This window comes from Rhodovulum sp. PH10, from assembly GCF_000293785.1.
Lineage (GTDB): Bacteria > Pseudomonadota > Alphaproteobacteria > Rhizobiales > Xanthobacteraceae > Rhodoplanes.
In genome coordinates, this window is sequence record NZ_AKZI01000018.1 from 1 (window position 1) to 40377 (window position 40377).

At 70.8% G+C, this 40377-nt stretch carries 32 protein-coding genes and 1 tRNA gene; 14 read left to right on the forward strand and 19 right to left on the reverse strand.

All coding sequences use genetic code 11. The annotated features are described in order from the left end of the window. Both A33M_RS03550 and A33M_RS03555 read left to right on the forward strand, forming a co-directional pair. On the forward strand, positions 1-263 hold a 263-nt coding region (locus A33M_RS03550; RefSeq protein WP_040619154.1), incomplete at its 5' end, for a hypothetical protein. Between the two features lie 437 nt (positions 264-700). Then, positions 701-776 (forward strand) — tRNA-Glu (locus A33M_RS03555). A 352-nt stretch (positions 777-1128) separates the two neighbouring features. Here the strand turns inward: A33M_RS03555 and A33M_RS03560 are convergent. Then, on the reverse strand, positions 1129-1560 hold the full coding sequence (locus A33M_RS03560) for a helix-turn-helix domain-containing protein (RefSeq protein ID WP_008383581.1): 432 nt from the start codon (positions 1558-1560) through the stop codon (positions 1129-1131). Here A33M_RS03560 and A33M_RS03565 point away from each other — a divergent pair. Then, complete coding sequence (locus A33M_RS03565) at positions 1559-2155, forward strand: efflux RND transporter periplasmic adaptor subunit (RefSeq protein ID WP_202801781.1); 597 nt, start codon at positions 1559-1561, stop codon at positions 2153-2155. The two genes, A33M_RS03560 and A33M_RS03565, sit on opposite strands and share 2 nt — an antisense overlap. Positions 2156-2334: 179 nt before the next feature. Here A33M_RS03565 and A33M_RS03570 read toward each other — a convergent pair whose 3' ends face one another. The 6 genes from A33M_RS03570 to A33M_RS24790 all read right to left on the reverse strand — a co-directional run bounded on the left by A33M_RS03570 (position 2335) and on the right by A33M_RS24790 (position 12050). Beyond that, positions 2335-2988, reverse strand: a complete 654-nt coding sequence (locus A33M_RS03570; protein ID WP_008383585.1) for a 3-oxoacid CoA-transferase subunit B — start codon at positions 2986-2988, stop codon at positions 2335-2337. A gap of 1 nt (position 2989) precedes the next feature. Then, complete coding sequence (locus tag A33M_RS03575) at positions 2990-3727, reverse strand: CoA transferase subunit A (protein ID WP_008383587.1); 738 nt, start codon at positions 3725-3727, stop codon at positions 2990-2992. 199 nt (positions 3728-3926) lie between these two features. Continuing rightward, positions 3927-5591, reverse strand: a complete 1665-nt coding sequence (locus tag A33M_RS03580; protein WP_008383589.1) for an ABC transporter permease — start codon at positions 5589-5591, stop codon at positions 3927-3929. Positions 5592-5650: 59 nt separating this feature from the next. Continuing rightward, positions 5651-6736 (reverse strand): Fe(3+) ABC transporter substrate-binding protein, encoded by a 1086-nt coding sequence (locus A33M_RS03585; protein WP_008383591.1) that lies wholly within the window; start codon positions 6734-6736, stop codon positions 5651-5653. Between the two features lie 252 nt (positions 6737-6988). Further along, complete coding sequence (locus A33M_RS03590; RefSeq protein ID WP_202801782.1) at positions 6989-7813, reverse strand: DUF1194 domain-containing protein; 825 nt, start codon at positions 7811-7813, stop codon at positions 6989-6991. Between the two features lie 412 nt (positions 7814-8225). Beyond that, the gene (locus A33M_RS24790; protein WP_083850285.1) at positions 8226-12050 is read right to left on the reverse strand and encodes an Rne/Rng family ribonuclease; all 3825 of its coding nucleotides are present in this window, start codon (positions 12048-12050) and stop codon (positions 8226-8228) included. Positions 12051-12704: 654 nt separating this feature from the next. Here A33M_RS24790 and A33M_RS03600 point away from each other — a divergent pair. After that, positions 12705-13961 (forward strand): N-acetylmuramoyl-L-alanine amidase, encoded by a 1257-nt coding sequence (locus A33M_RS03600; protein WP_008383599.1) that lies wholly within the window; start codon positions 12705-12707, stop codon positions 13959-13961. Positions 13962-14032: 71 nt separating this feature from the next. On the opposite strand, the gene A33M_RS22105 is transcribed toward A33M_RS03600, so the two are convergent. Continuing rightward, positions 14033-14770 (reverse strand): DUF3800 domain-containing protein, encoded by a 738-nt coding sequence (locus tag A33M_RS22105; protein WP_008383601.1) that lies wholly within the window; start codon positions 14768-14770, stop codon positions 14033-14035. Positions 14771-15140: 370 nt separating this feature from the next. Here A33M_RS22105 and A33M_RS03610 point away from each other — a divergent pair, with 370 nt between their 5' ends. After that, positions 15141-17609, forward strand: coding sequence for a penicillin-binding protein 1A (locus tag A33M_RS03610; protein WP_008383606.1), 2469 nt, complete (start codon positions 15141-15143; stop codon positions 17607-17609). Between the two features lie 54 nt (positions 17610-17663). Here A33M_RS03610 and A33M_RS03615 read toward each other — a convergent pair whose 3' ends face one another. The 3 genes from A33M_RS03615 to A33M_RS03625 are packed head-to-tail and all read right to left on the reverse strand — an operon-like array spanning position 17664 to position 20552. Then, entirely contained in the window at positions 17664-18500 is an 837-nt protein-coding gene (locus A33M_RS03615) for an enoyl-CoA hydratase/isomerase family protein (protein ID WP_008383609.1), read from the reverse strand. Next, positions 18497-19672, reverse strand: a complete 1176-nt coding sequence (locus tag A33M_RS03620) for a glycosyltransferase (protein WP_008383611.1) — start codon at positions 19670-19672, stop codon at positions 18497-18499. Before A33M_RS03620 ends, A33M_RS03615 begins: the two co-directional genes overlap by 4 nt. 16 nt (positions 19673-19688) lie before the next feature. Further along, positions 19689-20552, reverse strand: a complete 864-nt coding sequence (locus tag A33M_RS03625) for a hypothetical protein (RefSeq protein WP_008383613.1) — start codon at positions 20550-20552, stop codon at positions 19689-19691. A gap of 195 nt (positions 20553-20747) precedes the next feature. On the opposite strand from A33M_RS03625, the gene A33M_RS03630 reads away from it, so the two are divergent. Next, on the forward strand, positions 20748-21821 hold the full coding sequence (locus tag A33M_RS03630; RefSeq protein ID WP_008383615.1) for a glycosyltransferase family 2 protein: 1074 nt from the start codon (positions 20748-20750) through the stop codon (positions 21819-21821). A gap of 98 nt (positions 21822-21919) precedes the next feature. Here A33M_RS03630 and A33M_RS03635 read toward each other — a convergent pair whose 3' ends face one another. The 3 genes from A33M_RS03635 to A33M_RS03645 all read right to left on the reverse strand — a co-directional run bounded on the left by A33M_RS03635 (position 21920) and on the right by A33M_RS03645 (position 25040). After that, positions 21920-23098, reverse strand: a complete 1179-nt coding sequence (locus A33M_RS03635; RefSeq protein ID WP_008383618.1) for a glycosyltransferase family 4 protein — start codon at positions 23096-23098, stop codon at positions 21920-21922. Between the two features lie 31 nt (positions 23099-23129). Then, the gene (gene lptF / locus A33M_RS03640; RefSeq protein WP_008383620.1) at positions 23130-24290 is read right to left on the reverse strand and encodes an LPS export ABC transporter permease LptF; all 1161 of its coding nucleotides are present in this window, start codon (positions 24288-24290) and stop codon (positions 23130-23132) included. Between the two features lie 120 nt (positions 24291-24410). Then, positions 24411-25040, reverse strand: a complete 630-nt coding sequence (locus A33M_RS03645; protein ID WP_008383622.1) for a UdgX family uracil-DNA binding protein — start codon at positions 25038-25040, stop codon at positions 24411-24413. Positions 25041-25165: 125 nt separating this feature from the next. On the opposite strand from A33M_RS03645, the gene A33M_RS03650 reads away from it, so the two are divergent. The 3 genes from A33M_RS03650 (at position 25166) to A33M_RS03660 (ending at position 27377) form a co-directional block, all read left to right on the forward strand. Further along, positions 25166-25861 carry a DNA-3-methyladenine glycosylase family protein gene (locus A33M_RS03650; RefSeq protein ID WP_008383624.1) on the forward strand — a complete coding sequence of 232 codons (696 nt, stop codon included), beginning with the start codon at positions 25166-25168 and terminating at the stop codon, positions 25859-25861. Positions 25862-25883: 22 nt separating this feature from the next. Next, positions 25884-26582 carry an alpha/beta hydrolase gene (locus A33M_RS03655; RefSeq protein WP_040619158.1) on the forward strand — a complete coding sequence of 233 codons (699 nt, stop codon included), beginning with the start codon at positions 25884-25886 and terminating at the stop codon, positions 26580-26582. A gap of 276 nt (positions 26583-26858) precedes the next feature. Then, on the forward strand, positions 26859-27377 hold the full coding sequence (locus A33M_RS03660) for an HNH endonuclease (RefSeq protein WP_008383628.1): 519 nt from the start codon (positions 26859-26861) through the stop codon (positions 27375-27377). 149 nt (positions 27378-27526) lie between these two features. Here A33M_RS03660 and A33M_RS03665 read toward each other — a convergent pair whose 3' ends face one another. The 3 genes from A33M_RS03665 to ypfJ all read right to left on the reverse strand — a co-directional run bounded on the left by A33M_RS03665 (position 27527) and on the right by ypfJ (position 30039). After that, on the reverse strand, positions 27527-28225 hold the full coding sequence (locus tag A33M_RS03665) for a phasin family protein (protein ID WP_008383630.1): 699 nt from the start codon (positions 28223-28225) through the stop codon (positions 27527-27529). 203 nt (positions 28226-28428) lie between these two features. Beyond that, positions 28429-28992: a molybdenum cofactor biosynthesis protein B gene (gene moaB / locus A33M_RS03670; protein ID WP_008383632.1), complete on the reverse strand. Its 564-nt coding sequence runs from the start codon at positions 28990-28992 to the stop codon at positions 28429-28431. Between the two features lie 132 nt (positions 28993-29124). Further along, positions 29125-30039, reverse strand: coding sequence for a KPN_02809 family neutral zinc metallopeptidase (gene ypfJ / locus A33M_RS03675; protein ID WP_008383634.1), 915 nt, complete (start codon positions 30037-30039; stop codon positions 29125-29127). Positions 30040-30407: 368 nt separating this feature from the next. Here ypfJ and A33M_RS03680 point away from each other — a divergent pair, with 368 nt between their 5' ends. Further along, positions 30408-31448 carry a site-specific DNA-methyltransferase gene (locus tag A33M_RS03680; RefSeq protein ID WP_040619160.1) on the forward strand — a complete coding sequence of 347 codons (1041 nt, stop codon included), beginning with the start codon at positions 30408-30410 and terminating at the stop codon, positions 31446-31448. 408 nt (positions 31449-31856) lie between these two features. Here the strand turns inward: A33M_RS03680 and mutY are convergent, their stop codons facing one another. Next, positions 31857-33005, reverse strand: a complete 1149-nt coding sequence (gene mutY / locus A33M_RS03685; protein WP_083850287.1) for an A/G-specific adenine glycosylase — start codon at positions 33003-33005, stop codon at positions 31857-31859. A 27-nt stretch (positions 33006-33032) separates the two neighbouring features. On the opposite strand from mutY, the gene A33M_RS03690 reads away from it, so the two are divergent. From A33M_RS03690 to A33M_RS03705, 4 genes are all read left to right on the forward strand, one after another. After that, positions 33033-33512 carry a DUF721 domain-containing protein gene (locus A33M_RS03690; RefSeq protein WP_008383641.1) on the forward strand — a complete coding sequence of 160 codons (480 nt, stop codon included), beginning with the start codon at positions 33033-33035 and terminating at the stop codon, positions 33510-33512. A gap of 154 nt (positions 33513-33666) precedes the next feature. After that, the gene (locus tag A33M_RS03695) at positions 33667-34311 is read left to right on the forward strand and encodes a DsbA family protein (RefSeq protein ID WP_008383643.1); all 645 of its coding nucleotides are present in this window, start codon (positions 33667-33669) and stop codon (positions 34309-34311) included. 286 nt (positions 34312-34597) lie between these two features. After that, positions 34598-38059 (forward strand): chromosome segregation protein SMC, encoded by a 3462-nt coding sequence (gene smc / locus A33M_RS03700; protein WP_008383647.1) that lies wholly within the window; start codon positions 34598-34600, stop codon positions 38057-38059. A 168-nt stretch (positions 38060-38227) separates the two neighbouring features. Further along, positions 38228-38890 carry a hypothetical protein gene (locus A33M_RS03705; protein ID WP_008383649.1) on the forward strand — a complete coding sequence of 221 codons (663 nt, stop codon included), beginning with the start codon at positions 38228-38230 and terminating at the stop codon, positions 38888-38890. Between the two features lie 63 nt (positions 38891-38953). On the opposite strand, the gene A33M_RS03710 is transcribed toward A33M_RS03705, so the two are convergent. Next, the gene (locus A33M_RS03710) at positions 38954-40270 is read right to left on the reverse strand and encodes a bifunctional folylpolyglutamate synthase/dihydrofolate synthase (protein WP_008383650.1); all 1317 of its coding nucleotides are present in this window, start codon (positions 40268-40270) and stop codon (positions 38954-38956) included. Between the last annotated feature and the right edge of the window lie 107 nt (positions 40271-40377).

Below are 40377 nucleotides of genomic sequence, written 5' to 3' on the forward strand. Positions count from 1 at the left end.
TCCCGACCAATGTGCGCTCCTCGGGCATCTCGCTCGGCTACAACGGCACCTCGCTGATCGCCGGCTTCCTGCCGTTCATCGCCACCGCGGTGTACGGCGCGGTCGGCTGGATCGGCCCGGCATTGATCTTCATGTCGCTCGGCGTCGTCTCGACGGTGTGCGGCCTGATGACGCGCGAGACCGCGCCCGCCCGGCTGCACCGGGCCGGCGAGGCGATGCGGACGAGCTACGCCGACGAGCCGGTGACCAGCCACGCGATCTGAGGCGACCGCTCGGGGCCGGCGCGGCACCGCCGGCCTCCTGCCGCGGACGGGCAAAACCCCGTCCGCCGGTGTCGACGCGAAACGGCCGCGGACGTGGTGGAACTCCGCCCCTGATTCGCGCGACGACGACGGAAGGCCGGGCCCGCCCCGGCCTTCCGCATTTTTCCGGCCACCGGGGGGAGGGCCGACCCGGCTCGGTCGGGAGGCCGCACATCCGCCCTCGCCGGACGGCCGGCGTCCTCGGCGGCGGCAATCGCGTCCCACGGCAGCCTTTCGCGGCCCGGGTGAGCCGGAGAAGACCGATCGGCGCCGCACCGCGAGCTCTGCGCCCGGCGCAGAAAACCTCGCCGGCCTGGGGACGGAATGCCGATCGGGGCGAATTCCGCACGAAGGGCGCTTGCAATCGAATCCGAACGACGCTAACAGTCTGGCCCTCCGCTCCCTTCGTCTAGCGGCCCAGGACGTCGCCCTCTCACGGCGAAAACAGGGGTTCGAGTCCCCTAGGGAGCGCCATCGGCCTTTTGGGCCTCGATCTTCCGACAAATTCCGATCCGTCGAGGGGCTCGTCCGCCCTGCGCACCATGGCTCGCATCGGCCGAGCCGGGCGATGGGCTCGTGACGGTCCTGATCCGCCGCGGATCGACGTGGCACTCCTGGTCTCCCCGACGACCTCCGCGGCTGCGAGGTGCCCAGCACTGGCCCAACACTGCCCCGGCACTTCGAGCCTGCTCGACCGGCTGGTCGACAGGACGAGAAAAATGGCCCCCGAGTCGACGACCTCTGCCACTTCGGGGTGAGGCCTGCACCGCAGCGACAGCCGCGCCGGCTTCGAGGATCGTCACGCTCGCGCTATTGCTTTTCGACCCTAGCGCGTGGGCGCATTGCGCCGCACGAAATACTGGGCGGGCGTGCTCCCCACCGCCTTCTTGAACATCGTGATGAACGCGTTGACCGAGTCGTATCCCAGTTCGGCCGCGACGTTCTGCACCGCCTCGCCGCTCGCCAAGTCCCGCAGGGCGACGACGAGGTGGAGTTGCTGCCGCCAGCGTCCGAACGTCAGCCCCGTCTCGCGGACCAGCAGCCGTGCCAGCGATCTGTCGCTCATCGCGACCCGCTTCGCCCAATCACTCAGGGTGCTGCGGTCGGAGGGTCTGGCCGCCAGGGCATCGGCGATCGCCCGGATCTTCGGATGATCGGAAATGGGTAGATTGAACCGCTCCCGCGGCATCTCGGCGAGCTCGTCCAGCAGCACGCGCGCAATCCGGGCGGCATGGCTGTCGGCACTGTAGCAGGACATGACCGTTCGCGAGGCGACGGCGCGGCGGCACAGACAGCTCGAGGGTGTCGTGTCACAGGAAGCCGCCCAGCAATCCAGCGGGGCGGCAGCGGTGGCCGGCGCGGCCTATCGGGCGGCCGTGGCGACGCTCGATCTGGCAAAACTCGACCTCGCTCGTTCCGTCGTTCGCTCCCCGGTCGACGGCTATGTCACCAATCTGAGACTTCGGCCCGGCGACTATGCGACGGTGGGCGTGACCAGGGTCGCCGTCCTCGATGCGTCCAGCTTCTGGATCACCGGCTACTTCGAGGAGACGAAGATCCAGAAGATCCATGTCGGAAGCCCGGCGCAGATCGAGTTGATGGGCTTCGACCGACCGGCATCCGGCCATGTCGAGAGCATCGGTCGCGGGATCGAGAACAGCAACGACGCGCCGGGACCTCTCGGCCTGCCCAATGTGGCGGCAACGTTTTCCTGGGTGCGTCTCGCCCAGCGCATCCCGGTCCGCATCCATATCGATCGTGTGCCTTCCGGCGTCGAGCTGGCGGCCGGGATGACGGCAACGGTCGAGATCGTCCCCGCCGATCCCGAAGCGATCACCGGGCGGCGGCCATGACGCGCGCTCCCTTCTCGTCAGCGCCTCTGCTCGACTGTCGCGCGGCGGCGCCGAACGGCACGCCCGGCCGTCGCGGCGTGCGCTCCGAGCGGTCGTGTCGCACACGAAAAACGCGGGCGGCCGGGGCCACCCGCGTCGGTGTCCAAACTCCGGATCCGCGGCTCTCGGGCGGCCGGTTCTCAGGCGGCCTGCGGCACCGCCACCGAAAAGCTCGCCTCGGTGTTCTTGGTCACGTCGTCGACCGTCACGCCGTCGGCGAGCTCGACCAGCCGCATGCCGCCGCTGCCGTGCTTGTCGATGGTGAACACGCCGAGATCGGTGATCACCATGTCGACCACATTGGCGCCGGTCAGCGGCAGGTTGCACTTTTTCAGGAGCTTCGGGCCGTCCTTGGCGACGTGCTCCATCACCACCACCACCTTCTTCACGCCGGCGACGAGGTCCATGGCGCCGCCCATGCCCTTCACCATCTTGCCGGGGATCATCCAGTTGGCGAGGTCGCCGTTCTCGGCCACCTGCATGGCGCCGAGGATCGACAGGTCGATATGGCCGCCGCGGATCATCGCGAAGGAGTCGGCCGAGGAGAAGTAGCTGGTGGTCGGCAGCTCGGTGATGGTCTGCTTGCCGGCATTGATGAGGTCGGCGTCCTCGTCGCCTTCGAGCGGGAACGGCCCCATGCCGAGCATGCCGTTCTCGCTCTGCAGGATCACCCTGACGCCCTCGGGGATGTAGTTCGACACCAGCGTCGGGATGCCGATGCCGAGATTGACGTAAAAACCGTCCCGAAGCTCCTTCGCGGCGCGCGCCGCCATCTGCTCGCGTGTCCAGGCCATGTCAGATCTCCTCCCCGGCGCCGGCCGGCACTTCCATCTCGTTGCGCTTCCTCGTGGTGCGTTGCTCGATGTGCTTCTTGGCGCCCGACACCTGGACGATCCGCTGCACGAAGATGCCGGGCGTGACGATGTGGTCGGGATCGATCATGCCGGGCTCGACCAGATGCTCCACCTCGGCCACCGTCACCTTGCCGGCGGTCGCCATCATCGGGTTGAAGTTGCGGGCGGTCTTCCGGTAGACGAGGTTGCCCTCGGCATCGCCCATCCAGGCATGGACGATCGAGACGTCGGCGGTGAGGCCGGTCTCCATCACGTAATGCTCGCCGTTGAACTCGCGCGTCTCCTTGCCCTCGGCGATCACCGTGCCGTAGCCGGTCTTGGTGAAGAAGGCCGGGATGCCGGCGCCGCCGGCGCGGATGCGCTCGGCGAGCGTTCCTTGCGGATTGAACTCGAGCTCGAGGTCGCCGGAGAGGAACTGCTGGGCGAACAGCTTGTTCTCGCCGACATAGGACGAGATCATCTTCCGGATCTGGCGGGTCTCCAGCAAAATTCCGAGGCCGATGCCGTCGACCCCGGCATTGTTGGAGATCACCGTGAGGTTTTTCGCGCCGGACGCCTTGATCGCCTCGATCAGGCTTTCCGGGATGCCGCACAGGCCGAAGCCGCCGGACATGATGGTCATGCCGTCCTTCAGCAGCCCCGCGAGCGCCGAGACGGGATCGTCGTAGACTTTCTTCATGGTCCCACCGTCGTTTCCTGAACCCTACGGATAAATACGTACAGTCACTCGGCGCCGGAGTCGAGCCTGCGGCGCGTCCCCGTGTCGCCCATGCGAAATGACGCTGTTCGTGGGCGGTGCCCGGCGTTCGTGGGCGGTGCCCGGCGAGCCGGGTTCCGCGCGAGACGCGGACCGGCCGGCCGCACCGCCGAACGGAATGCTACGCGAGCGGCCGGGCGCGGTCGAGATCGTCCGAAAGGCGCACCATGCGGGCGACCGGCAAAAGGCCGACGGCGACGATCAGCAGGGCGGCCAGCGCGCCCTCCTCGAACGAGCCGCGCGAAGCGAACTGGTAGAGGTGGGTCGAGAGCGTCTCGACGTTCAGCGGGCGCAAGAGCAGGGTCGCCGGCAGCTCCTTCAGGCAGTCGACGAAGACGAGCAGCGCGGCGCCGGCGAGCGCCGGCCGCAGCAGCGGCAAATGCACGGTGCCGATCACCGCCGGCGTCGCCGCGCCGAGCGAGCGGGCGGCGTCGTCGAGGTCGGTCGGGACGCGGGCGAGCCCGGCCTGGGAAAAACCGGTGGCGATCGCCATGAAGCGGACGGTGTAGGCGATCACCAGCGCGGCGCCGGAGCCGGCGAGCAACAGCCCGACGCCCGTTCCCCAGAGCGCGCGCGAGGCGGCGTCGAGAACGCCGTCGACGGCGATCAGCGGCGACAGCAGGCCGAGCGCGAGCACGGTGCCGGGCACCGCATAACCGAGGCCGGCGGCGGCGGTGAGCGGCGCGGTGCCGGGCCGGCGGATCAGCCGCGCCGCGATCACCGTGCCGAAGCCGAGCGCGAGCGTCGCCACCGTCGCGGCGGCGGCGAGCCCGACCGTGGTGGCGGCGGCGCGGACGAGCGCCGGATCGAGCCCGGCCAGCAGCCCCCGTGAAAGAACCTCGTGCAGGAGAAAGGCGAACGGCAGCACGAAGCCGAGCAGCACGGGGAGCGCGCACAGGAGCGCGGCGAGGAGGCCGCGCCACCCGTGAAGCCGGACGCGCGAGACGTGGCGCAGATCGTCGCCGCTGGAAAAGCTGCGGCCACGCCGCCCGGCCCGCTCGAGCGCGATCAGGCCGGCGACGACGATCAGCAGCACGCAGGCGATCTGGGCGGCGCCGGCGAGGCTGCCGCGGTTGAGCCAGGTGGTGAAGATCGACAGCGTCAGCGTGCGCACGCCGAGATACTCGGTGGCACCGATGTCGTTGAGCGATTCCATCAGCACCAGCGCGAGGCCGGCGGCGAGCGCGGGGCGCGCCAGCGGCAGCGTGACGTCGCAGGCGAGCCGCACCGAGCCGGCGCCGAGCAGGCGCGCCGCCTCCACCACCGCTGCGCTCTGGGTCTGCAGCATCGCCCGCACGGCGAGATAGACGTACGGGTAGAGCACGAGGCTCATCACCACGACGGCGCCGCCGAGCGAGCGCACCTCCGGAAACCAGTAGTCGGCCGGCGAGCGAAAACCGGTCAGCGCACGAAAGCCGGTCTGTACCGGCCCGAGGAAGTCGAGCGTGTCGGCATAGACATAGGCGACGATGTAGGTCGGGAAGGCGAGCGGCAGCGGCAGCAGCACCAGGAGCGTGTCACGGCCCGGAAAGTCGTGGCCGGTGACCAGCCACGCGGTGCCGACGCCGATCGTGCCGGTGAGGAGCGCGATGCCGGCGAGCAGGAGCGCGGTCTCGCGCACCGCGGTCGGCAGCACGTAAGCCGCGAGATGCGGCCACACCTCGGTGTCGCCGCCGAGCGCGATCGCGACGAGGCTCGCGACCGGCAGCGCCACCAGCCCGGCGACCGCGACCAGCACGCCCCAAGCGACCGGATTCTTCCGGCGCCGGGCGCGGGTATGGCCCACGGTACGGGTGTCGGCCGAAAGGGTCGGTACCCCCGCCCGGAGCGGAAGCGACGGCGTGGTCAATCGTCGAAGCCGACCTTGTCGACCAGCGTCGCCGCCGCCTTCTTGTGCTCGGCGATGGTGACGAGCGAAACCGTATCCGCCCGCAGTTCGCCATAGCTCGCGATCACCGGATTGATCGTCGTGCCGGTGCGGATCGGATACTCGTAATTGATGTCGGCATAGATGCGCTGGGCGGTGTCGCTCATCAGCCACTCGATCAGCCGCACGGCGTTCGCCTGGTTGGGGGCGTGCTTGGTGAGCACGACGCCGGAGACGTTCATGTGGGTGCCGCCGCCCTCGAAGGTCGGCAGGATCACCTCGGTGGCCTCGGCCCACGCCTTCTTGGCCGGGTCGCGCTCGTGCATCAGCGCCCAGTAATAGGTGTTGCCGAGGCCGATGTCGCACTTGCCGGCGGCGATGTCGCGCGCGACCTCACGGTCACCGCCCGACGGCTTTTGTGCGAGGTTGGCCTTCAGGCCCTTCAGCCATTCCTCCGTCTTCGCCTCGCCGTGATGGGCGATGAAGGCGGCGAACAGCGCGTTGTTGTAGATGTGCTGGCCGGAGCGGATGCAGATGCGGCCCTTCCATTTCGGGTCGGCCAGCCCCTCGTAGGTGATCTCGTCCTGCTCGACCCGCTCCTTCGAGGCGTAGACCACGCGGGCCCGCGCCGAGATCGCGTACCACAGGCCGTCCGGATCGCGGAACGCGGCGGGCACCACCTCGTCGAGCGTCTTCGAGCGGATCGGCTGCGCGATGCCGGCATCGATCGCGTCCTTCAGGCGGCCGATGTCCACCGTCAGCAGCACGTCGGCCGGGCTGCTCGCGCCCTCCGCGGCGATCCGCTGCTCGAGCCCGCGATTGGCCGACAGCGTGTTGACCTTTATCCCGGTCTCCGCGGTGAAGGCCGAGAACAGCGGCTCCACCAGCTTGGCCTCGCGATAGGTGTAGACATTGACCTCGCCCCTCGCCTGCGCGGCGGGCTCGCCCGCAGCGGGCTGGCCCGCGACCGGCGAGCCGGCGAGCGGCAGGCCGGCGGCGGCGAGAAGGGCGGCGAGCACGAGGCTCGGGCGGAGAAAGCGGCGCGCGGAAACGTGCGGGGACATGTGCGGCTCCTGGGTGTCTCGCGGGGGGCGCCCGTCGGCGGAGATTTCGGGCCGAAGAGCTAGCTGCGGGCCGCGGCCCGCGTCAACAAACGGTTTTGAATCAGTATCTTATAGAGTTTCCAGGGTTGGAGCGGTTCAAAGCACCGCACCCTCCGCAGCCGCTTGAGCGGGCACGCGAAACGACCGTCCGCGCGCGCCGCCGGCCATGCTCCGGCACCGCCTCGCCCCTCCGCCGCGGCCGGGCGCGGCGGATCAGCGCACGGCGAGCCGCCGCCCCGGCGGAGGGTTTTCGGGAGGGACCGGATCGCGCCCGGCGATCTCGGCGATCAGCTTCGCCACCAGCGCCTGACCGGACGATTCGAAATTCTCGGCCACCATCACGAAGGCGCCGGGCCCGCCGATCACGTTGGCGCGGTAATAGCCGTCGAGGCCGCCCGCCGGATTGGTGTGCTCGGCGTTCCACGACAGCGGTTTTTCGGTGAGGATGACGATGCCGTTGATGGCGGCGCCCTTGGCGACCGCCTCGTCGCGCGCCTGCGTCACCTCGCGGCCGGAATTGTTGGTGCCGTCGCCCGACACGTCGATGGTGTGCCGGCGTGCGGAAAACGGCGCCGCCGCGATCCGCGTCATGGCGAAATCGATGCCGCCGGCGATCGAGGTTCTGTCGGCAAAGGCGCGCGCGCTCTCGACCAGCTGGCCGGCGAACCGGCCGGCGCTGTCGCGGTCGCCGATCACCGTCCAGTCGATCACCGTCTTCTGGTTGCCGACGCCCGACCACTCGACATAGCAGATCGCGATTCTGCCGATCAGCCCGCTCTTGATCGCCGCCAGCACCCGCTCGTCCATGATGGCGGCGGCATAGCCGTCGCGCTGGAGCTGGAATTTTCGATCGTCGACGCTGCGCGACACGTCGGCCGCCAGCACCAGGAGGAGATCGACCTCCTCGGCCGCCGCCTTCGGCGCCGGCGTCTCGGCAGCCGGCTGGCCGGCGGCGGGGCCCGCGAGCGAGCCCACTGGCCCGGCGAGGCCGACGAGCATCAGCACCACGATCGTGACGCAGGACCGGACCGCTCGCATCGCGTCCCCCGCCCCCGGGCCTGCTGCGCAGCCGCGAGCCGCACGGACCGGCGGACGCCGCGCGAGCGACGCCCACCCGGCCGCGACCGTGGTCGATGCGGCACCCGGCAGCCGTCCCCGGGGGTGAGGTGCGGACGGCCCGCCGGCCGGCCTGCGGCCGGACGATGACGCTTGCCGGCCTGTGGCCGGGCGATGACGCTTACCGGCCTGCGGCCGGACGATGACGCTTACCGGCCTGCGGCCGTACGAGGACACAACGCAGGATCGTCGCGAACGGTTCTCGCGCCCCGCCGCCGGGCCCCACACGCGCAAAACCCGCGGCCATGCGACCACGGGGCGATGCGATTACGGGGAAAGGAGAGACTGCAGGGCGAAGGCGGGACGCCGGAATGCCGGCGCCCCGCCTGGTCGCCTAGCTCTTGTCGCCGAGCAGGCGGCGGGCCCACCACCCGGTGCGGCGCGGCCGCTCGCTCTCGCTGCCCTCGGTGGGCTCGGGCGCGGACGGCTCGGACCCGACCTCGGATTCGCCCGAGCCGTTCGTCGCGGACGCCGCCGGCGCCTCGGCGGCCGGCTCGCCGGTCCCGGGCTCGGAGGTGCCGGGCTCGGAGTTCCCGGGCTCGGAGGTCACCGAGGTGGTGACGCTGAAGCTGCGATGCTCGAGCACGAACGACACCGGCTCGCGCACCGTCGAGCGACGGCGCGGCGGCGGGGCGGGCTCGGGCGCAGGCTCGGGAGCCGGCTCGGGCGCGGGCGGAGCGCCCGGCTCGCCGCCGTGGCTCGCGTCGCTCCCATGGCTCGTATGGCTCGTCCCCTCGCCCGCGACAGCCTCCTCGCTCGTCTCGCTCGTCCCGGACCCCGCGTCGGCGGGCTCGGCCGACGCGTCGCTCGGCGACGGCACGGCTTCCGGAGCCCCCTCGTAGATCTGCAGGAGCTCGGGCGGCTCGATCGGGCCGCCGTCCGGCGGCGGCAGCACCTCGGAATCGCGCCGCCGGCCACGGCCGCGACGGCCCTCGGTGGGCGGCTCCGGCACGTCGTAGGCGACCGGGAAGCTCTTCGGCGCCAGCTCCTCCGGCACCACCGGATGGTGCAGCTGCGGCTCGGGCGAAAACCCTTCCGGCGCCATGCCCTCGGGCAGTGGTGCCGCCGGCACCTCGCCGTTCACCTCGCCCGACCACGGCGCCGCCTCGGCTCCCGCTCGGGCGCCCGCTTGCGCGCCCGCCTCGGCACCCCGATGGCCATGCTCGTGATCGTGCTCGTGCACGTGACCATGGCCGCCTTCGCCGGCCACCGTCGGGCCGCCGAAATCGCCGATCGCCTCGACGACCTCCGGCTCGAGATCGTAGCTGCCGTCGGGATTGCCGACCGACGACGGCCCGGCCTCGCCGCGGCGATTGCGGCGACCGCCCCGGCGACCGCGGCGGCGGCGACGACGGCCCTCGCCGTCCGCGCCTTCGCCCTGCCGGCCGTTGGCGCCAGCCTCGGCGGCCTGCTGCTCGTCCGAGCCCTCGTCACCGTCGCTCTCGGCGTCGCCGGCACCGTCCTCGTCGCGCTCCTCGCGCTCCTCGCGCGACGACGCGGTCCGGGCGCCTTCGGCGCGCTCCTCGCGGTCCTCGCCGCGCCGGCCCCGCCGCCGGCGGCGGCGGCGGCGGCGGCCGTCGGCCTCGCCTTCGCTGTCGGCCTCGGCGCGCTCGGTCTCCTCCTCCTCGTCGGCCTCGGCGATCTCGGCGATCTCGGCCTCGTCGTAGGCCTCGGCGTCGATCTCGTCCTCGGGCTCCGGCTCGGGTGCGCGGGCGGGCGACGGCACGGCCGCCTGCGCCAAGAGCGCGCGGGCCTGATCGAGGCTGTGCACCTGCTCGCCCTTGTCGATCACGAACGGGTGCTGCCCCATCACGTTGGGGTCGGCCTTGATGGTGATGGTGATGCGGAAGCGGTGCTCCAGCTCGGCGAGATGCGCGCGCTTGTGGTTGAGCATGTAGAGCGCGGTGTCGGTGCCGGTGCGGATCGTCAGATTGTGGGTCGCGCCGCGCATGAGGCCTTCCTCGAGCATGCGCAGGCACTGCAGCGCCACCGAGGAGACCGAGCGGACATGGCCCGAGCCGCCGCAGTGCGGGCACTTCTCGGTCGAGCTCTCGAACACGCTGGTGCGGATGCGCTGGCGCGACATCTCCATCAGGCCGAAATGCGAGATGCGGCCGACCTGGATGCGCGCGCGGTCGTTCTTCAGCGCCTCCTTGAGGCGCCGCTCGACCGCCCGGTTGTTGCGCTTCTCGTCCATGTCGATGAAGTCGATGACGATCAGCCCGGCGAGGTCGCGCAGCCGCAGCTGACGGGCGACCTCGTCGCACGCCTCGAGATTGGTCTTGAGCGCGGTGTCCTCGATGTGGTGCTCGCGGGTGGCGCGGCCGGAATTGACGTCGATCGCGACCAGGGCTTCGGTCTGGTTGATGACGATGTAGCCGCCGGAGCGCAGCTGCACGGTCGGCGAGAACATCGCGTCGAGCTGGGTCTCGACCCCGAAGCGGGTCAAGAGCGGCTGCGAGTCGGTGTAGGGCTTCACGTTCTTGGCATGGCTCGGCATGAGCATGCGCATGAAGTCCTTGGCCTCGCGATAGGCGTCGTCGCCGGCCACCAGAACCTCGTCGATCTCCTTGTTGTAGAGATCGCGGATCGCCCGCTTGACCACCGAGCCTTCCTCGTAGACCAGCGTCGGCGCCGAGGATTTCAGGGTCAGGTCGCGCACCTGCTCCCACACGCGGAGCAGATACTCGAAGTCGCGCTTCACCTCGGTCTTGGTGCGCGCCGCGCCGGCGGTGCGCAGGATCACGCCCATCCCCTCCGGAACCTCGAGCTCCTGGGCGATCTCCTTGAGGCGCTTGCGGTCCTGGGTGTTGGTGATTTTCCGGCTGATGCCGCCGCCGCGCGCGGTGTTCGGCATCAGGACGGAGTAGCGGCCGGCGAGCGAGAGATAGGTGGTCAGCGCCGCGCCCTTGGTGCCGCGCTCCTCCTTGACGACCTGCACCAGCATGACCTGCCGGCGCTTGATCACCTCTTGAATCTTGTAGGTGCGACGCACGCGGGGGGTGCGGTCGGGAAGCTCCTCGAGCGCGTCGGCACCGCCGACCGACTCGATGGTCTCCTCTTCCTCGTCGCCCTCCTCGTCGTCGTCCTCGTCGTCGTCGTCTTCCTCGTCGTCGTCGTCCTCGGGGGACTCGTCCCCGTGGGACTCGTCCTCGTGCGAGTCGTCGTCGTGGGACTCGTCGTCGTGGGACTCGTCACCGTGCGCGTCGTCCTCGTCCTCGTCGTCGCGGTCGGTGTCGTCGCCGTTCGCCTGGCGGGAGGTCTCGGCGCGCTCGGCGGCCGCCTCGGTCGCGCCCTCCGGGTGCGCGGGCGCATCGGCCTCGGCGCCGGTCTCCGCCGGGGCAGTCTCGACCGGGGCGGTCTCGGACACCGGAGCATCGGTCGCGGTCGCGACCGGCTCGGTCGCCGGCACCGGCACCGCCGGGTCGGCCGACGCCGCAGCGTCGGGCGCGGGCTCGGAGGCCGGAGCCTCGGCCGAGGCTTCGCCGACCGGCGCGCCGCCGGCCTGCTCGGTCTCGGACGACGCGGCGGCCGCCGCCGCGGCGGCCGGCTCGGCCGGAGATTCGGCGGCCGGCTCGGCGGATGCCGTCTCGACCGTTTCGGAGCCGGACGCGTCCGCCGCCGGAGCCGGCTCGACGTCGCTCTCGGAGCGAGCGAAGGCGATCTCGGTCGCCGCCTCGTCGGCCGCCGGCCGCTCGGCCGCGGCCTCGCCCGCCTCGCCCTCGTTCTCTCGCGCATCCTCCGCCCGGTGCGGCGGCTGGTCGACCGGCTCGCTGACGATGCGGTCGTCGCGATGGGGCGGCCGCTCGGCGGCGGCCTGACGCGAGCGCGACAGCGCGCGGCGATCGGCCTCGAGCTCGGCGGCGCGGTGGGCGCGCTCCTCCTCGTCGATCAGCACCTGCCGGTCGGCGACCGGAATTTGGTAGTAGTCGGGATGGATTTCGCTGAACGCCAGAAATCCGTGGCGGTTGCCGCCGTAATCGACGAATGCGGCCTGCAGCGACGGCTCGACCCGCGTCACCTTGGCCAGATAAATGTTGCCTCGCAGCTGTCGGCGGCTCGCCGACTCGAAATCGAACTCCTCTACGCGGTTCCCGCGAAGCACGACCACCCGAGTCTCTTCGGGATGGGTCGCGTCGATGAGCATCTTGTTCGCCATGTTTGTGTCTCTGTGCGGCGCAGTCGCCGTGCGTGGCCCGGGCTCCCGGCAGGGACGGGCGGAACGAACGGGCACTGCAGGCCGAAGGGGGGGTGGAACCAGGTCGATGGTCGAAGCGCGCGGAACGATCGGACGGACGGAGACGGCAGCGACGGCGCTCGATCACAGCGCCCGGCGGTCCTCTCCGTGCTCGTCGTTCCGGACATGGGCTCCGATCCTGGGGTTGGGGCGGCCGCTCAGCGGCCTCGAAGGACGATGCGGGAAAGAGATCTTTGCGTGAACGCCCAAGAGGATCGCAGACGCATCCAATCGTCCTTCGAAGGAGGAGACCGCTCGCTGCCGACGCCACCGCGATCCGCCTCTGGGGGCGTCGCCGGTGACGGAGGCCGGATCCTCGAGGTCTGTGGCCGCCGACGCAGGGCAGGACCAGCCTCTCGGAATCCACCAGCACCTCTTATTAAGGCGCGTCATGGGCCATTGGCAAGCCGCATGATATTCACGTCGCGGCGAGGCCGGACCGGGAAATCCCGTCCGGTCAGCCATTTATGCAGCGCATTCGGGGTCCTGCCGATTGCCGGCCCGGCGCCGCCGTGAGAAAGTCCACGTTAACCTTCAGAGTTCATTCACGAAGCCACGAGGGGAGGAGCGAACGACGTGGCGCGGGGGCTGGCCTTTGTCCTGATCGCGGCCGCCGTGCTCGGCCGGCTGCTGATGGCGGCCGTCGCGCCGGCGAGCGCCGAGACGCGTCCGCCCGCCACCGTTCCGTTTCCCGTCGCCACCGCCGCCCGCCTCGCCGGCGACCAGGGCCAGACCCGATTCGTGGTCGATCTCTCGCAGAAGGTCGAGATGCGGGCGTTCACCCTGCCCGACCCTTACCGGGTGATCGTCGACCTCCCCCAAGTCACCTTCGACCTGCCGGCCAAGAGCGGCGAGCGCGGCCGCGGGCTGATCAAGGCGTATCGCTACGGGCTGGTGATGCCGGGCGGCTCGCGCATCGTGATCGACACCACCGGCCCGGTGCGGGTGGAGCGCGCCTTCGTGCTCGATCCGGTCAACGGCCTGCCGGCCCGCCTCGTGCTCGACCTCGCCTCGGTCGACCGGGCGACCTTTCTGCGCGCCGCCGCGATCGACAACCGCCTGCCGCGCGATCCGCCCCCCGTCCAGGGCGACCACGACCCGGCCGCCGCCGGCGACCCGCGGCCGATCGTGGTGCTCGATCCCGGCCATGGCGGCATCGATTCGGGCACCGTCGCGCCGAGCGGCGAGGAGGAGAAGAATCTGGTGCTCGCCTTCGGGCTGGCGCTGCGCGACCGCCTCGAGCAGACCGGCCGCTATCGCGTGGTGATGACCCGCTCGGACGACCGCTTCATCCCGCTCAACGACCGGGTGCGCTTCGCTCGCGACCGCAATGCGCAATTGTTCATCTCGATCCATTGCGACGCGCTGCGGCGGCGCGACGGCGAGGCGGCGGGCGCCACCGTCTACACGCTGTCGGAGAAGGCGAGCGACACCGAGGCCGAGCGACTCGCCGACACCGAGAACAAGGCCGACGTGATCTCCGGCGTCGACCTCTCGGCCGAGCCCGACGAGATCGCCGGCATCCTGATCGATCTCGCCCAGCGCGAGACCAAGAACTACACGACCCGGTTCGCCCGCGGGCTGGTCGACGAGCTCGGCAAGGCCGCGCGGCTCCACAAGAAGCCGTTGAAGTCGGCCGGCTTCCGGGTGCTCACCGCGCCCGACGTGCCGTCCGTGCTGATCGAGCTCGGCTACGTGTCGAACAAGACCGACATGAAGATGCTGACCTCCGACGCCTGGCGCACCAAGGCGGCCGACTCGATCACCCAGGCGGTCGATGCGTTCTTCCACCCGACCGCCCCCGCCACCCGCGCCGCCGCCGAGGCGCATTGAGCGGAAGCGGGCCGGATCCGCCGGGCGAAGTGGCTTTCTCGATCATCCGATCGCCGGCTCCTCGGTCGTGGTCACGACCGCTTCTGACGGCAACAGACGCAATTGCAGGGCTCGGCCGCCGGCCTGAGATGGGTGAGGCCGTGCACGACGCCGCCCTCGGCGTCGAACCGATGCGACACGATGTCGAAATAGGTCGCGTCGCCTTTCTCGAAATAACGCCGAGTCGCGTATGCGACCATGTCGGCGTACTGCACCATCCGCGTCGCCCGAGAATTCACGAACAACGGCACGTCCGCCAGATTGTAGAGCTGGCCCCAGCGATGCCCGACCGTGCGAAAATCGCGAGCGAGTCCTTGCAGCGACGTCTCGTAGGTCGACTCGTCGGCGATGATTAGCCCGCGCTGTGTATTTCCGCGCCGATGCAGCCGGGCGAGAAACTTGTCGAAGCGATTGCAGATCTGCTCGAACGCCCGTTCCATCGGGTCGTCGGGCGACACCGCCGCACGATGCACCGCCGCCCCGAAGAGATGAACTTGGCCGGAGCCGGCGAGAATGCCGAGCGCCTCCGCGTAGGCGTCGTGCCTCACCTGTCTCGGGACCCCTCGCCAATGCTTTCGGCCGGAGAGGATGTCGCCGCCGCGAAACTCCAGGCCGGCCGGATTGTCCGGCCACACGCGCTGCGCCAGAGCGTCCAGACGCTCCGAAAACCAGTGCGGCTGCCGCTCGAACAGCGCCACGCCGGCGAGCACCACGTGGCGATCGGCAGGATTGTCGGCGGATCCCGAGTCGTCGAGATACAACAAGTACATGAAAATACATGGTCGCCAAAAAAAGGCGGCCGGGCGAGGTAACGACCCCGACGGTCCGCATCGGCGGACCTCCCAACCGCAGGCATCAGGATAGGTCGACCGCAACCGCTCCGCAAGTGGCCCGGACGCCTCAGTTCGACCATAAAACCGGGCGACTTAGCGGACCGATCAAACCGGCCCGCCGGCGCAGGGACGACCGCGCCGCGGCAGACGGCCGGACCACGGGGGATCGGGCCGGCCGGGCGACCGCGCGACGGGCGTTCGGACGATGGACGCCCGCAAACGGGCGACCGGACGGTGGACGGGGGAGCGCACGGCCCCCGCGGGTCCCGGGCCGCGACAGGCGGCACATTCGACGGGGAATGGGGCGATGAAGGTGTTCCTGCGGCTGTTCGGCTTCTTCTTCACGGTCGGGACGATCCTGTTCCTGGTCGGGATCGCCGCCGCCGCCGCGCTGATCTGGCACTTCTCCGAGGATTTGCCCGACTACACCCAGCTCCAGGAGTACGAGCCGCCGGTGATGACCCGCGTGCACGCGGTCGACGGCTCGCTGCTCGCCGAGTATGCCCGCGAGCGCCGGCTCTATCTGCCGATCCAGGCGATCCCCAAGCGGGTGATCAACGCCTTCGTCTCGGCCGAGGACAAGAATTTCTACGAGCACGGCGGGCTCGACTTCACCGGCATCGCCCGCGCGGGCCTGCTCTATCTCGAGAACATCGGCACCAACCGCCGGCCGCAGGGCGCCTCGACCATCACCCAGCAGGTGGCGAAGAACTTCCTGCTCACCAACGAGGTCTCGTTCGAGCGCAAGATCAAGGAGGCGCTGCTCGCCCTCAAGATCGAGCGGACCTACTCCAAGGACAAGATCCTCGAGCTCTATCTCAACGAGATCTATCTCGGCTTCTCCGCCTACGGCGTCGCGGCCGCCTCGCTGCTCTATTTCGACAAGTCGGTCAACGAGCTGACCATCGCCGAGGCGGCCTATCTCGGGGCCCTGCCGAAGGCGCCGAGCGACCTGCACCCGTTCCGCAACCGCGAGCGGGCGATCGAGCGGCGCAACTGGGTGATCGACCGCATGGTCGAGAACGGCTACGTCGCCGCCGCCGACGGCGAGGCCGCCAAGAAGGAGCCGCTCAACGTCACCCGCCGCCCGACCGGCGCGCACATCTTCGCCGGCGAGTACTTCGCCGAGGAGGTGCGCCGCGAGATCCTGGAAAAGTTCGGCGAGAAGCGGCTCTACGAGGGCGGCCTGTCGATCCGCACCACGCTCGACCCGAAGATCCAGGTGATGGCGCGCAAGGCCTTCACCGACGGCCTCGTCCAGTTCGACGAGAGCCGTGGCTGGCGCGGCCCGGTGTCCAAGATCGACGTCGCCGGCGACTGGGGCGTCAAGCTCGCCGACGTGCGCGCGCTCGACGACGTGGCGCCGTGGCGGCTCGCGGTGGTGCTCGAGACCAGCGACAAGTCGGCCCGCATCGGCTTCCAGCCGCCGCGCGAGCCGGGCGGCGCCATCACCCGCGAGCGCGAGATCGGCATCGTCCCGCTCGACGGCGTGAAATGGGCCAAGGCGACCAGCGGCAAGCAGCGCGGCAAGGCGGTCGGCAAGGTTTCGCAGGTGCTCGACCCCGGCGACGTCGTCTATGTCGAGCCGATCGCCGGCCAGGAGGGCCAGTACCGGCTGCGGCAGGTGCCGGAGATCTCCGGTGCGATGGTGGTGATGGACCCGGTCACGGGGCGCGTGCTCGCGCTGGTCGGCGGCTTCTCGTTCGACCAGAGCCAGTTCGACCGCGCCACCCAGGCGATGCGCCAGCCCGGCTCCTCGTTCAAGCCGATCGTCTATGCCGCCGCGCTCGACAACGGCTACACGCCGTCGACCATCGTGGTCGACGCCCCGATCGAGATCGACCAGGGTCCCGGCATCGGCATCTGGCGGCCGGAGAACTACTCGACCGGAAAATATTACGGCCCGCAGACGCTGCGCTTCGGCATCGAGAAGTCGCGCAACGTGATGACGGTGCGGCTCGCCCAGGACCTCGGCATGCCGCTGATCTCCGAATACGCCAAGCGGTTCGGCGTCTACGACAACCTGCCGCCCTATCTCTCCTACGCGCTCGGCGCCGGCGAGACGACGGTGATGCGGATGGTCACCGCCTATTCGATGATCGCCAACGGCGGCAAGCGCATCACCCCGACGCTGATCGACCGCATCCAGGACCGCTACGGCAAGACCGTCTACAAGCACGACACCCGCGAGTGCCGCGGCTGCGACGCCGACGCCTGGCACGACCAGCCGGAGCCCGGCCTGGTCGACCGCCGCGAGCAGGTGCTCGACCCGATGACCGCCTATCAGATCACCTCGATCATGGAGGGCGTCGTGCAGCGTGGCACCGGCAACGTGGTCGCCTCGATCGGCAAGCCGATCGCCGGCAAGACCGGCACCACCAACGACGAGAAGGACGCCTGGTTCATAGGCTTCACGCCGGAGATCGCGGTCGGCGTCTATTTCGGCTACGACAAGCCGCGCGCGATGGGTCGGAGCGCCAGCGGCGGCCATCTGGCCGCACCGGTCGTGCGCGATTTCCTCAAGGTGGCGCTCGCCGACAAGCCGGCCGTGCCGTTCCGCGTGCCGCCCGGCATCAAGCTGATCCGGATCGACGCCCAGACCGGCACTCGCGCCGGCCCCGGCACCCAGCGGGCGATCCTCGAGGCCTACAAGCCCGGCACCGCCCCGACCGACGCCGCCACCATGGTCGGCACGCTCGGCCCCGACGGCCAGCCGATCGGCGTGACGCCCGAGGTCGACCGCGCCGTGCGCACCGGCACCGGCGGGCTGTACTGAGAGCCCGCCCGGAGAACCGATCGGACGCGGAAGGAGATCGAAAGCGCGGGGTTTTCACCCGCGCTTTTTCGTATCCGGGTGCGTGTCGGGAGACTTTGCCGGCGCCCAGGCCGGCCGGCGCTTTTCCAAAAAGGCGGCGCGGCCCTCGCGCCCCTCCTCCGACCAGAAGCCGGCATGGAACGCCGGGTGCAGCGAGGCGAGCAGCTCGGCCGTCGCCGGCTCGCCGGACAGCGCGCGCAGGTCGCGCTTGGCCGCGGCGAGCGCGGCGGGCGCCGCCAGGAGCACGGCGTCGAGGGTTTTCTCGAGCGCCGCCTCGGCCTCGGCCTTTTCATGCACCGCGTGCGCGACGCCGAGCCGAAGCGCCTCGTCGGCAAGAATCCGCTCGCCGGTGATCAGCAGGCGGCGCAGCGCACGCGCCCCGAGCGCCCGCTCGAACAGCGGCACATAGGGCGCGACCGCAAAGCCGAGCCGCAGCTCCGGCACCGCGAAGAAGGCATCGTCCGCCGCCAACAGCACGTCGCAGCAGGCGGCGAGCGCGAAGCCGCCGCCGACACAAGCGCCGTGCACGAGAGCCACGGTCGGCTTCGGGCAGGCATCGAGCGCGAGGCAGAGGTCTGGCATCAGCGCGGGCACGCCCTCGCCGCCGGCATGGGCATCGGGATCGCCAAAAATGTCGCCGCCGACCGAGAAGTGCCTGCCCTGCCCCCGCAGCACCAGCGCGCGGGCGGACGGATCGGCGGAGACTTCTGCCACCGCCTCGGCCATGATCGCGACCATCCGGCGGTCGTAGGCGTTGCCCTTGTCGGGGCGGGCGAGCGTCAGCGTGACGACCCCTCGGGGGTCGCGCGTGCAAAGCACCGGTTCGGCGGGTGCCCCCTCCTCCGCCGTCATGACGGATCCGGCAGATTGCCGGCGAGCCGCAGCGTCGTCGCGACGACGTGGCGGGCGATCGCCGGCGGAGTGTGGTGGGCGAGCACGTGCGCCCGGCCAGCGGCGGCGATTCGCTCAAGCCGCGCGGGATCGGCGAGCGCGGCGCGCACCACCCGCGACAGCCCGCCCGGCTCGACGTCGTAATAGAGCGCGTGCTCGCCGTCGATCAGCGGCGCGTGGCGCTCGATCGTCTGGCGATCGGCCAGCACCACCGAGCCGCACAGCGCCGTCTCGTAGTGCCGGAAGCACTGCCAGCCATAGCCGGCCGGCGACCAGACGAGGCGGGCGCGCGCGAGGCGTTCGAGATAGGCGTCGAGCGGCAGCGCTTTTTCGGGAATGTCGACCACCACGCCCTCGGCGCGCAGCGCCAACAGCTCGTCGAGCCCCTGCTCGCGGACGGTGGAAGAGTCCTTCACCCGGCCGGCGAAGAAGACGTCGGCGGTTTTTTCCGAGAACGGCAGCGGAGCCGGCAGGGTTTTGCGAAACACCTCGAGCGGCACGCCGAGCGACAGCGGGCGCAGCTTCTCCATCCGCTGCCGATTGCGGGAAACGCGGCGGAAGCGGGCGGTCGGCACCCGCCAGTGCAGCGTGCCGGAAAAGGCCTGCCAGTGGTCGGGCGGCAGCTCGCGCTTGAAATAGGCGGTGGCGCGGTCGAGCAGGAAGCGGTTGGCGCGATCGACCACCGCCGGGTCGTCGAAATCGAGCACCGCGATCGGCGCAGCGACGCGCCCGCGCAAAAGCTGCGGCCCGAGCCCGCGCACCGCCGGGAACCGGCCCTCCAGCACGCTCCGCCGAAACAGCGTGCGCCCGAGCGCGCGAAGACTCCAGGGCGCCCAGGTGAGGGCATGGACGACGACGAGATCGACCGTCGGGTCGGCGAGCTGCGCGGCGAGCTCGCGCAAGGTGTCGAGCCGCACGATGTGGCGGCCGCTTTCTGGATCGGATCGCGTCTCGTCGTACCAGGTCGAGAAGAAGCTGGTGGTCGCGGGAAACACCGCGTGCATGAAGCCGGTGTTGCCGATTTCCACGATGCGCGGCGCGCGGGCTTCGGAGCCGACGCGCTCCGCGGCGACGCTCGCGGGCGTCTCCCCCGAAGGCCCGGCGGTGCCGGCGATGCTGTCCGGGCTGCGCATGGGGAAAAAACCGCTGTCAGCCGAGCGCCGCGTGCTCCGTCGCGACGTACGGGCGCAGCGCGGCGGCGAGATGGGGCGTGATGATCCGCTCGACGGTGGCGCGCTTCTCCTCGGCGAGCTCGGGCCGGCCCATCAGGCCGACCTCGTGCAGCCAGGAGCCGCACCACTGCAGCGGCCCGTCGGCAACCGGCAGGCCCTCCTTGAAGGGCACGAAGCTGGTCTCCGCCTCGCGCAGCGTCGCGATGTCGAGCCGGCTGTAGAGCGGATCCCAGTTGCCGCCGCCGGTGTCGAGCCCGATGAACCAGTCCTGGCCGAAATCGAGCGGCAGCTCCGCCACCCGGTCGAAGCGGTACATGCAGAAGCCGGCCCACAGGAACCAACGCTCGCCGATGCGGCGGACCTGGCCAAAAATGTCCTGGGCGGCGAGCGGGGCGAACGGGTCGTCGGGAGCGGTGGGGAAGAGGTCGTCGTCGATGAAGCCGAAGGCGTGCGGCGCGTGCGGGCGAATCAGATTGTGCCACACCCAGTTGAGCGCGATGCCGTGCGACCGGCTCGGCGCCTTGCCGGTCCACGGGTTCTTCGGCAGCCGGACATAGAGCGCGCGCTCCGCCTCGCAGACGTGGCGCAGGCGGGCGGCGGCCTCCTCGGTCGGCGAGTTGTCGGCGATCACGTGCACGGCGTTGGGCACGTAGTGGCGCACCAGCGCGATCTGCCAGCGCGCGGCATTGGCGTCGGCGAAGGCGATGGTGACGAGCGCGTTGTTCCCGGCGAGCCGCGCGCCGATGCTCGCGACGTCGCCCACCACGGCGGGACGGCGGCGATACGCGGCGTCGACCGCGCGATATCGCGACGTCTTGATGGCATGCATGAGCGGCCGCAACCGCGCCCACTCTCCAGCCGTATAGTCGGACCAAGCCCTCGGCATGATCCCCTCATACGGAATCGGCCTGCGTCGCGCCAGTCCGGTGGAGACCGATGCGACATCGACCGACGGTATCTTTGGACGGATCGTCGACGGCGATCGTCGCCCTGCCCCGAGACCGCCTATAATGCCGCCATGAGTCCGAAAGTGTCCGTGATCATGCCGGTCCGCAACGGCGAGCCCTGGCTCGCCGCGGCGGTCGAGAGCGTGCTCGCGCAAAGCTTCACCGACTTCGAGCTGCTGGCGATCGACGACGGCTCGACCGACCGGACCCCCGAGCTTCTCTCGGGTTTTTCCGCTCGCGATGCGCGCGTGCAGGTGCTGCAGCCACCGACGCCGGGGCTCGTCTCGGCGCTCAACGCGGCGATCGCGGTGGCGCGCGGCGACTATCTCGCCCGGCTCGACGCCGACGACCTGGCGCTGCCCGGCCGGCTCGCCCGGCAGGTCGCGGTGATGGAGCGCGAGCCCCGGCTCGGCCTGCTGGGCAGCCATGCGGAGATCGTCGACGAGGCCGACCGGCCGGTCGGCCGGCTCACCCCGGAGACCGATTCGGCGCGCCTGAAGATCCTGCTCGCCCGCACCAACCCGTTCGTGCATTCGTCGCTGATGCTGCGCACCGCGCTGGTCGACCGGCTGGGCGGCTACCGCGCGGCGTTCGAGGCGGCGGAGGACCACGACCTGTGGCTGCGCATCGCCGAGGTCGCCGAGGTCGCGAACCTGCCGGAGATCTTGATTCGCTACCGCCGCCATCCGGGCAACGTGACCACCCGCAAGGAGGTGCGGCAGTGTTTTTCGGTGCGGCTCGCCAGGCGGGCGGCGCACGCCCGGAGGGCCGGCGAGATCGACCCCGCCAACGGCCTTTCGGCGCCGCCCGACTGGAACGATCCGGCCTGCGAGAGGAGCTTCTTCGCCGAGGACGCCCGGCTCTACCGGCTGCTCGCGCTGGCCGATCCGGAGGCGGCCACGGCCGTGGCCGCCGCGCCGCGCGCCGGCTTCTTCTTCGATTCGCCGCCGATCGGGCTGGCGCCGCTCGAGGACCCGCCGACGCCGCTGAGCCACCGCGAGCGCCGACTCGCCCAGCGCGCGCTGTTCGCGCTGATGCGCAACCCGAAACTTCGCCGCCGCGTCACCGGCCGCCCCGGAAAGCTCCGGCTCCTGCGGCTCGCGGTCGCGCTCCATCCGGCCCGCGCGCTGGCGCTCGGGTGGGATGCGGTGCGGGGACGGTAAGGCGATCGGGCGGGCGATTCGTAGGGCGCAATAGCGCAGCGTATTGCGCCGCCGGCGCATCGCACCCACAACGGCGGATCACGCTTCGCTGATCCGCCCTACACCGATCCGCCCGACGCCGATCCGCCCGACGCGGAGGGTGCCGGAAGGCTCGGCACCGGGCCGAGCTTCAGTGCGGCGGCGGTGACGATCAGCTCCGCGGCACGATCGCGGCCGGCATAGAGATTCGGGTTCTCGCCATAGGCCGCGCCGTTGCGGGACCACGCCGAAAGGCGCGCGGCGTCGCTGGCGCGGGCGAGCGCCTCGGCGAATCGGACGGCCGAGAACGGCTCCTCCAACACCTCGCCGGCGTCGGCGGCAAAAACGTGCTCGGCATAGCCGCACAGGCTCGTCGTGATCACCGGCAGGCCGTTGACCACCGCTTCCAGGATCACCGTGCCGGTGACGTCGGCGCGGGCGGGATGCACCAGAAGGTCGGCGGCGGCCATCAGCTCCGGCACGTCCTCGCGGTGGCCGAGCCAAACGATCTGATCGGCGACCCCGCGTTTTGTCGCAAGCCGCACCGTATCGGCGGCGGCCTTGTCGGTCTCGGAAAGGCCGGCGACCAGCACGCAGGCGTCGGGCCGGGCCCGCAGCGCCTCGACGGTGCGGTCGAGCCCTTTTGTGTGCGGCTGCACGCACAGCGTGAGCCACGCCTGCGCACGGCCGAGGCCCAGCGCGCCACGCAGCCGCTCGCGGGTGCCGTCGCGACGCAGCTCCGGCCGGTGGCGCGCCTTTGCCACCGTCGGCGGCAGCACGGTGATGCGCTCGGGCTCGGTGTCCCACGCCTCGCGATAGGCATTGGCCTGGGGTGTGGCGAGCAGCAGGAGCCGGGTGTCGCGGCCGCGCTTGAACGACAAGCCTTCGAGCGTCCAATAGGTGCGATAGCGCGGCAACAGGCCGAGCCACGGCTGACGCGACAAGCGCTCGGCGATCGCCGGGTCGGCGCAATAAAGCACGTCGAGGCAGGACAGCTTGTTGAAGCCGACCAGAAGGTCGAACCGGCTCGCCTCGGCCGCCGCGGCATTGGCGAAGGCCGCCTGGCGGCCGTGATTGGTGCGGCCGGCGACCGGCAAAATCTCCACCGTCAGCCCGTCGGTGAGCGGCGACGGCGCATGCTCGGCGGTGAGAATGGTCACCTCCTGCCCGCGCGCGGCGACGAGCCGGGCGAGCGCCGCGCAATCGCGCTGCAGCCCCCCGCCGGAGAAGAGTTTCACGATCGCGAAGGCGATCCGCATGGTCGCGTCCGGGCCGGGGCGGAAACGCCGCTCACCGCAGCGCCGGCCGCGGCAGCAGCGCCCGCAGCCGGTTGCGGAAGGCGGAGAGATCGAGCCGCGGCTCGAAGTCGAGCGCGCGGCCGGTGAGGATCGCCCACAGGCCGAAGCCGATCGCCCCGAGCAGCAGCGGATAGAGCGCATAGACGGCGATCGGCGTGCTCTGGCCGACCGCCATGCAGGCAAAACCGGCGATCCGCACGCCGAAGGCGCCGGCGATCACCAAGGCGATCGAGGCGATGCTGTTCTGCCGGGTGGTGCGCGGCGTGCACATCAGCATGTAGGCGACGATCGTGAAGGCGAACGGGTAGAGCGGCGCCACCAGCCGGTCGTGCAACTCGACGCGGAACTGGTTCGGCGCCGATTTCAAGAGCTTGTCCTCGGGGTCGGGAAACATCAGCTCCCACAGATAGCGCTCGCGCAGGCCGTAGGAGACGCGCCCGCCGGTGGTGTAGGGCGACAGGTCGAAGGCATAGCGCTCGAACCGCACCATGGTGGGATCGTGGTCGGCGACCCGGCGGCGCTGCACCCAGCCATCGGTCATCACCAGATAGGTGCCGCGCTCGGTCTGCAGAATGTCGCCCTGCTCGGCGAGGATCGTCACGCGCTCGGCCGGGTTGCGGAAGTCGTCGATCAGGATGCCGGTGAACTGGTTGTCGCTCTTCTTCTCGCGGATGTGGAAGGTGAGCCCGGACTCGATCGAGGTGAAGGTGCCCGGCCGCACGATATTGGCGACCACGTCGGCCCGCACTTTTGCGAGCCGGTCGTTCATCTCGCGCTGGAGGAACGGCGACAGCCACACCGCGATCACCGCGACCATCACCGCGACGGTCGCCGCGAGCATCGCGAACGGGCGAAACAGCCGGCGCGGCGAGGCGCCGGCGGCGTTCATCACCACGAGCTCGGAATCGCCGTTCAGCCGGTTGAGGACGTGGACCACGGCGATCAGAAGCGCGATCGGCGCGAGGATCAGCATCAGGGTCGGGATCACCAGGCTGGTGATCGAGAGGAAGACCAGCACGGTCTGGCCCTGGCTGGTGATGAGGTCGATCTGGCGCAGGATCTGGGTCACCCAGATCACCGCGGTCAGGGAGACCAGGATCATCACGAAGGCGCTGAAGCCGGTCTTGTAGATGTAGCGGTCGAGCGAATCCATCGAGCCATCGGGTCGGGCCGGCCACGGGCGGCGGCCGGCGAGGGGTCGCGTCCTTTATAGGCGAACTCGAGGCGCTTGGCACCGGCGCAGCGCCCGTCCCCTGCCTCCGGCCCGACGAACTCAGGCCGCGCTGCGGAGCCGGCGGGCGGCGAGCGCGAGATCGGCGACGAAGGCGGCGTATTCGCGCGTCCGGTCGGCCTCGCCGCGCAGCCGCAGCAGGTAGGAGGGGTGGACGGTGACGAGGAGCGCCGTGCCGTCGCGCGCCGTCAACGCAGTACCGCGGGTGCGGGCGAGCGTGACGGTGCGGCCCAACAGGCTCGCCGCCGCGGTGGCGCCGAGCGCCACCACGAGGTCCGGCTTCACCAGCGCCCGCTCGAGGTCGTTCCACCAGCGGCAGCGCTCGATCTCGTGGGCGTTCGGCTTCTTGTGGAGCCGGCGCTTGCCGCGCGCCTCCCACTTGAAGTGCTTGACGGCATTGGTGACGAACACCTCGCGGCGGTCGATGCCGGCCTCGGCGATCGCCCGGTCGAGCAGCTTTCCGGCCGGTCCGACGAACGGCTTGCCGGAAAGGTCTTCCTGGTCGCCGGGCTGCTCGCCGACCAGCATCAGCCGGGCGGTGTCCGGCCCTTCGCCCGGCACCACCAGGGTCGCATTGCGGTGGAGCGGACAGCGGGTGCAGGCCGCCTCCGCCTCGCGCAGCGCGGCCAGCGTCTCCACCATCGGGGCATCGAGCGGCAGTTCGGTCGCCATGCCTTCTCGAACTGCGCCGAAGGGAGGCGGGTTCCGCCGCGAGCAGCCACGGGTTTCGCGAGCCGGGAGGGGCGCTTCCGGAAACCGGGTTTGAGCGTGGCCCGTCGGGCGCCTATGTCTCGGCCATGACCCACCGCCCGCCTCACCGCCCACCCCACCGCCTGGACACCGAGGCCGACATCGCCCGCGGCCTCGCAGGCCTCCTCGCCGCCGATCCGCGCCTCGCGCCCGTCGTGGCGGTGGCGGGCGAGCCGCCGCTGCGTCGCCGCCCGGCCGGCTTTGCCGGGCTCGTCGCCACCGTGCTCGGGCAGCAGCTCTCGATCGCCAGCGCTGCGGCGATCGGCGCCCGGCTGTTCGCCGCCTACGACCCGTTCGAGCCGGCCGTGGTGGCGCAGGCGGAGCCGGCGACGCTGGCGCGGATCGGCCTGTCGGCGGCCAAGATCAAATCCGTGAAGGCGATCGCCGCGGCGATCGCCGAGGGCGCGCTCGACCTCGACGGGCTCGCCGACCTCGCCGCCGACGAGGCCCACCAAAAGCTCGTCGCGGTGCACGGGATCGGCCCGTGGACCGCCGACAGCTATCTCCTCTTCTGCCTCGGCCATGCCGACGCGTGGCCGGCCGGCGACCTCGCATTGCAGGAGGCGGCGCGCCTCGCCTTCGGCCTCGACGCCCGCCCGACCGCCAAGGCGATGGCGGAGATGGCCGAGGCCTGGCGGCCGTGGCGCGGAGTGGCGGCGTTCCTGCTGTGGGGGTATTATCGCGTGGTGAAGCAGCGCGACCCGGTGCTGCCCGCGCCGGTGACGGCGGTGTCCCGAACATGAGGAGAATCCCGCCGTGACTCGGATGCTCGACGGTCCACGGCTGGCGCCGAAATCCGGCCGCCCGGCCCGCCGGCTGGTGGTGTTTCTCCACGGCTACGGCGCCGACGGCCACGACCTCATCGATATCGGCCGGATGTGGCAGGAGCAGATGCCCGACGCCGCGTTCGTCTCGCCGCACGCGCCGTTTCCGTGCGGGCAGGCACCGGTCGGCCGCGAGTGGTTTCCCCTCACCTTCCGCGAGCCCGGCGAGCGCTGGCGCGGGGTGAACGCCGCCGCCCCCGTCCTGAACGATTTCCTCGACCAGGAGCTCGCCCGCCACGGGCTGCCGGGCGAGGCGCTGGCGCTGGTCGGCTTCAGCCAGGGCACCATGATGGCGCTGCATGTCGGCCTGCGGCGAAACACGGCGCCGATGGCGATCGTCGGCTATTCGGGCATCTTCGTGCTGCCGAACGACGGCGGGCCGGAGGCCGCCGAAGCGGTCGAGCCGGAGATTTCCGCCCGCCCGCCGGTGCTGCTGCTGCACGGCGCCGACGACGACCTGATCCCGGTGCAGGCGTTGTTTCTCGCCGCCGACGCGCTGGCCGCGCTGTCGGTGCCGGTCGAGTGGCACCTCTCGCACGGGATCGGCCACGGCATCGACGAGGACGGCTTGCGGCACGGCGGCGCCTTCCTGGCCAAGGCGGCCGGCAGGAGCGCGGGCGCGCGATTCGGCCGCGGCTGACGCCGCCGCACCGCACCGCGTCCGGCCACACCCGGGAAGGCGGTACGACGGGAGGGCGGTGCCGGCCGCACGGCCTCCACGATGGGGCGAAAACGTCGCAGGCCGCACGCTCCACGGTCGGAACGCACGAAAAAAGCCGCAAAATCGGACTTGCTTCACGAGCCTGTCACGCGCCCTAATATGATGGCGGTGCTGGTGCTGCGGTGCAGTGGTCCGAAACGAGGTTGGAGGAGCGTATTGAACGCTCATACATCCCCGGGCGGATGGCCGGTTCTCGTGCTCAATGCCGACTTCCGCCCGCTGAGCTACTATCCCCTGTCACTGTGGTCGTGGCAGGATGCGATCAAGGCGGTCTTTCTCGATCGCGTGAACATCGTCGCGCACTACGACAAGGCGGTGCGCAGCCCGAGCCTGGAGATACAGCTTCCGAGCGTGGTCTCGCTGAAGACCTTCGTGAAGCCGTCGACCAGCCCCGCCTTCACGCGCTTCAACGTCTTCCTGCGCGACCGCTTCTCCTGCCAGTACTGCGGCAGCCACGACGACCTCACCTTCGACCACCTGATCCCGCGCTCGCTGGGCGGCCAGACCACCTGGGACAACGTCGTCACCGCCTGCTCGGCCTGCAACCTCAAGAAGGGCAACAAGACGCCGGCCGAGGCCACGATGTGGCCGAGCCAGACGCCCTTTCAGCCCAGCGTGATGCACCTGCACCGCAACGGCCGCCTCTTCCCGCCGAACTACCTGCACGACAGCTGGCTCGACTATCTCTATTGGGACACCGAGCTCGACCCGTGACGCCGGCCGGGCACGCCCGGCGGTCCCGCTCGACCCGAACGACCGAAACCCGGACGGGCGAAACCCGAAAGGGCGAAACGGGGACGGGCAAAACGCGGACGGCCGGATCGTGTCCGGCCGTCCATGAGCGTGCGTGAGGTGCCGGCCCGTCAGTGTGCCGCCTGCGGCTCGCGGGACGGCTCGGCCCCCGGCGCGGTCGGCGGCGACGCCTCGGTGCGCTCGGGACCGCCCATGCCCGGCTCCCGACCGTCCATGCCGCGCCCCGGGCGGTCGGTGCCGTCGCCGCCGCGGTCGATCCGCTCCTCGGCCCGCTGCATCGCCTGCTCGGCGGAATGCACCGACTTCTCGGCGATCCGCCGGGTGCAGTCGAGCCAGCTCTCGAGATTGGCGCGCATGATCTCGCTCTGGATCGAGATCATCTCCTGCGGCGTCCGGCACTGGAGCAGCCGGCCCGCCCGGTCGAAGTTCTGCTCGAGCCGCTCGCCGGTGAAGTCCATCCACGCCTTGGTGACCTGCTTGGTCATCTCGGTGAGAATGGAGCTCGACTCGACGATCGCGTCGACATTGGCCGTGGTCCGCTCGGCGGCCTGCTGGACGCCGTCGCCGGACAGCCCGAGCGCCTTCGAGAACTGATCGGCCGAGTGCCTGGCGATGTCCGAGGCGAGGCGCGAGCCGGACTGAATCGCGTCCTGCATCGCCTCCGCACCGTGCTTCAACATCTCCGCACTCGCCTTGGCGGCCCGCTCGTTCACCGCCGCCGACGCCTGCCCGATCCGCTCTGTCTGCTCCGAGACTTTGCGCGCGGTGTCCTCGGCGACGCGCCGCTGCTCGTCGACCTGCTGATCCATCGTTTCCTCCTGTGGTGGGGATGGCAGCCTGACAAGTCGGGTTGCGGTTGCCGGTTCCTCGATCATCACAAGTTGAAACGGAGTTTGGAAGGTCTCTCACGTGACGACGATCGTGCACGCCTGCTCGGTCGGGCATCGAACCGAAGCGGCGACGACGGCGTGACACGGTCGTGACAGGATCGCCAGTCGGCCGTGCGGCGGACTCAGCTGCTGGCGCCGCCGGCCTTGGGACGGCGCAGATGCTCCTCGAGCCGCGGCATGATCTCGACGAAGTTGCACGGCCGGTAGCGATAGTCGAGCTGATGCACGAGGATGCCGTCCCAGGCGTCACGACAGGCGCCGGGCGAGCCGGGCAGGCAGAAGACATAGGTGCCGCGCGCGACGCCGGCGGTCGCCCGCGTCTGGATCGCCGAGGTGCCGATCTGCTGATAGCTGACGAACAGGAACAGCGTGGAGAACCCCTCCATCCGCTTCTCGAACAGGGGCTCCACCGCCTCCGGTGTCACGTCGCGGCCGGTGAAGCCGGTGCCGCCGGTCGTGATCACGACGTCGATCTCCGGATCGGCGATGAAGGTCTCCACCCGCGTGCGGATCGCCGCCACGTCGTCCATCACGATCGCGCGGGCGGCCAGCGTGTGGCCCGCCGCGGTGAGGCGGTCGGCGAGCGTCGCGCCGGACTTGTCGTCGTCGAGCGAGCGCGTGTCGGAGACGGTGAGCACCGCGATCTTGAGCGGCTTGAACTCGCGGGACTCGTCGATACCCGGCATTTTCTCGTTCCTCTCGGGGCCGTTGCCGCACGATTCCGTGCCGTCTCACATCCGCGGCCGGGCGAAAGTGTTTCCCGGTCGTGCCGCGAATGCAAGGCCCGCGCTGGCGCGCCGGGCACTGATGAAAAAACCTCAGAGGCTGTCGGCCTTGAAGGTGTTGCAGGCGGAGATGGTGCCTTCCTTCAGGCCGGTCTCGAACCAGCGCTGGCGTTGGGCCGACGAGCCGTGCGTGAAGGAATCCGGCACCACGCGGCCGCGCGCCTGCATCTGCAGCTTGTCGTCGCCGATCGCCGATGCGGTGCGCATCGCCGCCTCGACGTCGCCCGGCTCGATCGCGCGATATTTGCGGTCGGCGTGATGCGCCCACACGCCGGCGAAGCAGTCGGCCTGCAGCTCGACGCGCACCTGCAGACGGTTGGCGTCGGTGCGCGACATGCCGCGCTGCATCTCGTTCACTTTTGGCAGGATGCCGAGCAGATTCTGGACGTGATGGCCGACCTCGTGGGCGATCACGTAGGCCTGGGCGAAGCGGCAGGAGTCGGAGCCCGCGTCGCAGCCGTGAAAGCGTCGCTCGATGTCCTTGAAGAAGGAGGTGTCGAGATAGACCTTTCGATCGGCCGGGCAATAGAACGGCCCCATCGCCGCCTGCGCGACACCGCCGCACGCCTGGTTGGTCACCTCGTTGTAGAGCACCAGCACCGGGCCACGATAGGTCGCGCCGTTCTTGGAGAAGATCTCCTTCCATTCGACGTCGGCGCTGCCGAGCACCGCCGAGACGAACTTGCCGGTCTGGTCGTCCGGCGTGCCGGTGCGGCCCGAGGACTGCTGCTGCACTTGGCGCTGGCCGCCGCCCTGCATCATCTCGGCGCCGCCGATCAGGAGGCGCGGATCGATGCCGAGCGCCCAGCCGACCAGGCCCAGCACCACGATGGTGCCGATGCCGAGTCCACCGCCGCCCACCGGCAGCCCGAACCCGCCGCGCGAATATCCGCTCTCGCCGCGCCGATCCTCGACGTTGTCGCTTTCCGGCAGATTGTCCCAGCGCATCGACCCGCTCCGTGAACCGAATTCCGAACCCGCTTCGCCGCCCTCGCCGCACTGCGCTCCGACGGCACGAGAAAAAACCCGTGATCCATGAAGACGCGACGGGCCACTCACGTTCCCGTGCGTCGGCCGCGAATATGGCTTCGCGCCGCGGGGCGCACCAGAGATGCGCAGGAATTAAGTCGATTTTTACCTAAGCCGGCGATGATCCGTTCGTCGGCCGAAGGTCTCGCGTCGCCGACCGCGTCGCTCGAGTAGAGTTTTGCGTCATGGGTGATACGCGTCGCGGGGCGTCCGTCAGGACGCCCCGCACAACTCCAAGAATCGCCGCCTCGACGGCCCGTGTCCTGATCGGTGACTGCGTCGCCGAGTTGGAGAAGCTCCCCGCCGCATCGGTGGATCTGGTGTTTGCCGATCCGCCCTACAATCTGCAGCTCAAGGGTGATCTCAAGCGGCCGGACGATTCGCGCGTCGACGCGGTCGACGACGCCTGGGACAAGTTCGAGAGCTTCGAGGCGTACGACGCCTTCACGCGCGCCTGGCTGCTGGCCTGCCGCCGCGTGATGAAGCCGACCGCGACGCTGTGGGTGATCGGCTCCTATCACAACATCTTCCGGGTCGGCACGATCCTGCAGGATCTCGGCTTCTGGATCCTCAACGACGTGATCTGGCGCAAGTCGAACCCGATGCCGAATTTTCGCGGGCGACGCTTCACCAACGCGCACGAGACGATGATCTGGGCGGCGCGCGACGCCGGCGCCAAGGGCTACACCTTCAATTACGAGGCGCTGAAGGCCGGCAACGAGGACGTCCAGGTCCGCTCGGACTGGACGCTGTCGCTGTGCACCGGCGACGAGCGCCTGAAGGACGATTCCGGCAAGAAGCTGCATCCGACCCAGAAGCCGGAAGCGCTGCTGGCGCGGGTGATTCTCTCCTCGTCGCGCCCCGACGACCTGGTGCTCGACCCGTTCACCGGCACCGGCACGACGGGCGCGGTGGCGAAAAAGCTCGGGCGGCGGTTCGTCGGTGTCGAGCGCTTGCGCGAATATGCCGACGCGGCGCAGGCCCGGCTCGATTCGGTGCTGCCGTTGCCGGCGGCCTCCGTCGCCCCGTTCCAGACCGCTCGCGAGGCGCCCCGTGTGCCGTTCGCCGCGCTGATCGAGCGCGGCCTCGTCACGCCCGGCACCACGCTGACCGATGCAAAAGGCCGGGTGAAGGCGCTGGTGCGGGCGGACGGCGCGGTGAGCTTCGGCCAGTCGGTCGGCTCGATCCACCGGATCGGCGCGATCGCCCAGGGGCTCGAGGCGTGCAACGGCTGGACCTTCTGGCACGTCGAGACGCCGAAGGGCCTCGCGCCGATCGACACGCTGCGCGCCGTCGTGCGCGCCGAGCAGCGAATCGCCGCCGAGTAGGCGACTCGTCGCCGGGTGGCTCGTCGCGGGTGACTCGTCACGAGCGACTCGTCACGGGGTGGCTCGCCACGGGTGGCACGCCACCGCGGTTTCCTCACGAGGGCTCGTGACGAGCCGTCGTGAGGACCAGGCAAATTTTGCCGGGTGGCTTCTGGCACCGCGCCACCGGCGCCCGCGGGCCGAAAACCACCCCCTCCTCCGCTCCTTCCCGCGACAGCGGGAACCCACGGATGCATGCATCCGTCATGCGCGGGCTCCGACCCGCGCATCCATCAAATCGAAAAACATCGTCTTGTTCGGCTCGATGGATCGCCGGGTCACGGCCAAGGCCGGCCCGGCGATGACGGCGGAGCTCTCGGCGGCCTCCGCGCCTCTCATCGAAAACTCGGCAATCGCGCCGAAAAATCCTCACGTGCCCCGTCGCGGCCCGGTGTCGAGCCCGGCGTGGAGGAGGACCTTTCTCATCACGTTGGGGAACGCCTCGTCGGCGAGATCCGTTCGCGCGACCCAGCGCGCGCCGGGCGGCGCGACGCAGCCGTCCGGCACTGCCGCCACGTAGACGAGCAGCTCCAGCGGAAAATGCGTGAACACGTGCGTCACCACGCCCGGCACGCGGCGCCAATCCTTCTTCGAGAGACCGAGATCGGGCGCATGCGACAGCGCATCGCGCTGCGAAAAATCGGCGGACCAGTCGGTGGTCGGCACCTCGGTCATGCCGCCGAGCAAGCCCTTTTCCGCCCGGGTGCGCACCAGCACGGCGCCGTCCGCCCGCACCACCACGAACGCGGCGCCGCGCCGTAAAATTCCCTCGCGCTTCGCCGTCTTCACCGGAAATTTTTCCGGATCGCTCCGCCTTCGGGCAACACACGGATCGCTCCACGGGCACAGCGCACAGGCCGGATTCTTGGGCGTGCAGATCGTCGCGCCGAGATCCATCAAGGCCTGCGCGAAGTCGCCGGCTCTTTCGGGCGGCTCCAGCGCCTCCGCCAGCGCCCGCACCTTCGGCTTGGCGCCCGGCAGGGGCTCGGCGAGCGCGTGCAGGCGCGTCACCACCCGCTCCACATTGCCGTCGACCGGCACCACCGCGACGTCGAAGGCGATCGCCGCGATCGCGTTCGACGTGTAGTCGCCGATGCCGGGCAAATCCTTCAGCTCCGCCACCGTCCCCGGAAATCGTCCGCCGTGCCGCTCCACCACCGCCTTGGCACAGGCATGAAGATTGCGGGCGCGGGCGTAATAGCCGAGCCCGGCCCACAGCCGGAGCACGTCGTCGAGATTTGCCCGCGCGAGGTCGGCAACCGTCGGGAAGCGCGCCATGAAGGTCGCGAAATAGGGCGCCACCGCCTTCACGGTGGTCTGCTGCAGCATGATCTCCGACAGCCACACGGCATAGGGGTCGGCGCGCCGGCCGGGCGGCGCCCGCCACGGCAGCACCCGGCGGTGGCGGTCGTACCAGGCGAGCAGGTCGTCGCACGAGGCACGCGGCGCGCAGGGGGCGCGCGGGGCACGCGGGGCAGAGGTCGGCTTTCGCGGGGCGCGTGGCGCTGCTAGGGTCATCGTCTCCCTCTGGCAGAGCCGCACGCCATGAACAAGCCGGTCCGCTTCCGTGCCCGCCCGCTCGCCGACCTGGTCGGCCCGTGCGTCGCCACCGCGTTCGCCCGGCGCGGTTTTGCCTCGACCGAGCTCGTCACCCACTGGGAGGACATCGTCGGCGCCGAGATCGCCGGCCTCGCCGAGCCGATGAAGATCGAGTGGCCGCGCCGCCGCGAAGGCGAGGAGCAGGCCCCGGCGACCCTGGTGCTGCGGGTCGAGGGGCCGGCGGCGATCGAGATCCAGCACCTCGCGGGTGCGATCGTCGCCCGCATCAACCAGTTCTTCGGCTGGCCGGCGGTCGCCCGCATCGCGCTGCGCCAGGCGCCGCTGCAGCGCCGCGCCAAGGCGAAGCCGCGCCGGCGGATCGACCCGGCCGCCATTGCGCGCGAAAGCGCAGCGCTCGGCGGCATCGCCGACGAGGGGTTGCGGGCGGCCTTGGCAAAGCTCGGCGCCGCGGTGAAGAGCCGGTAACGAAGCACCTCACCGGCAGCGCGGCACCGTTCGCTCGCGCGGCCGTGAAAGCGGCAAAAACGCCACAAAGGCCGGGATTGTTGCGCGCATGGACCAAACCCGCTAGCGGACGTCCGACCGAGACCCCTGCCTCCACAGCCCCGAGAGGATCACCGTGCCCGTCACCCGCCGCGAACTCGTCATCAGTGCTTCCTGCCTCGCGCTCGTCGCGGCGATCGGCCTGCCGATGCCGGCGCACGCCGAGGACGACGTCGACATGGCGAAGGTTTTGGAGCCGAGCCCGCTCGGCGACATCGCGCTCGGCAAGAAGGATGCCCCGGTCACCATCGTCGAATACGCCTCGATGACCTGTGGTCACTGCGGCCACTTCACCAACGACGTGCTGCCGATCGTCAAGGAAAAGTATATCGACACCGGCAAGGTGCGCTACATCCTGCGCGACTTCCCGCTCGACAACGTCGCCGCGGCGATCACCCTGCTGGCGCGCTGCCAGGGCGGCGAGAAATATTATCCGATGGTCGAGATGTTCTTCCAGCAACAGAAGAACTGGATCACCGCCAAGGACATGAAGGGGGCGATCTTCAACCTCGCCAAGCAGGCGGGCTTCACCCAGGAATCGTTCGAGGCCTGCATCGGCGACCAGAAGCTGCTCGACGAGGTGCAGGCGGTGCGCGACCGCGCCGCCAAGGAGTTCGGGGTGAACTCGACGCCGACCTTCTTCATCAATGGCGAGCGAATCGTCGGCGCCCTGCCGGCCGAGGAGTTCACCAAGATCATCGACAAGCACCTCCAGGCGTGACGGCCAAAAACCACCACCGAGACGTGCCGGGGCGGGTCGAAAAGGCCCGCCCCGGCGGCGTTTTACGGGAGATCGACGCGATTTCGCGAGAGACAAAGGTCTGGACAAGCCGGGCCCGGCTGTTGCGTTCGCCGGAAATCGCTCCATTCTCCGCCGCCATGCGGCAGACCTCGACCACTCCGACCCGGCGCCCCGCCCCGCTCGGCCCCGCTCCGCTCGGCATCGTGCCGCGCGCGGCGGCCGGCGCGCCGGCGCCTCGTGCCCGGCGTCCGGAGGCGTGCCCGCGATGAAGTTCCAGCGTCTGCGCCTCGTCGGCTTCAAGACCTTCGTCGAGCCGACCGACTTCATGATCGAGCCGGGGCTGACCGGCGTGGTCGGGCCGAACGGCTGCGGCAAGTCGAACCTCGTCGAGGCGATGCGCTGGGTGATGGGCGAGGCCTCGCACAAGGCGATGCGCGCCGCCGACATGAACGACGTCATCTTCTCGGGCAACCAGAAGCGGCCGGCGCGCAACACCGCCGAGGTCTCGATCCTGATCGACAACACGGCGCGCACCGCCCCCGCCCAGTTCAACGGCGACGACCAGCTCGAGGTGTCGCGCCGCATCGAACGCGAGCAGGGCTCGACCTACCGGGTCAACGGCCGCGAGGTGCGCGCGCGCGACGTGCAGATTTTGTTCGCCGACGCCTCGTCCGGCTCGCGCTCGCCGGCGATGGTGCATCAGGGCCGCATCGGCGAGATCATCCAGGCAAAGCCCGAGCAGCGCCGGCGCGTGCTCGAGGAGGCGGCCGGCATCTCCGGCCTGCACGCCCGCCGCCACGAGGCGGAGCTGCGGCTGCGCGCCGCCGAGCAGAACCTGCTCCGGCTCGAGGACGTGATCGGCCAGCTCGGCGGGCAGATCGAGTCGCTCAAGCGCCAGGCCCGCCAGGCGGTGCGCTACAAGGCCTTGTCCGGCCATGTCCGCAAGGCCGAGGCCACGCTGTTTCACGTCCGCTGGCGCAAGGCCGGCGAGGAGGTCGCCGCCGCCGCCCGCGCCCAGGAGGCGAGCGTGCGCGAGGTCGCCGAGCGCACCGCCGTGCAGGCGGACGCCGCCACCCGCCAGGGCCACGCCTTCGCCTCGCTGCCGGCGCTGCGCGAGGCCGAGGCCAAGGCCGCCGCCGCGCTGCAGCGCCTCGTCTCCGCCCGCGATCTGCTCACACGTGAGGAAGCGCGCGCCGCCGAGCGCACCGCCGAGCTCGACCGCCGCATCCAGCAGATCGCCGTCGACCGCGACCGCGAGGCGCAGATGCTGGCCGACGCCGACGGCACCATGGCCCGGCTCGCCGCCGAGCGCGAAACGCTCGAGGAAGAGCTTGCGGCCGGCGAGGAGCGCCGCTTCGCGGTCGAGGAGAAGGTCGCCGAGGCCGGCGCCGCGGTCGCCGAGACCGAGCAAAAACTCGCCGCGCTCACCGCCGCGCTCGCCGAGATCGGCGCGAAACGCCGGGCGCTCGAAGGCGCGATGCGCTCCAACAGCGAGCGCGCCGCCCGCACCGAGCAGGAACTCGCCGGCGTCACCGCCGAGCTCGACCGGATGATGGCGGACGCGAACGAGGCGGTCGACCTCGAGGGGCTCGCCGAGGCCGCCGAGATCGCCCAGGAGGCGCTCGCCGAAGCCGAGGCGGCCTCGGTGCGCGCGGAAGCCGCGCATTCCGGCGCCCGCCAGGCGCTCGACGTCGCCCGCCAGCCGCTCGCCGAGGCCGAGCGCCGGGTCAACCGGCTGGAGACCGAGGCGAAGACGCTCGCCAAGGTTCTGCACGTCGAGGCGACCCAGATGTGGCCGCCGGTGATCGACCTGATCACCGTCGACAAGGGCTTCGAGACGGCGCTCGGCGCCGCGCTCGGCGACGACCTCGACGCCCCGGTGGAGGCCTCCGCGCCGATCCGCTGGACTCTTTCCGAGGGGTCCGGCGACGACCCGGCACTGCCGGCGGGAATCGATTCGCTCGGCGCGCACGTGTCGAAGGCGCCGCCAGAACTCGCCCGCCGCCTCGCCCAGATCGGCGTCGTCGCGCGCGACGACGGCCCGCGCCTCGCAAAGCTCCTGAAGCCCGGCCAGCGCCTCGTCACCCCGGACGGCGATCTTTGGCGCTGGGACGGGTTCGCGGTCGCCGCCCACGCGCCGACCGGCGCCGCCCGGAGGCTCGCCGAAAGGAACCGCCTCGCCGACATCGAAGGCGAGCTGGCCGCCGCCCGCGAAGAGCTGGAGACCCGCCGCGAGGCCGCCGAGGCGGCCAGGCAGGAGGTGGCGGAGGCCGCCGCCGCCGAGCAGGCCGCCCGCGAGGCGCGGCGCCAGCAGCAGCGCGCCGCCCAGGACGCGCGCGACCGCCAGGCCGCCGCCGAGCGCGAGATGGGCCGGCTCACCGCCCGGCGCGCCGGGCTGGTGGAAGCGCAGTCGCGCCTCGCCGCCTCGCGCGACGAGGCCCGTGCCGCAGCCGAGGAGGCCGCCGCCGCGCTCGAGGAGCTCGCCCCCTCCGACGAGCTGGAGGCCGAGCTGGCCGAGGTCCAGGCAAAAGTCTCCGGCGAGCGGACGACGCTCGCGGAAGCCCGCGCCGCCGCCCAGGCGCTCGCCCGCGAGATCGACCTCACCACCCGCCGGCTGACCGGCGTCGCCACCGACATCGCCGCCTGGGAGACCCGCAAGGGCAGCGCCGGCGAGCAGATCGAGACGCTCGCCGCCCGCCTCGCCGAGGCGACCGAGGAGCGCGAGGGGCTCGCCGAGGCGCCCGCCCAGTTCGCACTGAAGCGCCGCGCGCTGATCGGCGAGATCGAGGCGGCGGAGGCCGAGCGCCGCGAGGCCGCCGATGCGCTGGCCGCCGCGGAGACCGCGCTCGCCGACGCCGACCGCGCCGACAAGGCCGCGCGCGACGCGATGAGCGCCGCCCGCGAGAGCGCGGTGCGCGCCGAGGAGCGCCACGAGGCGGCCAAGCGCCGGCTCGCCGAGGTCGCCCGCGAGATCCAGGAGGTGCTCGAGGTTCAGCCCGACGCCCTGCCGGCGCTCGCGGAAATCACGCCCGACGCCGCCCTGCCCGACCCTGCCGAGATCGAGGCAAAGCTCGAGCGGCTGCGCCGCGAGCGCGAGCGGCTCGGCGCCGTCAACCTGCGCGCCGACGACGAGCTGAACGAGGTCGAGCAGCAGCACGGCACGCTGACCTCCGAGCGCGAGGACTTGACCGCCGCCATCAAGCGGCTGCGCCAGGGCATCCAGAGCCTCAACAAGGAGGCGCGCGACCGTTTGCTCGCCTCGTTCGAGGTGGTCAACGAGCACTTCAAGCGGCTGTTCACCACGCTGTTCGGCGGCGGCACGGCCGAGCTTCAGCTCACCGAGAGCGAGGACCCGCTGGAAGCCGGCCTCGACATTCTGGCAAAGCCGCCCGGCAAGAAGCCGGCGACGCTGTCGCTCCTCTCGGGCGGCGAGCAGGCCTTGACCGCGATGGCGCTGATCTTCGCGGTGTTCTTGACCAATCCGGCGCCGATCTGCGTGCTCGACGAGGTCGACGCCCCGCTCGACGACCACAATGTCGACCGCTTCTGCGACCTGCTCGTCGAGATGACCAAGTCGACCGAGACCCGCTTCGTGATCATCACCCACAACCCGATCACGATGGCGCGGATGAACCGGCTGTTCGGCGTCACCATGGCCGAGCGCGGCGTCTCGCAGCTGGTGTCGGTCGATCTCGAGGAAGCGGTCAAGTTCCAGGAAGCGGTCTGACCGTCGGGTCCCGCACGGACGAAATCTCCTTTTCCGGCAAGTCTCGCGCCGCGATCGCCGTCCGCGACGGTGGTATCGCGATTGTGAACGCACCTCTGCGGCCTGGTTCTGTGTCCGGCCGTTTTCCACGGCCTATGTTGCTCGTGGCGACGGACAAAGGAGAGCAAGATGCGAGCGATGACGATCGGGAGGAGCGGCCGGCTGGCGATCGCGGCGGTTGCCGCCCTGGCGGCGGTGGCGTTCAGCGTTCCGGCGGAAGCGCAGCGCGGCCGGGGCGGGCCGGGCTTCTCGGCCGGTGCGCGCGGCTTCGGTGGCGGCGGCGCCCGGTTCGGTGGCGGCGGCGCCCGGTTCGGCGGTGGCGGCCCGCGCTTCGGTGCGGCGCCGCGAATGGGCGGTGGCGCCAGGTTCGGTGCAGGTCCGCGCTTCGGTGCAGGTCCGCGATTCGGTGCCGGTCCCCGCTTCGGCGCAGGTCCTCGCTTCGGCGGCGGACCGCGCTTCGTCGGCGCGCGCGTCGGCGGGCCGCGCTTCGCCGGACCGCGCTTCGCCGGCAGGCCGGGCTGGCGTGGTCCCGGCTGGCGCGGGCCGCGTCCGGGGTGGCGCGGGCCGGGCTGGTACGGTGGCCCGCGGTGGCGGCATCGGCGCTACTGGGCGGGACCGTTCATCGCCGCCCCGCTGATCGGCGCCGCCTGGGGCGCGAGCTATTACGGCTACGACACCGGCTATCACGGCACGTGCTGGCGCTGGCGGCCGACCCCGTGGGGCTGGCAGCGCGTGAACGTGTGCGGCTATCCGGGATATGCCGGCTATTACGGCTATGGCGCGCCGTGGTGAGCGTTCCGGGCATCCGGCACGCCGGAGACCCGACACTCGCTCGTGGCAAAAACCCCGCCGCCCTCAGCGCGGCGGGGTTCCGTTGAGCCGAAGCACCTCGCCGGCGAGATAGAGCGAGCCGGTGATCAGGATCCGCGCGGCGGGCGCGAGGCCGAGCGCGCCGACCCGCACCAGCGCATCCTCGACGCTGCCCGCCACGTCCGCCGGCAGGCCGATGCTCCGCGACACCGCCGCGATCTCGTCCGCCGGCAGGGCCTTCTCCTGCGGGACCGGCACCGCGATCAGCCGCAGCGCGAGCCCGAGGAAATTCCGCAAGAAGCCGGCGACGTCCTTGGTCGACAGCATGCCGACCACCAGCACCAGCGGCCGCGACACCCGCTCCTCGAGGTCGCCGAGCGCCGCCGCGATCATTCGTCCGCCATCGGCGTTGTGGCCGCCGTCGAGCCAAATCTCGGCGCCGTCCGGGGCGAGCAGCGGCAGGTTTCCGGTCGCGAGGCGCTGCATGCGCGCCGGCCATTCCGCCCGCACCAGGCCCTGCTCGAAGGCCGTGGCCGGCAGCGGCAGGCCACTCACGCGCAGCGCCGCGATCGCCGCCCCGGCATTGTCGACCTGATGGCGGCCGAACAGCCGCGGCGCCGGCAGATCGACCAGCCCGTCGGTGTCCTGATAGACGAGGCGCCCGCGCTCCTCGCCCGCCACCCAGTCCTGGCCCGCGACATGGAGCGGCGCGCCGACCCGCTCGGCGCGGTCGACCAGCACGTCGCGCACGACGTCGCCCTGGCGGGCGATCACCGCCGGCACCCCGCGCTTGAAGATGCCGGCCTTCTCGAGCGCGATCTTTTCCAGCGTGTCGCCGAGGAATTCGAGATGGTCCATCGAGACGGACGTCACCACGCTGGCGAGCGGGCTTTCCACCACATTGGTCGCGTCGAGCCTTCCGCCGAGCCCGACCTCGAGCAGCAGCACGTCGGCCGGATGCTTCGAGAACAGCAGGAACGCCGCCGCGGTCTCGATCTCGAACACGGTGATCGGCTGGCCGGCATTCGTGCGCTCGCACAGCTCGAGCGCCTCGATCAGCTCCTCGTCGGAGACCAGCACGCCGCCGCCCGCCCGGCCGAGCCGGAAGCGCTCGTTGATGCGCACCAGATTGGGCGAGGTGTAGACGTGCGCGGTGAGGCCCGCGGCCTCGACGATCGCCCGCATGAAGGCGATGGTCGAGCCCTTGCCGTTGGTGCCGGCGACGTGGATCACCGGCGGCAGCCGCCGCTCGGGATTGCCGAGCGCGTCGAGCAGCCGCCGTACCCGGTCGAGCGTGAGGTCGATCCGGCGCGGATGCAGCGCCAGGAGACGCGGCAGGATTTGGTCGAACGAGGCGGTCATGACGGGGTGCCGCTTCTTATACGAACGGCGACAGAGTCCGACCTCGTCCTGAGGAGCGCTCCGTAGGAGTGCGTCTCGAAGGGCGAGGCCACGGTGCGGGCCTCATC

What these genes read in the sequence shown, in the direction of transcription:
- A33M_RS03565 (WP_202801781.1), top strand. Translation starts at nt 1,559, where the DNA reads ATGACCGTTCGCGAGGCGACGGCGCGGCGGCACAGACAGCTCGAGGGT.
- A33M_RS03560 (WP_008383581.1), bottom strand. Translation starts at nt 1,560, where the DNA reads ATGTCCTGCTACAGTGCCGACAGCCATGCCGCCCGGATTGCGCGCGTG.
- A33M_RS03570 (WP_008383585.1), bottom strand. Translation starts at nt 2,988, where the DNA reads ATGGCCTGGACACGCGAGCAGATGGCGGCGCGCGCCGCGAAGGAGCTT.
- A33M_RS03575 (WP_008383587.1), bottom strand. Translation starts at nt 3,727, where the DNA reads ATGAAGAAAGTCTACGACGATCCCGTCTCGGCGCTCGCGGGGCTGCTG.
- A33M_RS03585 (WP_008383591.1), bottom strand. Translation starts at nt 6,736, where the DNA reads ATGTCCCCGCACGTTTCCGCGCGCCGCTTTCTCCGCCCGAGCCTCGTG.
- A33M_RS03590 (WP_202801782.1), bottom strand. Translation starts at nt 7,813, where the DNA reads ATGCGAGCGGTCCGGTCCTGCGTCACGATCGTGGTGCTGATGCTCGTC.
- A33M_RS24790 (WP_083850285.1), bottom strand. Translation starts at nt 12,050, where the DNA reads ATGGCGAACAAGATGCTCATCGACGCGACCCATCCCGAAGAGACTCGG.
- A33M_RS22105 (WP_008383601.1), bottom strand. Translation starts at nt 14,770, where the DNA reads ATGTACTTGTTGTATCTCGACGACTCGGGATCCGCCGACAATCCTGCC.
- A33M_RS03610 (WP_008383606.1), top strand. Translation starts at nt 15,141, where the DNA reads ATGAAGGTGTTCCTGCGGCTGTTCGGCTTCTTCTTCACGGTCGGGACG.
- A33M_RS03615 (WP_008383609.1), bottom strand. Translation starts at nt 18,500, where the DNA reads ATGACGGCGGAGGAGGGGGCACCCGCCGAACCGGTGCTTTGCACGCGC.
- A33M_RS03620 (WP_008383611.1), bottom strand. Translation starts at nt 19,672, where the DNA reads ATGCGCAGCCCGGACAGCATCGCCGGCACCGCCGGGCCTTCGGGGGAG.
- A33M_RS03635 (WP_008383618.1), bottom strand. Translation starts at nt 23,098, where the DNA reads ATGCGGATCGCCTTCGCGATCGTGAAACTCTTCTCCGGCGGGGGGCTG.
- lptF (WP_008383620.1), bottom strand. Translation starts at nt 24,290, where the DNA reads ATGGATTCGCTCGACCGCTACATCTACAAGACCGGCTTCAGCGCCTTC.
- A33M_RS03645 (WP_008383622.1), bottom strand. Translation starts at nt 25,040, where the DNA reads ATGGCGACCGAACTGCCGCTCGATGCCCCGATGGTGGAGACGCTGGCC.
- A33M_RS03650 (WP_008383624.1), top strand. Translation starts at nt 25,166, where the DNA reads ATGACCCACCGCCCGCCTCACCGCCCACCCCACCGCCTGGACACCGAG.
- A33M_RS03655 (WP_040619158.1), top strand. Translation starts at nt 25,884, where the DNA reads ATGCTCGACGGTCCACGGCTGGCGCCGAAATCCGGCCGCCCGGCCCGC.
- A33M_RS03665 (WP_008383630.1), bottom strand. Translation starts at nt 28,225, where the DNA reads ATGGATCAGCAGGTCGACGAGCAGCGGCGCGTCGCCGAGGACACCGCG.
- moaB (WP_008383632.1), bottom strand. Translation starts at nt 28,992, where the DNA reads ATGCCGGGTATCGACGAGTCCCGCGAGTTCAAGCCGCTCAAGATCGCG.
- ypfJ (WP_008383634.1), bottom strand. Translation starts at nt 30,039, where the DNA reads ATGCGCTGGGACAATCTGCCGGAAAGCGACAACGTCGAGGATCGGCGC.
- mutY (WP_083850287.1), bottom strand. Translation starts at nt 33,005, where the DNA reads ATGACCCTAGCAGCGCCACGCGCCCCGCGAAAGCCGACCTCTGCCCCG.
- A33M_RS03690 (WP_008383641.1), top strand. Translation starts at nt 33,033, where the DNA reads ATGAACAAGCCGGTCCGCTTCCGTGCCCGCCCGCTCGCCGACCTGGTC.
- smc (WP_008383647.1), top strand. Translation starts at nt 34,598, where the DNA reads ATGAAGTTCCAGCGTCTGCGCCTCGTCGGCTTCAAGACCTTCGTCGAG.
- A33M_RS03705 (WP_008383649.1), top strand. Translation starts at nt 38,228, where the DNA reads ATGCGAGCGATGACGATCGGGAGGAGCGGCCGGCTGGCGATCGCGGCG.
- A33M_RS03710 (WP_008383650.1), bottom strand. Translation starts at nt 40,270, where the DNA reads ATGACCGCCTCGTTCGACCAAATCCTGCCGCGTCTCCTGGCGCTGCAT.